Annotated in this window: 62 protein-coding genes and 1 tRNA gene (1 of these 63 only partly in view); 25 read left to right on the plus strand and 38 right to left on the minus strand. The window is 62.9% G+C overall.

All coding sequences use genetic code 11. The annotated features are described in order from the left end of the window. Positions 1–27: 27 nt before the first annotated feature. Positions 28–654 carry a TetR/AcrR family transcriptional regulator gene (locus tag ASU23_RS11225; protein WP_030536574.1) on the minus strand — a complete coding sequence of 209 codons (627 nt, stop codon included), beginning with the start codon at positions 652–654 and terminating at the stop codon, positions 28–30. An 89-nt stretch (positions 655–743) separates the two neighbouring features. Between ASU23_RS11225 and ASU23_RS11230 the strand changes: the two genes are divergently transcribed. Beyond that, on the plus strand, positions 744–1,205 hold the full coding sequence (locus tag ASU23_RS11230) for an SRPBCC family protein (RefSeq protein ID WP_003940411.1): 462 nt from the start codon (positions 744–746) through the stop codon (positions 1,203–1,205). Between the two features lie 2 nt (positions 1,206–1,207). Here the strand turns inward: ASU23_RS11230 and ASU23_RS11235 are convergent, their stop codons facing one another. The 3 genes from ASU23_RS11235 to ASU23_RS11245 all read right to left on the minus strand — a co-directional run bounded on the left by ASU23_RS11235 (position 1,208) and on the right by ASU23_RS11245 (position 3,933). After that, complete coding sequence (locus ASU23_RS11235; protein ID WP_007730038.1) at positions 1,208–1,855, minus strand: TetR/AcrR family transcriptional regulator; 648 nt, start codon at positions 1,853–1,855, stop codon at positions 1,208–1,210. A 97-nt stretch (positions 1,856–1,952) separates the two neighbouring features. Next, entirely contained in the window at positions 1,953–2,714 is a 762-nt protein-coding gene (locus ASU23_RS11240) for an SDR family NAD(P)-dependent oxidoreductase (protein WP_003939707.1), read from the minus strand. Between the two features lie 73 nt (positions 2,715–2,787). After that, positions 2,788–3,933, minus strand: a complete 1,146-nt coding sequence (locus ASU23_RS11245) for an acyl-CoA dehydrogenase family protein (protein WP_007730036.1) — start codon at positions 3,931–3,933, stop codon at positions 2,788–2,790. A 140-nt stretch (positions 3,934–4,073) separates the two neighbouring features. Here ASU23_RS11245 and ASU23_RS11250 point away from each other — a divergent pair, with 140 nt between their 5' ends. Together ASU23_RS11250 and ASU23_RS11255 are read left to right on the plus strand one after the other, a co-directional pair. Continuing rightward, positions 4,074–4,682: a TetR/AcrR family transcriptional regulator gene (locus tag ASU23_RS11250; RefSeq protein ID WP_021331878.1), complete on the plus strand. Its 609-nt coding sequence runs from the start codon at positions 4,074–4,076 to the stop codon at positions 4,680–4,682. Positions 4,683–4,708: 26 nt separating this feature from the next. Continuing rightward, complete coding sequence (locus ASU23_RS11255) at positions 4,709–5,287, plus strand: hypothetical protein (RefSeq protein WP_058037931.1); 579 nt, start codon at positions 4,709–4,711, stop codon at positions 5,285–5,287. A gap of 7 nt (positions 5,288–5,294) precedes the next feature. Here the strand turns inward: ASU23_RS11255 and ASU23_RS11260 are convergent, their stop codons facing one another. Continuing rightward, entirely contained in the window at positions 5,295–6,536 is a 1,242-nt protein-coding gene (locus ASU23_RS11260; protein WP_058037932.1) for an RNA polymerase sigma factor, read from the minus strand. A gap of 6 nt (positions 6,537–6,542) precedes the next feature. Further along, a complete protein-coding gene (locus ASU23_RS11265) occupies positions 6,543–6,887 on the minus strand; it encodes a YciI family protein (RefSeq protein WP_058037933.1) in 345 nt (114 codons plus the stop codon). A 140-nt stretch (positions 6,888–7,027) separates the two neighbouring features. On the opposite strand from ASU23_RS11265, the gene ASU23_RS11270 reads away from it, so the two are divergent. Both ASU23_RS11270 and ASU23_RS11275 read left to right on the plus strand, forming a co-directional pair. Next, a complete protein-coding gene (locus tag ASU23_RS11270; protein ID WP_003940372.1) occupies positions 7,028–7,504 on the plus strand; it encodes a DUF309 domain-containing protein in 477 nt (158 codons plus the stop codon). Then, positions 7,504–8,142, plus strand: coding sequence for an LON peptidase substrate-binding domain-containing protein (locus ASU23_RS11275; protein ID WP_003940076.1), 639 nt, complete (start codon positions 7,504–7,506; stop codon positions 8,140–8,142). Before ASU23_RS11270 ends, ASU23_RS11275 begins: the two co-directional genes overlap by 1 nt. A gap of 6 nt (positions 8,143–8,148) precedes the next feature. Here the strand turns inward: ASU23_RS11275 and ASU23_RS11280 are convergent, their stop codons facing one another. The 4 genes from ASU23_RS11280 to ASU23_RS11295 are packed head-to-tail and all read right to left on the minus strand — an operon-like array spanning position 8,149 to position 11,912. Continuing rightward, positions 8,149–8,964, minus strand: a complete 816-nt coding sequence (locus tag ASU23_RS11280) for a mycofactocin-coupled SDR family oxidoreductase (protein ID WP_007730029.1) — start codon at positions 8,962–8,964, stop codon at positions 8,149–8,151. Between the two features lie 58 nt (positions 8,965–9,022). Further along, positions 9,023–9,649, minus strand: a complete 627-nt coding sequence (locus ASU23_RS11285; protein ID WP_058037934.1) for an LUD domain-containing protein — start codon at positions 9,647–9,649, stop codon at positions 9,023–9,025. After that, positions 9,646–11,166, minus strand: coding sequence for a LutB/LldF family L-lactate oxidation iron-sulfur protein (locus tag ASU23_RS11290; RefSeq protein WP_058037935.1), 1,521 nt, complete (start codon positions 11,164–11,166; stop codon positions 9,646–9,648). The genes ASU23_RS11285 and ASU23_RS11290 overlap by 4 nt, the downstream gene beginning before the upstream one ends. Beyond that, complete coding sequence (locus ASU23_RS11295; RefSeq protein WP_058037936.1) at positions 11,163–11,912, minus strand: (Fe-S)-binding protein; 750 nt, start codon at positions 11,910–11,912, stop codon at positions 11,163–11,165. Before ASU23_RS11295 ends, ASU23_RS11290 begins: the two co-directional genes overlap by 4 nt. A 98-nt stretch (positions 11,913–12,010) precedes the next feature. Between ASU23_RS11295 and ASU23_RS11300 the strand changes: the two genes are divergently transcribed. Continuing rightward, positions 12,011–12,721, plus strand: a complete 711-nt coding sequence (locus ASU23_RS11300; RefSeq protein WP_042446958.1) for a FadR/GntR family transcriptional regulator — start codon at positions 12,011–12,013, stop codon at positions 12,719–12,721. Between the two features lie 53 nt (positions 12,722–12,774). Further along, positions 12,775–12,848: transfer RNA gene (locus tag ASU23_RS11305), tRNA-Met, on the plus strand. Positions 12,849–12,945: 97 nt separating this feature from the next. Here ASU23_RS11305 and ASU23_RS11310 read toward each other — a convergent pair. Genes ASU23_RS11310 through ASU23_RS11345 form a run of 8 tightly spaced genes read right to left on the minus strand, consistent with a single transcriptional unit; the run spans position 12,946 to position 19,921 of the window. Then, positions 12,946–13,572: a TenA family protein gene (locus ASU23_RS11310; protein WP_058037937.1), complete on the minus strand. Its 627-nt coding sequence runs from the start codon at positions 13,570–13,572 to the stop codon at positions 12,946–12,948. Beyond that, complete coding sequence (locus ASU23_RS11315; protein WP_003939869.1) at positions 13,569–14,321, minus strand: glutamine amidotransferase; 753 nt, start codon at positions 14,319–14,321, stop codon at positions 13,569–13,571. Before ASU23_RS11315 ends, ASU23_RS11310 begins: the two co-directional genes overlap by 4 nt. After that, positions 14,314–15,405 carry a phosphotriesterase gene (locus tag ASU23_RS11320; protein ID WP_007730025.1) on the minus strand — a complete coding sequence of 364 codons (1,092 nt, stop codon included), beginning with the start codon at positions 15,403–15,405 and terminating at the stop codon, positions 14,314–14,316. Before ASU23_RS11320 ends, ASU23_RS11315 begins: the two co-directional genes overlap by 8 nt. After that, complete coding sequence (locus ASU23_RS11325) at positions 15,360–16,403, minus strand: ABC transporter permease (protein ID WP_007730024.1); 1,044 nt, start codon at positions 16,401–16,403, stop codon at positions 15,360–15,362. Before ASU23_RS11325 ends, ASU23_RS11320 begins: the two co-directional genes overlap by 46 nt. Further along, complete coding sequence (locus ASU23_RS11330) at positions 16,400–17,170, minus strand: ATP-binding cassette domain-containing protein (RefSeq protein WP_003939830.1); 771 nt, start codon at positions 17,168–17,170, stop codon at positions 16,400–16,402. The genes ASU23_RS11325 and ASU23_RS11330 overlap by 4 nt, the downstream gene beginning before the upstream one ends. A 2-nt stretch (positions 17,171–17,172) precedes the next feature. Next, the gene (locus ASU23_RS11335) at positions 17,173–18,180 is read right to left on the minus strand and encodes a substrate-binding domain-containing protein (RefSeq protein WP_019745494.1); all 1,008 of its coding nucleotides are present in this window, start codon (positions 18,178–18,180) and stop codon (positions 17,173–17,175) included. After that, positions 18,177–19,076 carry a PfkB family carbohydrate kinase gene (locus ASU23_RS11340; RefSeq protein WP_058037938.1) on the minus strand — a complete coding sequence of 300 codons (900 nt, stop codon included), beginning with the start codon at positions 19,074–19,076 and terminating at the stop codon, positions 18,177–18,179. Before ASU23_RS11340 ends, ASU23_RS11335 begins: the two co-directional genes overlap by 4 nt. 2 nt (positions 19,077–19,078) lie before the next feature. Then, positions 19,079–19,921 (minus strand): BtpA/SgcQ family protein, encoded by an 843-nt coding sequence (locus tag ASU23_RS11345; protein WP_003940276.1) that lies wholly within the window; start codon positions 19,919–19,921, stop codon positions 19,079–19,081. A gap of 234 nt (positions 19,922–20,155) precedes the next feature. Between ASU23_RS11345 and ASU23_RS11350 the strand changes: the two genes are divergently transcribed. After that, positions 20,156–21,181 (plus strand): LacI family DNA-binding transcriptional regulator, encoded by a 1,026-nt coding sequence (locus ASU23_RS11350; RefSeq protein ID WP_003939717.1) that lies wholly within the window; start codon positions 20,156–20,158, stop codon positions 21,179–21,181. Here the strand turns inward: ASU23_RS11350 and ASU23_RS11355 are convergent. From ASU23_RS11355 to ASU23_RS11370, 4 genes are all read right to left on the minus strand, one after another. Continuing rightward, a complete protein-coding gene (locus tag ASU23_RS11355; RefSeq protein WP_058037939.1) occupies positions 21,142–22,224 on the minus strand; it encodes a M20/M25/M40 family metallo-hydrolase in 1,083 nt (360 codons plus the stop codon). The genes ASU23_RS11350 and ASU23_RS11355 overlap by 40 nt on opposite strands. Before the next feature lie 26 nt (positions 22,225–22,250). Then, positions 22,251–22,868: a sortase gene (locus ASU23_RS11360; protein WP_042446974.1), complete on the minus strand. Its 618-nt coding sequence runs from the start codon at positions 22,866–22,868 to the stop codon at positions 22,251–22,253. After that, positions 22,840–24,537, minus strand: a complete 1,698-nt coding sequence (locus ASU23_RS11365) for a hypothetical protein (RefSeq protein WP_042446977.1) — start codon at positions 24,535–24,537, stop codon at positions 22,840–22,842. Before ASU23_RS11365 ends, ASU23_RS11360 begins: the two co-directional genes overlap by 29 nt. Before the next feature lie 133 nt (positions 24,538–24,670). Then, positions 24,671–25,243, minus strand: a complete 573-nt coding sequence (locus ASU23_RS11370; protein WP_058037940.1) for a peroxidase-related enzyme — start codon at positions 25,241–25,243, stop codon at positions 24,671–24,673. A 154-nt stretch (positions 25,244–25,397) separates the two neighbouring features. Here ASU23_RS11370 and ASU23_RS11375 point away from each other — a divergent pair, with 154 nt between their 5' ends. Next, positions 25,398–26,276 carry an AraC family transcriptional regulator gene (locus ASU23_RS11375; protein WP_058037941.1) on the plus strand — a complete coding sequence of 293 codons (879 nt, stop codon included), beginning with the start codon at positions 25,398–25,400 and terminating at the stop codon, positions 26,274–26,276. A 63-nt stretch (positions 26,277–26,339) separates the two neighbouring features. Here the strand turns inward: ASU23_RS11375 and ASU23_RS11380 are convergent, their stop codons facing one another. Then, on the minus strand, positions 26,340–26,987 hold the full coding sequence (locus ASU23_RS11380; protein ID WP_007730017.1) for a CoA transferase subunit B: 648 nt from the start codon (positions 26,985–26,987) through the stop codon (positions 26,340–26,342). Continuing rightward, positions 26,984–27,730, minus strand: a complete 747-nt coding sequence (locus tag ASU23_RS11385) for a CoA transferase subunit A (protein ID WP_007730016.1) — start codon at positions 27,728–27,730, stop codon at positions 26,984–26,986. Before ASU23_RS11385 ends, ASU23_RS11380 begins: the two co-directional genes overlap by 4 nt. 171 nt (positions 27,731–27,901) lie before the next feature. Between ASU23_RS11385 and pcaH the strand changes: the two genes are divergently transcribed. From pcaH to ASU23_RS11415, 6 genes are read left to right on the plus strand one after another with little or no spacing between them, the layout of a single operon-like run. Next, positions 27,902–28,621 (plus strand): protocatechuate 3,4-dioxygenase subunit beta, encoded by a 720-nt coding sequence (gene pcaH / locus ASU23_RS11390; RefSeq protein WP_007730015.1) that lies wholly within the window; start codon positions 27,902–27,904, stop codon positions 28,619–28,621. Continuing rightward, a complete protein-coding gene (gene pcaG / locus ASU23_RS11395; RefSeq protein WP_007730014.1) occupies positions 28,614–29,255 on the plus strand; it encodes a protocatechuate 3,4-dioxygenase subunit alpha in 642 nt (213 codons plus the stop codon). The genes pcaH and pcaG overlap by 8 nt, the downstream gene beginning before the upstream one ends. 11 nt (positions 29,256–29,266) lie before the next feature. After that, positions 29,267–30,595, plus strand: a complete 1,329-nt coding sequence (gene pcaB / locus ASU23_RS11400; RefSeq protein WP_030536552.1) for a 3-carboxy-cis,cis-muconate cycloisomerase — start codon at positions 29,267–29,269, stop codon at positions 30,593–30,595. Then, the gene (pcaD, locus tag ASU23_RS11405) at positions 30,592–31,773 is read left to right on the plus strand and encodes a 3-oxoadipate enol-lactonase (RefSeq protein ID WP_007730010.1); all 1,182 of its coding nucleotides are present in this window, start codon (positions 30,592–30,594) and stop codon (positions 31,771–31,773) included. The genes pcaB and pcaD overlap by 4 nt, the downstream gene beginning before the upstream one ends. Continuing rightward, positions 31,770–32,594 carry an IclR family transcriptional regulator C-terminal domain-containing protein gene (locus ASU23_RS11410; protein WP_058037942.1) on the plus strand — a complete coding sequence of 275 codons (825 nt, stop codon included), beginning with the start codon at positions 31,770–31,772 and terminating at the stop codon, positions 32,592–32,594. Before pcaD ends, ASU23_RS11410 begins: the two co-directional genes overlap by 4 nt. Positions 32,595–32,618: 24 nt before the next feature. Further along, positions 32,619–33,830, plus strand: a complete 1,212-nt coding sequence (locus ASU23_RS11415; RefSeq protein ID WP_030536550.1) for an acetyl-CoA C-acetyltransferase — start codon at positions 32,619–32,621, stop codon at positions 33,828–33,830. On the opposite strand, the gene ASU23_RS11420 is transcribed toward ASU23_RS11415, so the two are convergent. Continuing rightward, positions 33,831–34,370 carry a MarR family winged helix-turn-helix transcriptional regulator gene (locus tag ASU23_RS11420; RefSeq protein WP_225320148.1) on the minus strand — a complete coding sequence of 180 codons (540 nt, stop codon included), beginning with the start codon at positions 34,368–34,370 and terminating at the stop codon, positions 33,831–33,833. Positions 34,371–34,442: 72 nt separating this feature from the next. Between ASU23_RS11420 and ASU23_RS11425 the strand changes: the two genes are divergently transcribed. After that, entirely contained in the window at positions 34,443–35,168 is a 726-nt protein-coding gene (locus ASU23_RS11425) for an SDR family NAD(P)-dependent oxidoreductase (protein WP_058037943.1), read from the plus strand. Here the strand turns inward: ASU23_RS11425 and ASU23_RS11430 are convergent, their stop codons facing one another. Beyond that, positions 35,169–35,888, minus strand: a complete 720-nt coding sequence (locus tag ASU23_RS11430; RefSeq protein ID WP_030536547.1) for a dienelactone hydrolase family protein — start codon at positions 35,886–35,888, stop codon at positions 35,169–35,171. Positions 35,889–35,934: 46 nt separating this feature from the next. Then, complete coding sequence (locus ASU23_RS11435) at positions 35,935–36,987, minus strand: ABC transporter substrate-binding protein (RefSeq protein WP_253741291.1); 1,053 nt, start codon at positions 36,985–36,987, stop codon at positions 35,935–35,937. A gap of 134 nt (positions 36,988–37,121) precedes the next feature. Between ASU23_RS11435 and ASU23_RS11440 the strand changes: the two genes are divergently transcribed. Beyond that, positions 37,122–37,895: a class II aldolase/adducin family protein gene (locus ASU23_RS11440; protein ID WP_047272043.1), complete on the plus strand. Its 774-nt coding sequence runs from the start codon at positions 37,122–37,124 to the stop codon at positions 37,893–37,895. A gap of 12 nt (positions 37,896–37,907) precedes the next feature. Here ASU23_RS11440 and ASU23_RS11445 read toward each other — a convergent pair whose 3' ends face one another. The 3 genes from ASU23_RS11445 to ASU23_RS11455 are packed head-to-tail and all read right to left on the minus strand — an operon-like array spanning position 37,908 to position 40,987. Further along, entirely contained in the window at positions 37,908–38,852 is a 945-nt protein-coding gene (locus ASU23_RS11445) for a C-terminal binding protein (RefSeq protein WP_047272041.1), read from the minus strand. Continuing rightward, positions 38,849–39,469 carry a TetR/AcrR family transcriptional regulator gene (locus tag ASU23_RS11450; protein ID WP_047272039.1) on the minus strand — a complete coding sequence of 207 codons (621 nt, stop codon included), beginning with the start codon at positions 39,467–39,469 and terminating at the stop codon, positions 38,849–38,851. Before ASU23_RS11450 ends, ASU23_RS11445 begins: the two co-directional genes overlap by 4 nt. 42 nt (positions 39,470–39,511) lie before the next feature. After that, entirely contained in the window at positions 39,512–40,987 is a 1,476-nt protein-coding gene (locus tag ASU23_RS11455; RefSeq protein WP_003940304.1) for a sodium:solute symporter, read from the minus strand. Positions 40,988–41,155: 168 nt separating this feature from the next. On the opposite strand from ASU23_RS11455, the gene ASU23_RS11460 reads away from it, so the two are divergent. After that, positions 41,156–42,049: a LysR family transcriptional regulator gene (locus ASU23_RS11460; protein WP_003939834.1), complete on the plus strand. Its 894-nt coding sequence runs from the start codon at positions 41,156–41,158 to the stop codon at positions 42,047–42,049. Between the two features lie 139 nt (positions 42,050–42,188). Next, a complete protein-coding gene (locus ASU23_RS11465) occupies positions 42,189–42,392 on the plus strand; it encodes a cold-shock protein (protein WP_003939930.1) in 204 nt (67 codons plus the stop codon). A 69-nt stretch (positions 42,393–42,461) separates the two neighbouring features. Here the strand turns inward: ASU23_RS11465 and ASU23_RS11470 are convergent, their stop codons facing one another. From ASU23_RS11470 to ASU23_RS11485, 4 genes are all read right to left on the minus strand, one after another. After that, on the minus strand, positions 42,462–43,190 hold the full coding sequence (locus tag ASU23_RS11470) for a Clp protease N-terminal domain-containing protein (RefSeq protein WP_080552754.1): 729 nt from the start codon (positions 43,188–43,190) through the stop codon (positions 42,462–42,464). A 70-nt stretch (positions 43,191–43,260) separates the two neighbouring features. After that, positions 43,261–44,046, minus strand: a complete 786-nt coding sequence (locus ASU23_RS11475; RefSeq protein WP_042447011.1) for an alpha/beta fold hydrolase — start codon at positions 44,044–44,046, stop codon at positions 43,261–43,263. 83 nt (positions 44,047–44,129) lie between these two features. Next, on the minus strand, positions 44,130–45,122 hold the full coding sequence (locus ASU23_RS11480; RefSeq protein ID WP_007729992.1) for an ABC transporter substrate-binding protein: 993 nt from the start codon (positions 45,120–45,122) through the stop codon (positions 44,130–44,132). A 428-nt stretch (positions 45,123–45,550) separates the two neighbouring features. Then, the gene (locus tag ASU23_RS11485) at positions 45,551–46,189 is read right to left on the minus strand and encodes a DUF2461 domain-containing protein (RefSeq protein WP_003939783.1); all 639 of its coding nucleotides are present in this window, start codon (positions 46,187–46,189) and stop codon (positions 45,551–45,553) included. 86 nt (positions 46,190–46,275) lie between these two features. On the opposite strand from ASU23_RS11485, the gene ASU23_RS11490 reads away from it, so the two are divergent. Continuing rightward, the gene (locus ASU23_RS11490; protein WP_003939801.1) at positions 46,276–47,121 is read left to right on the plus strand and encodes a mechanosensitive ion channel family protein; all 846 of its coding nucleotides are present in this window, start codon (positions 46,276–46,278) and stop codon (positions 47,119–47,121) included. Between the two features lie 94 nt (positions 47,122–47,215). Here ASU23_RS11490 and codB read toward each other — a convergent pair whose 3' ends face one another. Together codB and ASU23_RS11500 are read right to left on the minus strand one after the other, a co-directional pair. Then, a complete protein-coding gene (gene codB / locus ASU23_RS11495; protein ID WP_058037944.1) occupies positions 47,216–48,547 on the minus strand; it encodes a cytosine permease in 1,332 nt (443 codons plus the stop codon). Next, complete coding sequence (locus ASU23_RS11500) at positions 48,544–49,008, minus strand: nucleoside deaminase (RefSeq protein WP_003940577.1); 465 nt, start codon at positions 49,006–49,008, stop codon at positions 48,544–48,546. Before ASU23_RS11500 ends, codB begins: the two co-directional genes overlap by 4 nt. A 175-nt stretch (positions 49,009–49,183) precedes the next feature. On the opposite strand from ASU23_RS11500, the gene ASU23_RS11505 reads away from it, so the two are divergent. Together ASU23_RS11505 and ASU23_RS11510 are read left to right on the plus strand one after the other, a co-directional pair. Next, positions 49,184–50,704: a PucR family transcriptional regulator gene (locus ASU23_RS11505; protein ID WP_228401375.1), complete on the plus strand. Its 1,521-nt coding sequence runs from the start codon at positions 49,184–49,186 to the stop codon at positions 50,702–50,704. 26 nt (positions 50,705–50,730) lie between these two features. Continuing rightward, positions 50,731–51,375, plus strand: a complete 645-nt coding sequence (locus tag ASU23_RS11510) for an SUMF1/EgtB/PvdO family nonheme iron enzyme (protein ID WP_172827041.1) — start codon at positions 50,731–50,733, stop codon at positions 51,373–51,375. On the opposite strand, the gene ASU23_RS11515 is transcribed toward ASU23_RS11510, so the two are convergent. Both ASU23_RS11515 and ASU23_RS11520 read right to left on the minus strand, forming a co-directional pair. After that, the gene (locus ASU23_RS11515; RefSeq protein ID WP_050654565.1) at positions 51,358–51,933 is read right to left on the minus strand and encodes an AAA family ATPase; all 576 of its coding nucleotides are present in this window, start codon (positions 51,931–51,933) and stop codon (positions 51,358–51,360) included. The two genes, ASU23_RS11510 and ASU23_RS11515, sit on opposite strands and share 18 nt — an antisense overlap. Before the next feature lie 18 nt (positions 51,934–51,951). Further along, a complete protein-coding gene (locus tag ASU23_RS11520) occupies positions 51,952–53,061 on the minus strand; it encodes a DUF6670 family protein (RefSeq protein ID WP_042447024.1) in 1,110 nt (369 codons plus the stop codon). 146 nt (positions 53,062–53,207) lie between these two features. Here ASU23_RS11520 and ASU23_RS11525 point away from each other — a divergent pair, with 146 nt between their 5' ends. The 3 genes in view from ASU23_RS11525 to ASU23_RS11535 are tightly spaced (at most 58 nt apart) and all read left to right on the plus strand, a layout consistent with a single transcriptional unit that may run on beyond the window. Then, positions 53,208–54,050 carry an alpha/beta hydrolase gene (locus tag ASU23_RS11525; protein ID WP_019745522.1) on the plus strand — a complete coding sequence of 281 codons (843 nt, stop codon included), beginning with the start codon at positions 53,208–53,210 and terminating at the stop codon, positions 54,048–54,050. Between the two features lie 2 nt (positions 54,051–54,052). Next, the gene (locus tag ASU23_RS11530) at positions 54,053–54,619 is read left to right on the plus strand and encodes an NTP transferase domain-containing protein (RefSeq protein ID WP_058037946.1); all 567 of its coding nucleotides are present in this window, start codon (positions 54,053–54,055) and stop codon (positions 54,617–54,619) included. Positions 54,620–54,677: 58 nt separating this feature from the next. Beyond that, positions 54,678–55,077: the 5' portion of a transglutaminase family protein gene (locus ASU23_RS11535; RefSeq protein WP_030536536.1), read on the plus strand. Its footprint extends 404 nt past the window's final position; the window shows 400 of its 804 coding nt (coding positions 1–400); the start codon lies at positions 54,678–54,680; its stop codon lies beyond the right edge, outside the window.

Raw genomic sequence — 55,077 nt, forward strand, 5'->3', positions numbered from 1 at the left:
ACTCCCCCACCCGCTTCGCCCCCACAGTCACTCCCCCACCCGCTTCGCCCCCACCATGCGCCTCGCTATCTCCAAATACCTCTCCACCAACTCGTCCGGAGACAACTCACCGTCCGGTCGGTACCAGACCGCGACGGCGACGCACATCGTCACCACGGCTCTGCTGGCGTCCTCGGGATGGTCGGCTTCGAACACGCCCGAGGCGACGCCGTCGAGGACGATCCGGTCCACCTGCTTCTGCTGTTCGTCGCGCTGGGCGATGTAACCAGCCCGGCTGTCGGGCTCCATGCTGCGGATCTCGGAGGAGGCGACGAACGACTGCTCGCGTCGAAACATGTGGAACCGCAACAGAGATTCGATCACCGCGTCGAAGCGATCGGAGGGATCGTCCCCGGCATCGAGTTCGGCGGCGCGGCTTCGCTCCAACAACTCCGTCATCACAACGGTCGCCAGACCGATCAGCAGAGCTTGCTTGGACGGGTAGTGGTGGTAGAGCCCCGGCACCGACAGCCCGGACCGCGACGCGACGTCACGGATCGAAGTCCCGTGATAGCCCTGCTCGACGAACGCCTCCAACGCCGCAGCGAGCGGTTTCGGTAGTCCCAGGTCTTCGTAATCGCGCCAGGACCCGCGTACCGGAAGCTCGTTCGTCATACCGATACCGTAGATCGCTCTTGCGCCGCCGCCGAACACGTCGGAGCCATTGGTTAGAGTCGGTGTTCACCGAAAGACAGGGACCAGTCATGATCCATGTTCGCCACACCGCGGTTGCTGCCGTGCCGGTTGATGTCGCCTTCGACTACATCGACAACTACCGCAATGTCCCGACGTGGATGTTCGGTGTTTCCGAGTTCACCCCGTTCGGAGAGTTCGATCAGGGACTCGGCGCCACGTTCGACGCGGCCATGCAGATCGGGCCGAGCACGTTGCGCTCCAAACTCGAGGTCACCGAGTGGGAGAAGAATCGGATCATCAAGCTGTCTTCGCTCGGCGGTGTATCCAACTCGTCCACGTGGGAGTTCGCTGCGATCGACGATTCCAAGACCGAGCTTTCCGTCGACTTCGCCTACAAACTGCCCGGCGGCATTGCCGGCAAGGCACTCGGCCGATTGATCGGGCCGTTCGTCGAAAACGCTGTCAAGAACAGCGAGGAAACACTGCGCCACAGCCTCGAGGAGCAGTTCGCGGCCCGCGGCGAAGGCTGAAACTACCCGCGGTCGCCTTCGAGTCCCAGCGCGTTGGCCCACACCTGAGTAGCCGTCTTGACGACGTCCTCGAACGGGACGGGGTTGCCGTCGGCGCCAGGTTCCTCGGAGACGAATGAACTGTAGGCAAGACGGCTCACCATCGCCGACAGTGCTCGGGAAGCCAACAGCGGGTCCAACGAGGCGTCTGCCTTGCCAGCTGCTTGCAAGCGTTCGATGGCTCGGGCATTGCGAGAAATGAAGGTCTCGGCTCGGTCCCGACGCAGTTTCGCGAAGGCCGGGTCGATGTGCGATACCTGCTCGAGTAGGCCCATGAGTTTGGCGTTGCGGCGAAAAGCCGTCAGGTAGGCACGGTTGCTCGATTCGAGGACCGCATACGGATTGTCGACGTCGCGGACCCGTCCCATGCCTGGGTGCAGCATGTCTTCCTGCGCGACGTCGAGAACTGCGGCGAAGATCTGCTCTTTGTTGTCGAAGTAGGTGTAGAACGTGCCGGTGGAGCAGTTCGCTTCCTTGGTGATGTCCGTGAGACGGGCGTCGAGATACCCTGCGCGCTCGAACACCGTTCGAGCCGCTGCGACCAGAGAAGCCCTGGTCCGGACGCCGCGGGCAGTCACCGGCAGGTCACGCAGAAGCTCCGTCGCAGCCATGGATGGTGGCGGACGGTCTTCCCAGTTCTCCTGAGGTTCGGCGCGAGAGGTCACCAGCTACTTATACGGCAAAGCCGGCGACATCTCGGCATCGGCGTCAGGTGATGGTGATTCCTCCGTCGACGGCGATGGTCTGACCGGTGACGTATCCGCCGGCCTCGGACGCGAGCCACACCATGGTGGCCGCGAGCTCTTCAGGATCGCCCATGCGGCCGAGGATCAGGCGCGGAGCCATCGCGTCCAAGTAACCGTCGTTGTATTGGTCCGTCATTTCCGACTTGAAGAAGCCGGGCGCGATCGCGTTGACGCGAATGCCCTTGCGCGTTCCCCACTGCTGTGCGAGGTCGCGGGTCAATCCGACGACGCCTGCCTTGCTCGCCGCATAGGCGGCCTGCGGGAGTCCGGCGGTCGTCAATCCGAGAATGCTCGAGATGTTGACGATGGAGCTGCCCGGGAGCATGACGCGGCCGCAGGCCTGCGCTGCCCAGTAGGACCCATTGAGGTTGATGTCGATGACGGCGCGGAACTGGTCCGGGGTCTCGCGGGTCGCCGGAACGGCAGTTCCGACGCCGGCATTGTTGACCAGCACGTCCACGCGGCCGAACTTCTCCATCGCGGCGTCGACCATGTTCTGAGCCTGAGCCGGATCGACGATGTCGGTGGCCACGCACAATGCTTCGCGGCCTGCGTCACGCACGAGCTTGGCCGTGTCTTCGAGCTTGTCGACGCGGCGAGCAGCGAGGACGACGTCCGCGCCGGCCTCTGCTGCGGCTTTCGCAAACGCCACCCCGAGGCCCGACGACGCACCGGTCACGATGACCACTCGATCGGTCAGAGAGAACTTGTCGAGAACAGACATGCGCGGTGATGCTCCTGTGTCGTCGGGTTCGGGAAGTGGCGGTTGCAGTGACGTATCGACTGCAGTTGCGAAATTACAGGCCGAGATCGCGGCCGATGAGTTCCTTCATGATCTCGTTGGATCCGGCCCAGATCTTGGTGACGCGGGCGTCCATCCACGCGCGAGCGGCGCGGTACTCGGTCATGAAGCCGTAGCCACCGTGCAACTGAACGCAGTGATCGAGGACCTCGTTCTGCACCTGCGCGGTCCACCACTTAGCCTTGGCGGCGTCGATGGCGGTCAGCTCGCCGGCAGCGTGTGCCGCGACGCAGTTGTCGACGTAGGCCTGGGTGACCTCGATGCGGGTGACGAGATCCGCGAGAAGGAATTTGTTCCACTGCAACGAGCCGATCGGCTGACCGAAAGCCTTGCGGTCCTTGGCATATTGCAGCGTCTCTTCGAGGATCGGAGCGGCGTGCGCGATGTTGGACACCGCAGCGCCGACGCGCTCCTGCGGCAGCATTTCCATCATGTGGATGAAGCCGCGGTCGATCTCACCGATGATGTTGGTGGACGGCACGCGAACGTTCTCGAAGAACAGTTCGGCGGTATCGGACTCGTGCTGGCCGACCTTGTCGAGCTTGCGTCCGCGCTCGAAGCCTTCCATGCCGGTCTCGACGGCAAAGAGGGTGATGCCCTTGGACTTCTTCTCGGGACTGGTCCGAGCCGCCACGATCACGAGGTCGGCGTTGTAGCCGTTGGTGATGAAGGTCTTGGAGCCGTTGATGATCCAGTCGTCGCCGTCCTTGACCGCAGTGGTCTTGAGCGAGGCGAGGTCGGATCCACCGGAAGGCTCGGTCATGCCGATGGCCGTCAGCATCTCGCCGGTGCAGAACTTGGGCAGCCAACGCTGCTTCTGCTCTTCGGTGGTGAGCTGAACGAGGTAGGGAGCAACGACGTCGGCGTGAATGCCGAAGCTCGAAGCAACAGCTGCACTGGCGCGCGAGAGCTCTTCGGCCAGAACCGCGTTGAAGCGGTAGTCGCCGGCTTCGCTTCCGCCGTACGCCTCCGGAACCTCGAGTCCGAGGAAGCCGTTGCGTCCCGCTTCGAGCCAGATTTCACGATCGATGAAGCGCTGGTCGATCAGCTTCTCTGCGACCGGAAGGATGTTCCGGTTGACGAATTCGCGAGCAGATTCGCGAAATGCCTCGTGATCGGGTCCGTACAGAGTGCGACGCATGACGAGTTGCTTCCTTTCGGCGTGGCAAAGCCACACGTAACGATGTTCCTAAGCATTCGCTTAGAATCTAAGCACCTGCTTATAGTGAATCGAGAGCGGGATATTGTCAACATCGAAATCCGTCACACCTGGAGGAAACCGTGAGCGATTCACCTGACGTGGTGATCAGCCCCTCCAAAGCTGCGGCCCGTATCCGCGCGGCAGCCGTGGACGCTTTTGCCTCCGCGGGCTACGGCGGCACCACCACCCGTGACATCGCCGCGCGACTCGACATGAGTCCCGCCGCCATGTACCCGCACTACCGCTCGAAAGAAGAGCTGCTTTTCGCGATCAGCTTCGAAGGCCACACCGAAGCGTTGAAGGTGGTCGAGGGCGCCGACCGACCTGGTGAAGAACCGTCCGTTCGTTTGCAGGAACTGATCAGCACCTTCGCCAGTTGGCAGGCCGGGCACCACTCACTCGCTCGCGTCGTCCAGTACGAACTCACTGCCCTCACACCAGAGCACTACCGAACCGTCGTCGCTCTTCGCCGCAGCACGACGCGGGTGGTTCGGGAGGTTGTCGACGCCGGCGTCCGGTCGGGCGACTTCACGATCCCTGATGCCGAAGGCGTCACCCTCGCCCTGATGTCCCTGTGCGTCGACGTGTGCCGCTGGTTCCCGGCCGGCAACTACACGAATCCGGAAGACATCGGAAAACTGTACGGAGACCTGGCATTGAGGATGGTGGGCGCCGCCCGAATCAGGTGACGCCGACCGCAGAAAGGACTCGGCCAGTGGCCAACCGCACCTATCTCTACTCGACCCCTGTTGCCCCGCATGAGAATCCGGCTGCCGCTCGCACCCGTGGACTCAAAGGAATCTCGGAGTGGTCGTACGCGATACCGCTGGTCCCCCGGATCCTTGTGTCCGTGAATCCGCTCCCCCGCCAGTCGATCATCTGGGACGACACCCCCGACCTGATCGCGGTCACCGCGCCCTGTGGTCCTGGTATCGCCCGGCTCGAAGACTTCCTCGGCCGCATCGATCACCCCGCACTCGGCACGATGGCCGGCGATGCGCTGCGTTTCCTGCACAGCCACACCGAACCCGACCACTACCTCGTCCTCGAGTGCGGCGAGATCTTCGACATGGACGACGAACCGTTCGCCGAACAGGGCACGGCCCTGATGACCGGTCTGGCGGACATCGACGCCGAGATGGAAGCGGCGCTGGCCACGCTCGCACCCGTCAAGCCAAGCTTCTGGGAGCGACTGTTCACGCCGACTCAGGAGAGCGTCGAGGAACCGCTACGCGAGCTCGGCCTCGGTTACTGGTCCGAGACCCTGTACTTCGATCTCGACGTCCCTCGATAGGAGCCGATCAGTCCGAGATCTCACCCAACCGACGCTCCAGGTAGGCCCGCTCCGGTTCCGTACCAACGAGTTTCAGAGCTTGTCGGTACGCGGATGCCGCTGCGTCGGTGCGCCCCAACCGAGCAAGTAGTTCGGCTCGTGCAAGGTGATACGGATGGTAGTCGGCAAGTTTGGGCTCCGCTGCCAGTTCCTCCAGCGCAGTCAGCCCGACTTCCTCGCCGTCGCGCATCGCCAACGCTACTGCCCGATTGACGGCCACGACCGGCGACGGAGTCAGCGTGAGGAGCACTCCGTAGAGAGCGCAGATCTGTGGCCAGTCGGTGCTCTCCACATCTGCGGCCTCGTCGTGCAATGCGGCGATGGCGGCCTGCACCCCGTACGGCCCCGGCGCTCCCCCGGTCAACGCGACTACGACGAGGTCGCTGCCTTCCTCGATCATCGGCTGGTCCCAGCACCCGCGATCCTGATCTTCGAGGAGGACGATCCCGCCACCGGCGTCGGTACGGGCATCCCGACGCGCGTGGACGAGAAGCATCAATGCAAGCAATCCGGCGATCTCGCGCTCATCGGGAAGCAATGCGCGCAAGATCCTCGCCAGCCTGATCGCCTCCACCGCCAGGTCGACGCGTTGCAGATCCGGACCCGAACTCGCTGCGTACCCCTCGGTGAACACCGAGTAGATCACCTGCAGAACACCGGGCAAACGTTCCGGGAGTTCTTCGGCGCTGGGAGTGCGGAAGGGAATCCGAGCCTGACGGATTTTCTTCTTCGCGCGCACGATCCGCTGCGCCATCGTCGCCGAAGGAACGAGGAAGGCCCGAGCGACTTCGGGCGTCGTCAACCCGCCGAGGCAACGCAAGGTGAGTGCGATTCGGTCGTCCTCGGCCAGCGCTGGGTGCGAGCAGGTGAAGAACAGCTGCAACCGCTCGTCGGGAAGTTCTCCGTCGACCGTGGGCGGCGCCGGGTCGGCACGATCGGCGTCCACCTGCATCACCGCCAATCGCGCCGCATAGGCCTGATCACGACGAAGCCTGTCGACGGCTTTACGACGCGCCGTGGTCAGCAGCCAGGCGCCGGGTTTAGCCGGCACTCCGTCCACGGGCCAGTGCACCAACGCGGCCTCGACGGCTTCGGAGGTGACTTCCTCGGCCAGATCCAGATCACCGAAGCGGCGGACGAGCGAGGCCAAGAGTCGTCCGCGTTCCTCCCGGAACACTGACTCGATGGAGTTCTCGGCCTGCTCGTCCACGGCGAATCAGTCCCCGAACCCGGCCAGTGGACGCACCTCGACGCTGCCGCCGTCGCGCGCGCCGGGGCACCGCGCGGCCCAGGCCAGCGCCGCATCCAGATCAGGGACGTCGATGACGTCGTAGCCGCCGAGGATCTCACGGGCTTCAGCGAAGGGTCCGTCAGTGACGGTCTTTTCTCCGGACTGCGAGACCCGAACCGTCGTCGTAGTCGTCAGATCGGCGAGGGCATCGCCGGACACCCAGATCCCGGCATCCTTCATTTCCTTGTCGTATTGCTGCCAGTCCTCGAACGTGCACTGGGGTTCGGTGTCTCCGCCGGGTGCGGTGTAGATGAGCAACATGTACTTCATGACTGACTCCTTGGTCTGTTGTTTTTCTTGCGGCTTTCCTGCCTTACAACATGACGACGAACGGTTCTCCCCGGAATCGACAGGCGACTCGAAAAAACTTTTGGCGGGTTCGTCCGAGGCGCTGCCGTTAGGCTGAGTGTATGACCGAACGCGACCGGGACGCCGCTGGGAAACCCCTCAATTCGCGGCCCCGTGACGGACTCGGACGTCCACTGCCACGCGACGCAGCGGGCGGTGTCCCGCGCATTCCGGACGATGTACGCCTGCCACCAGACGAGTCGATCACCGAGGCGCAGCGCCTCCTCGACCACGGCATGCCTTTCCACGCACACGAGATTCTCGAAGGAACGTGGAAAAGCGCGCCGCCCGAGGAACGTGACCTGTGGCAGGGACTGGCTCAGTTGGCCGTCGGGCTCACCCATCTGCTTCGGGGCAACAACACCGGCGCCGTCTCACTCCTCGGCCAGGGTCACGACCGCATCAGGCACTACGAGGTCGAGAGTCCGCACGGCCTCGATATCCCCGGTCTACTGACGTGGTCCGAGCACCTGCTCGCCGAAATCGATCGCCCCGGCGATTTCCCCGCCCCTCCGATTCCGAGGTTGAGAATCCCCTGATGCCCATCTTCCCCATGTTTCCGCTCGGCTCCGCTTTGCTACCGGGTGAGGTGTTGCCCCTGAACATCTTCGAACCTCGGTATCGCGCACTGGTCGAGAACGTTCTCGAAGCTGCCGACGGCCCACTGTTCGGAGTAGTGCTCATCGCTCGTGGCCACGAGGTCGGTGGCGGCGAATCACGTCACGACGTCGGCACTCTGGCTCGGATCGAGTCTCATGTCGCCATGGGTGCCGGGCGGTATCAGTTGTATTGCCGGACCGAAGACCGCATCCGGGTCAATCGATGGCTGCCGGACGATCCCTACCCACTTGCCGAGGTCGAATTGTGGCCTGACGAGAACAACGGAACACCAGTCACTGCTTACGAATACGACTCGCTCCTCGAGCGCATCGAGTTCATGTACGGAATGTTGGGAAAGCTCGCACTTCGGGCCGGCGAACAGACTCCGCGAATGCCCGTCCCACCGGATCCCTTGGATCCGCTGGGTTCTCGGCTGTATGCCCTCGCCAGGAGCATTCCGATGGGTGACGCCGATCGCCTGGCGATTTTGACCGCGCCAGGCGCCGACGAACGTATTCGCACACTATCGGAGGCAGTCGAGAACACCATCGAGGTCGCGCAGTTCAATCTCCTCTGAGCGCAACTACGCCATCGTCTGACCCATGTCGATGACGATCTTCGTCCCGGTGACCGCGCGGGAGAGGTCCGTCGCGAGGTAGACGACGGCGTTGGAGATGTCCTCGACGGTGGTGCGCGGGACGGACGTGAGCGGCCACTTGTACGAGTTCATGTACTCCGGATGAGTAGTGAGTACCTTACCGACGTTGGGATCGTTGCCCATCTCGGTCTCCACCGCGCCAGGGTGGATGGTGTTGACTCGAATGTCGAAGCTTCCCAATTCTGTTGCAGCAGTGCGAGCCAAACCCACGAGGCCGTGCTTGGCCGCCGAGTAGTGCGCGCAGCCGGGCGCTTCGGCGACGCCGGCAGCACTGCTCACAATCACGATGGAACCACCGTTGCCGGCTTCGATCATTGCAGGAACCGCAGCTGTCATCGTGCGCCAGACACCATTGAGATTGATGTCCACCAGCGTCGACCACTGTTCTTCAGGCATCTCCCAGAAACGGTTCCACGTAGCGATGCCCGCATTGGCAATCACGACGTCGAGGCGACCGAACTTGTCGACGCCCGACGCCACCGCCGCCCGCAGCGCCTCGAGGTCACGGACGTCCGCTACAGCGGTGACGATCTCGCGCCCCTCCGCTCGCACGAGACGAGCCGTTTCTTCGAGGTCGGCTTCAGTCGCGGCCGCGTAACCCACGTCTTCGGACACCGACGCGCACACGTCGACAGCGATGACGTCTGCACCTTCCTGCGCGAGTCGAATCGCGTGATTGCGTCCCTGACCCCGCGCTGCACCGGTGATGAAAACGACCTTGCCTGCCAACAGTTGTGTCATGGCCGGGACGTTAGACGCTGATGAGGCCGCCTGCCTGTGAGTTCCCGCTCGACGGGAATCAACCGTCGACGATGACGACGTGAAGATTCCTCGGACCATGGACACCTTCGACGCGCTCGAGTTCGATGTCGGAGGTCGCCGACGGGCCGCTGATCATGGTGGTGGGGCGCTCCGGTGTCAGCTTCGCAATCGCCTCCGGCACTCCCACTTCCACACTGCTGCGATACACGACGCAGATGTGTGTGTCCGGTACCAGTGTCAACGCACGGCGTCCCTGCGATGGACCGGCGTCGAGGAAGATGGTGCCGGTTTCGGCGCACGATACCTTCGAGCCGGTGACAACGGCGTCGAGGTTCTCGAGTTCAGGAGCCGGTACGTCCGGGCTGTCCACCACCAGCGTTCCGTCGAATCCGGCTACCCATGATCGGTCGAGGCCGGCGGGGATCCCCAGAGTGTGTAGTCCGTGCTCTCTCAGTATTCCGGCGACGGCCTCGGCGATTTCTGTTGCAGCGCAATGGTGAACGTGCGCCTTGTAGTCCACCAGACGGTCGACGAACAAATCGATGAGTTCCTCGTCGGACATGGTTCTGCCAGTCCGGTAGTTTCGCGGTATCTCGCCTTCGCGGGCGGGCGCCAAGGTGATGGCATCACGAATGCGTCCGAGCACCACGTCACGTGAATTCATCTGTCTGCCTTCCCGTCACGACGAGCCTCGTCCAATGCCGCGCGGCCTTCGTCGGAGTCCCACCAGGATCGGAAGGTCTGCTTGGGCGGTGCGGGAATGTCTCTGGCAGCTGTCCAACCGTTCAATGGAGGTGGCAACGTAGAGATCTTCCCTTTCCTGCCGGCCACGACGCGTCCGAGCCCGGCAGCTTTCTGAGCCAACGTCCACCGTCCCTCGGTCGACATCGCCAGAGAGGCGGCTTTCATCGCCAAAGACTCTGCTGTGACACCGGATTGCTCGACCTTCTGGTGCCGCAATTCGACGAGCAGCGAGGGTATGTCGATCTTGACCGGGCAGGCGTCGAAGCACGCACCGCACAGACTCGAGGCAAAGGGAAGCGTCGAGTTGGGATCGTCTTTGCCATGCATGCCCGCGAGCTGCGGAGTCAGCACCGCGCCGATCGGTCCCGGATAGGTCGATCCGTAGGCGTGACCGCCGGTGCGCTCGTAGACCGGGCACACGTTCAGACACGCCGAGCACCGTATGCAGCTCAGGGCTTCCCTCCCGATCTTGTCGGCAAGCGCGGCAGTCCGACCGTTGTCGAGGAGGACCAGGTGGAACTCCTGTGGACCGTCGTCGGGCGTGACGCCGGTCCACATGGAGGTGTACGGGTTCATCCGCTCCCCCGTCGAGGACCGCGGCAGCAGTTGCAGGAAGACCTCCAGATCCTGATACGTCGGCAGAATCTTCTCGATGCCCATCACGGTGATCAGTGTTTTCGGCAGCGTCAGGCACATTCGCCCGTTGCCCTCCGACTCCACGACGGTCAGAGTGCCCGTGTCCGCGATGCCGAAATTGGCGCCGGAGACGGCGACCGGCGTCGTCATGAACTTGTGGCGTAGAAACTTTCGTGCAGCGGCGGCAAGTTCGGCCGGGTTCTCCCCGAGGTTCGGATCGACATCTGGCATCTCACGCAGGAATATCTCCCGAATCTCGGACCTGTTGCGATGGATCGCGGGAACCAGGATGTGCGACGGTTTGTCGTGGCCGAGTTGGACGATCAATTCCGCGAGATCGGTCTCGTAGGCGGCGATTCCGTGGGCTTCGAGATGCTCGTTGAGACCGATCTCCTGCGTGGCCATCGACTTGACCTTGATGACCTCGTCGGAGCCGGTGGCTTTGACAAGTTCGGTCACAATGGCGTTGGCCTCGTTGGCATCTGCCGCCCAATGCACCTGCCCACCGCGCGCGATGACTGCAGCTTCGAACTGTTCGAGCAGTTCCGGCAACCGCGCCATGACGTCGGCCTTGATCGCCGAACCCGCATCACGCAGGTCTTCCCAATCGGGAAGCTCTCCAGTCACGTTGATGCGCTTGGCACGGATGGTGTGCGTCGCCTTGCCGATATTGCGTCGCAGTTGCGCGTTGGCCAGCTCGTGATGTGCTGCGACGGGGAATTTCTCAGTACCTCGCAGGAACCCTGCACCCTCGGGCGACCTCGGCGGGAAGCTGGGCAGACCCAGCGTCACAGCGCTCATGCGGGCACCCGGCTTTCCACCGACGCCAGAATCTCCGCGAGGTGAATGGTCTTGGCGCCCATCTGCAGTCGTGACATACCGCCGCCGATGTGCATGAGGCAGGACGAGTCTCCGGCGCTGCAGAATTCGGCGCCGGTGTCCGCAACGTGGCGAATCTTGTCCGCCAGCATGGCCGTCGAAGTCTCCGCATTCTTGATGGCGAAGGTGCCGCCGAATCCACAGCAGGAATCTGCTTCGGGGAGTTCGACCAGATCGATGTCGCGGACGTTGCGCAGCAACTGAAGTGGCTTGTCCCCCACCCTCAACATGCGCAGTGAGTGACAGGTCGGGTGATAGGTGACTCGGTGCGGGAAGTACGCGCCCACATCGGTGACCCCGAGAACGTCCACGAGGAATTCGGAAAGCTCGTACGTCTTTGCCTTCACGGTCTGCACCTGTCCACACAGCGACGCGGTGCCGTAGCGCTCGGCGACGATCTCGTGTTGATGACGGACCGAGCCGACGCACGACCCCGATGGTGCGACAACGGCGTCGATCGACGCATCACCGAAAGTATCGGCGTAGTTCGCGACCAGCGGTAGTGCGCCCGGCTGATAGCCGGTATTGACGTGCATCTGCCCGCAGCAGGTCTGCCCGGACGGAAACACGACGTCGTGCCCGAGACGGGTGAGCAGGAGGGCGGTGGCCTTGACGGCGTCGGGAAACATCGTGTCCCCGATGCAGGTGGCGAACAGCGCTACTCGCATGTGGTTCCCCGCAATCTGTCGGTGTGGTCTGACCACAGTAATACATCCCCGGACAGGCCACCCCATAAACGGCGTCCTCCCGGTTATGCTCTTGCCTCATGCCGACCGAGCCGAGCCCGCGAGCGTGGGAACAAGTACTGAGCCACCTCGAACGTCGGCTCGTTTCAGGCGAGGTGTCTCCTGGCCAGCGCCTGCCGGGAGAGAGAATTCTGGCAGCAGAGTTGGGCGTCGGACGGTCATCGGTCCGAGAAGCGTTGCGGGTCATGGAAGCACTCGGCCTCCTCAAGGCGCAGACTGGATCCGGCCCGACGTCCGGCGCGATGATCGTCGCCAAACCGACCGGCGGCATGACCATGCTGATGCGGATGCAGGTTGCAGCACAGGGCTTTCCGGTCTCGGATGTGGTGAAGACACGACTCGTTCTCGAATCCGAGGTGATGCAATCCCTGGCATCGCGGACTCCGACGCCCGACCTCCGCGCGGCCGTCGAACTGCTCGACTCGATGGAGGACGCAGCTCTCTCGGCCGAGGAATTCTTGCTACTCGACGCACAGTTCCACGTGGCGCTCGCCGACGCGGCGGGCAATCAGGTGATCGCAGCCATGATGACCGGCCTGCGCGAGTCCATCGAGGCCTACGTTCTCGCGGGCGTCCAGATCGACAGCTGGCCGAGCACCTGCATGCGACTGCGTGACGAACACCGAGGATTGGTGGATGCGGTCAACGCGGGTGACGGCGAACTCGCACGTCAGCGCATAGTCGGACACATCCGCGGTTACTACTCGGAAAGCGCCCACTCCGGCCGGTGACAGGGGGTGGTAATTGCGCCTCCAGAAGTCGTGTACTGTTGGTTTCACACCGACGCGGGGTGGAGCAGCTCGGTAGCTCGCTGGGCTCATAACCCAGAGGTCGCAGGTTCAAATCCTGTCCCCGCTACAAAGAAGAGGCCCGTAGGTTGCGAAAGCGACCTACGGGCCTTTTGCTGTGCGCCTTTATTAACCGCCGGGGGTTAATAAAGGCGCACAGCAGTGGTTCACACCACCACGTTGTGAAAATCGATCTCTGCGACCAGCATGCCCGAGAACCACCGATCCAGGTCCTCGTCGGTGACGGACTCGGGCATGGCGTCCACTTCGCACGCCAGCACTGCCACCTGAGACACGAACGGCGGAGCGACATGCATGTCCACCCAGTCCTGCAACGCTGGTTCGCGATCTACCTTCACTGCCGCCGCCTCCCGGCACCACGACAGATACAGGGTTTCCGCGGCGTACATGCCCACCAGCGCCGCCGCCCTGCCCTCTTCGCGAGCGAGAGTCAAGGCGTGCGTCGACAGCACGGCCGACTCCTCGACCAGCGCCGCTGCGTCACCCTCGTACGGGAAGCGGGAACGCAACTGCGCGAAATACTCGCGCTGCTCGCCCACCAGGTTCGACATCGACGTCACGTGGTCGAGCGCGTCGTCGAGCGTCGGGGATTCGGCGACCACCAACCCCAACACCTTGACGGCCGTCAGTACAAATGCCTCTTCGATCACGAGGTACCGGCGGAATCCCTCATCACTCAACGTCCCGCCGATGGTGTCCTCGATGAATGGAACCGCCCGCGCGGCAGCGAGATTACTCTGCTGCCGCGCGAGCAGGTCTGAGGAGCGACTCATTCGCCGGCGACCCAACTGATCAAGCCGTCGAACAGGTCGGTGTATCCGGGCCACTGCTCACAGAACTCCGGCGGAGCCCAGTGCGGCGAGCAGTCCGAGGTGAAGACGATCGACCGTCCGGCGCCGTATTCACCGGCAGCGACAAGCGGATCGCCGTTGATGGTGGCGGGAACCACGGCACCGTCCTTCGCGACGACGCGGTTGTATCCCAGGAGCGCCGGCCAGGAATCGCCGGCACCACCGAGAGCCGGGTGAGCAGCATCGACGACGGTGGGAACGATCCCAGCCGGTGTCTCGACGCGATCGTCTTCGGCCAGCATCGTCACGGGCAGTACCTCGGCGATCGCGGTCTGGCGGAAAGCTGCTCGCGCCTGGAACCCGGAGAACGAGAGGTAACCACCGATCATCATCAGTGAGCCGCCGGCGTTCACCCAGTCACGAAGCGCGACAAGGCGATCCTCGCCGGCGCGGAACTGGTCGAACACGCCGGGAGCCAGCTGCAGCGAGTTCGCTCCGATGTCGGAGAGAACGACGACGTCGAACTGCGACAGTGCTTCTGCGGTACCGGGGAACTGCGTCGGCACCAGGTGTGCGGGCATGTGTGTCACGTCGTGGCCACGTGAGGTGAGCGCATCCCGAAGCGGGCCGACTCCCTCGACGTAGGAATGGACACTGAACTCGTCGACGCCCTTGACGTGCGTCGACGTCGTCATCCAGCTCTCGCCGGCGATCAGTACTCGTTTACCCATGACTGCTTCTGTTTCCTTTCGCGGCCTGCTCGAAGAGCGACCTCGGGTTGTCTCGCATCAATGCGGACACTTGCTGGGGATCTACGCCTGCGCGCACCAATCGGGCGGCGAAGGCGAGTGGTACGTAGGAGAATCCGTTTCCGCCGTGCTTTCTGAGCATTGATTTGAGGAAGAGGTCGTGACTGAGCAGGAGCTGTGATGCGTGACCGGAGGTGACCAATCCGGCTACCGCAGTGGCTGTTTCCGCCGGATGCGGAGAAAGACCCTCGCCGGGGAAATCGAAAGGCATCCCGATCATGTCGAACTCGAGAAAGACACCGCGGTCGGCGAGCGATCGTTGGTAGTCGGCGTCGTGTCCGGACGGGTCCATGTGGCACAGGACCACTGCTTGCGGATCGACGCCCATCTCGTCGACCACGATGTCGACGACGTGATGTCCCACGCGCTGCCAGCCCGGAAGGTGGACGAACAGGGGCACGTCCACCTCGCGCTGGGCGATGCATGCCGCCCGCAACGCTTTCGCCTCGTTCTGAGTGAAGAGCGGGGAGACTCCGATCTCCCCGATCACGCCAGGAGCCAATTCCTTTGCCGGATCGAACTCCTCGACGAGCGAACCTGCCAGATCGTCGACACCGAGTTCGTGGACCTCGACCGGATGGGTCGTCTCGAGGTACCACCCTGAACCCATGATCACTCGCACGTCTGACTTTCGCGAGAACTCCGCCAGCTTCTCCGGTGCCCGGCCCAGTCCCGGCGGTGTCAGATCGACGATCGTCCGACCACCGAGGCGGGCGAAGTCCGCAAGGTCTTCCACCACGGCCGATCCGTCGTCGACTCGACAATTGTCGAGACTGTAATACGGATTGTCGTGAAGAAGCCAGGCATCCTCGGCGCGTACCGGACCGGCCAACCGCTGTGCCACAACCGGATCCGGGGCCTCGGTGTACGCACCGGTGACGTCGTTGTGCAGATGTTCGTGTGGGAGAACCAGTCCGAGTTCCGAGCTGTCCACAGTTCCCGTGACAGTACGAACCTTGCTCATGAGCGTGCGGGCCCCGACGGTGCGGACTGCAGGTGTCGCCACAGCGCGCTCAGCGTGTGTCCGCGCATGTTGATCCAGATGGCCAGTAGCAGAACGACACCGGTGATGATCGGCGTCAGGAACGGGCTCACGCCGAGCAGGGTCAATCCGTTGGCGATGATTCCGGTCAGGACGGCGCCGATGACGGTACCGATCACGGTGCCGCGACCGCCGAAGAGATTGGTGCCACCGAGAACCACCGCGGTGATCACGGTGAGCTCGAATCCCGTTGCGGAGTTGGCCGAACCCGAGCCCAGTCGAGCCGCGATCAGCAGTCCCGCGATGCCGGCAGCCAGGCCGGTGAAGACGAGCGTCATCATGAGCACACGACGCGTGTTGACACCGGACCGTCGTACGGATTCGACGTTGGAACCGATACCGGTGACGTAGCGCCCGAAGCGCATGCGGTTGAGCGCAATTGCTCCGATGACCACGACGACGAGAGCAATCCAGGCGCTGGCGGAGAACCCGAGGAATTCCGAAGTTCCGAGCTTCGCGAAGTAGGTGTCGGCCGGAACCGGAACGGAGAATCCTTCGGTCCGATACAGCGCGATACCGCGAATGACGGACATCGTCGCCAGGGTCACGATGAACGGCGGAATACCCTGATAGGCAGCGAGCCATCCGTTGACCAGGCCCCAGGCCGCACCCATCACCGGGGCGGCGACGAAGACCAGGGACGAATCGACGCCGGCCTGGATAAGCTCGGCACTCATCGCCGCGACGAACGCGACGATCGCACCGACGGACAGGTCGATCTGACCTGCCGTGATCACGAAAGTCATCGCCACCGCGATGATCAGAACCGGAGCGATCTGGGTTGCCAGGTTCGACAGGTTCGTAAATGTCAGGAACGACGACGTGGTCGCCGAGAAGACGGCTGCGACAGCAACTGTCACCGCCAGCATCGCGAGGGTGGGCTTGTTGACGCTGTCCCACAAGGAGGGTTTCGCGGCGAGCTTGCGCTCGATCGGCGCCTGGGTCTTCTCGAGAGTGGTCATGCCGTGGCTCCCTGTGTTGCTGCCGATGTCCGTTGCGGCACCGGAGTTCGAGTGATGAGTCCGACGAGGGACTCGATGTTGAGGTCGCCGATCGGAACGTCGTCGACACTCTGCCCCTCGTACATGACCGTGATTCGGTCACACACGCGGAACAGGTCCTGCAGGCGGTGTGTCACGAGAATGACGCCCACGCCGGCCGCTGCGACGTCCGTGATCAGCTTGAGCACCGACTCGACCTCGGCGACGGCAAGCGCTGCGGTGGGCTCGTCGAGGATCAGTACGTCTGGGCGGAAGGAGACTGCGCGGGCGATCGCGACGGTTTGCCGCTGTCCGCCGGACAGTTGCCCGATCTCCTGGTAGGTCGACTTCACCTTGACATGCAGGTCGGCAAGAATGTGAGCCGCCTTCTCGTGCATGGCATGCCGGTCGAGGAAGGGGCCTTTTCGCGGTTCTCTGCCGAGGAACAGGTTGCTGGCGACGTCCAGCGTGTCGCACAGAGCCAGATCCTGGTAGACGATTCCGATCTTTTTCTGCTGCGCGTCGAGAGGCGTCGAAAAGCGCACTGGTTCACCGTTGACGCGCATTTCGCCGCCGTCGTGCTGAACCGCACCGGCGAGAATCTTCATCAGAGTGGACTTACCGGCGCCGTTGTCGCCGACCACTCCGAGTACTTCACCCTTCGCCAGCCGAAGGTCCACTCCTTGAAGGGACTTCACCGGTCCGTACGACTTGGTGATGCCCGAGAGTTCGATCAGTGGAGGTGCCATGATTACTTCTCCAAGTAGTACATGTAGTCGGCCACGTTCTCCGGGGTCACGATCTGGGTGGGAACCGGGATGTTTGCCGGAGCGCCGCGTCCGCAAGCCAGGTCGATTGCCGAATTCATTGCCTCATGGCCGAATTCGAAGGTGTTCTGCTGGACCACGCCTTTAAGCCAACCGGCTTTGAGTCCGCCTACCGCCTGATCCGAAAGATCCCAACCGACTGCTTCGATGCGATCCTGCGCCTTCTGACTGTTGACCGCCGCGACGAGACCGATCAGTGCCGGCTCACCGGTTGCGTAGACGTACTTCATGTCGCCACCGCCGGTCAGCAGGTTCTCCGCCGCGGTCTGTGCGTTCTCCTGAATGTTACGTCCGTCCACGACGGTGCCGACGGTCATTCCGCGGCCGGTCACGGTCTCCGTGAAGCCCTTCTGCCGCTCCAACTGAACAGTGCTGTTGAGCGCGCCGACGATACCGACCGTTCCGGTGTTGTTCGCGACGTCGGCCAAGGTGTTTCCGATCTTGGCACCACCCTCGGCGTTGGCCGTACCGACCTGAGTCGACAGTGCCGGATCGTCGATGGTCGCGTCCACCGCGACGACGGGGATGCCCGCGTTCTTGGCCTTGACCACCGACGGCTTGATTCCGTCCGTGTCGATTGCATCGACGATGATCGCGTCGACTCCGGCGGCAATCAGATTGTCGAAGGCGTTGGCCTGCGCGACGGAATCGTCGTTGCCGCTGATGATCTGCAGGTCGACGCCTGCCTTGTCCGCGACGTTCTTCGCGGCATTGTTGATCTGGTTGAAGTACAGCGCCTGGAGGTTGATGGTCACCAGACCGACCTTGAGCTTGCCGTTCGTCCCGTCACAGCTTTCGGCGACCCGGGTCGGCTGCGGGATGGACGAGCCCCCCGATGCGTCCTTCGAGTCACTCGACGAAGCCGAGTCACAAGCGGTGAGCGTGAGCGCGACTGCAGCTCCCAGCGCCAGAGGCAATGCACGTTTCATCATCGAGTCTCCAAAAGGGTGTGAGGGGTCAATGTTGCTGTGAAGCTGTCCAATTCATCTCGGGTGGGGCATCCGCGGGGGCCTGCGGTGGCGCAAGCCAATGCAGCCGATGCCCCGGCGAGTCGTGCGGCGTCCACCGGTGAGCGCCCGGCGTCGACAAAAGCGATGTACGTACCGCCGAAGCAATCACCGGCCCCGACTGCATCGACGACGTCGACCACTACTGCCGGTTCGCTCGTCACCTCGCCGTCCGGTGTGGCCAGTGTCCAACCTCGCGAGCCGTCGGTCACCAGCAGGTGGGTGTGGTGCTCGGCGGCCAGAGTCTGCCACTGGTCGAATCCGATCCCGAACTCGCCTTCCCACAGGGCACGCCCTACGACGACGTGGTCGGCCAGAGCGAACGCGCGCAGTGCCGCGGCTTTGTTTTCACAACCGTCCAGATCGATTACCAGACTTACGCTTCCCGGTAATTCATCCGGGAGGAAGAGCGCACGGTATCCGTCGAGGAACAGTCGTCCACCGCCGGCAGCGGCCAATCGGGTGACGACAACTCCGATGCGTTCGGCATCGTTCGGGTCGTCCTGGCTGATGATGGAGCGATCGCCGTCCTGCGCGATGAGAACAACTGCCGTCGACAGGAACGCATCTCGCGGCGACCAACTGGTGTCGACGCCGTCTGCCTCGAGGGATTCGAGAAACTCGGTGGACCGCGCGTCCGGGCCCACGGCACCGGCAAAGATCACTTGCGCGCCCATTCTGGCCGCGGATACCGCAGCATTTGCATTCATTCCACCGTCGATCTGACTGATGGCCGTTGCCTGAACGCGCTCACCGAGTACCGGTACGTGTGGGACATGTACCGTCACATCGTTGTTGGCGTATCCACAAAATACAATCATGGTTACTTTCCTGCGGCCCGGGACAGTTCGCGGACCTTCTCGCCTGCGACCCGTCCCCACCAGCGTCCATTGTCCTTCACCGAGGATGCAACTATCGCGCCGTCGCATTCCTTCATCAGCGCTGCGACATTGGCAGCCGTGATGCCGGAGCCGATGATCACCGGAAGAACGGTGTTGTCTCGGATCACGGAAACCTCGTCGACCGAAGCGGCGTCACCGGTGCGCGAACCCGTCGCGATCAGAACATCTGCGTCGAAGAACTCGGCGTCTTCGGTCTGTTCCGCGACAGTGCGGTCCGCGACAATGGCATGCGCACCGTGTTTGACGTGCACGTCAGCGAAGATCCGGACCGGGTCGGCGCCGATGCGATGGCGGAAGCGCGTCGTCTTGGCGGCCTGGCCCTCGATGAAGCCCTCATTGGCAATGTAGGCATTTGCCCACTGATTGACGCGCACAAAACTCGCGCCTGCCGCCCACGCTGCGGCCACTCCGCACTCGCCGGCGTTGGACAGGATGCTGACGCCGACGGCCTTGCCGAACTCGCCGACCACCGCTGCCGTGATGACTCCCATGCTCGCGGCGGTTTCGTATCCGTGTTCGCCGGGCTTGAGGAACGGTATGTCCCAGTGATTTTCGACGATCACACCGTCGAAACCGTTGTCGACATACGCGTGTGCTTCCTCGACGGCGAAGCGAGCAATTTCCGAAACCGGCTGACCGGTGTAGTGCGGGCTGCCCGGCAGGGCCGGGAGGTGAATGGCCCCGATGAGAGATGGCGTGCCAGTGAACATCTCTGCCAGCGCCGAGGGCTTGGGCGGAAAGACTCCGAGCGGTGATGCGGTCACTTCAGCTACCCCATTCCATGCGCAAGATTTGCGCTGTATGTCCATGCACAAGATCTGCACACGATGTAATCGATTGCCTTGATGAATTAGCAGGTTATGCGATCAACACCGGGTTGTGTCAAGGATTTCACAATTCGAATTTGTAAACGATTGCCTCAATCGCGTTACATGCGGGACACTGGACCGTGCGGTTCGATAACCTCGGACCCGAATCGAGCAGAAAACGGGGGACGCATGCGCAAGGCGACCATTCGCGATGTCGCGGAACTGGCCGGGGTGTCGACGGCCACCGTGTCGCGGGCACTGTCCGGATCCCGCCCTGTCTCGGACGAGCTTGCAGCGACGATCAAACGAGCCGCGGATTCTCTCGGATACTCGGGAAACATCATCGCCAGCTCGCTGCGTCGTAATCGGACGGACACTGTCGGAATGGTGGTTCCGAGTATCGCGAACCCCTTCTTCACTTCGCTGGTGGTCAACGTCGAACACGTCCTCGCTCGGCGCGGACTACAACTGTTCCTGTGCGATTCTCGTTCCGATCCCGACGTGGAAGCGCAGCGACTCAAGTCGCTCGTCTCCCGGCAAGTGGACGGAATCATCATCAGCCCGTGCCACGGCGAACTGAGTGCCGAGGCCGTCCGAGCCAGCGCGGCAACGCTTCCGGTCGTTCAACTGGACCGGTTTGCAATGGATACCCAGACGGACTGGGTCGGCGTCGACGACGACGCCGCTCAATCCCTGGTGATGGAGCATCTGTCGGAGCGTGGCGCGCAATCAGCCGCCTTCATCAGTTCCGAGCTGACCAATTCGTCAACAGAACTTCGCCGGGCCGGCTTCTTCCGCCACGCGGATCGAATGGGCATCGAAACTCGTGACGAGTGGACACAACTCGGCGAGTACTCGATCGAGTGGGGGCGCACGGCATCCAACATCATCCTGACCGGCAAAACTCGCCCCGACGCCCTGGTCTGCGCCGACGACTTGATCGCACTTGGCGTGTTGCAGACGTGTCACACATTGGGCATCGACGTTCCCGGCGACGTTCTGGTCACCGGTTTCGACAACATCCCATTCTCCGAATTGTGCAACCCACCGTTGACCACCGTCGGGCAGCCGCAGGAAAGAATCGCGGAAGAAGCTGTGCGACTTCTGGATCAGGCGATGAACAACTCTTCCGAGTCGACAGCCCACATCGCGCTTGCTCCTGAACTGATTGTCCGTCAGTCCACCGTCGGCCAAGCGGCGGCAACCGCACCGTAAGCAGCGATCGCATCGTCCAGTTCGGAAACCTTGACGCTTTCGTTGGCCGCATGCATCAGCGAGGGAGTGCCAGGGCCCCAGATCACGACGGGAGCACCAGGGGCGGCGGCGGCCAGTACCGAAGCGTCGGTGAAGTACGAAACCGGTTCGGTTGCAACAGGGATAGGCAGGGTGGCCAACCACGGGTCCGACGCGTCGGTACGCACACCTCCCAGATGAATCGACGTCTCCACCGAGTCGACTTCTGGTTGGGCTCGCCACCACGCGAGCAGGTCGGCGCCGTCTCCCACCGTGCGGTGATCGATCACCGCACGTGCACTGTCCGGCACGATGTTCGGAGCCGAACCCCCGCCGACCAAGCCGAGGTTCCAGGTTTCGGCACCCAGAAACGCGTCGGACGACAGCGGAAGCTCACGCCGGGCTCGGTCGACGACGTCAAGCAGTTTGAGGACGGCGTTGGTTCCTCGCTGCGGTGTACTCCCGTGCGCGGCTTTTCCTTTGACGGACACTTCGAGCCACAGTGCGCCGCGGTGCCCCAGGTTGATTCGGTTGCCCGTCGCCTCGGGAACGATGACGGCCCCGACCTCGAGATTCGCCACGGCGTCGGCCGAACGAACAGCCCCGAGCGATCCGATTTCCTCGTCGCTCGTCAGCAACAGCGCGACCGGGACTCCACGTTCGAAGGCTTCGACAACCGCGGCAGTAGCGGCAACAAGGCCGGCCTTCATATCCGATGTCCCTCTGCCGAGGAACAATTCGCCGTCGACCTGTGCGGCGTACGGGTCGAACTCCCAGTCGGAGACAGTGCCCACTGGCACCGTGTCCACGTGGCAGGCGAACAGGAGTCTGGCTGCCGAGGGTGCAGCTTCGTTGGTGATCAAGGCCCAGGGATGATTGCCGGTCAGGTCTGACTCCACCTTCGCCTGTGGCGCACGTGAGAGAACCAACGAGACAATCGAATCCATCGCCCGCCGTTGAGGAGCGGCCTCCCCCGAGACCGTGTCGAGAGCTACCAGTTCCGAGAGAAGTCCGAGGGAATCCATGTCCCTATTCTTGCACTGCCACGGATTCAGTGCGCTGCCAGCTGGGCGATGACAACGTAATTGTCGTCGGTCGACTCTCCTTCGACGACATCACAATTGGCGAGGATCAACCGCCCGGGAACTGATTCACGCAACTCGTGAGTTCCCAGCAGCGAACCTTTGTGCAGCGGCCCGACGGTTTCGACGTCGTACTCGAGCACCCCGTTCGGTGTGCTCAGCAGGACGTGATCTCCTGACTCCACCACCCGGAGTGCCCGGAACGGTGCTTCGCGAGTGGTGAAGTTGTGGCCGACGACAACAACGGTCTGTGTGGTCGACGTTCCCGGCATTCCGCTTTCACCCCACCACACCGGCAGTTCGTCGACGGGATTCAGTTGCTGCCCACTCTCGCCGCCGCGCATCAGTTTCTCCGAGTGCAACGGACTGCTCAGGTACGTGACCCCGGACGCAGACCTCAACTCGATCCTCTCGGGTTCTGCCGGATCGACGGTCACCGAAGCCGGTGCAGCCGCGATATGCGACTGCACCGGCGAGCGGTCAGGTAGCGATCCCGCGTTCTCGCCCGAACATCCGGATACGAGGAGGGCGAGGATCGCTACCGCCGAGAGACCGAGGCTACGCAGACGTGTTGCCCGGGCCGTCATGACGCTTGCGACGAACAACCACCGTCGTAGCTGCTGCGGCGGCAGCGCCGACGACTCCGACGCCGATCAATACAGCCGGCAGGTTGGAGTTGCTGCTACCGCTGGTGCTGCTGCTTGCGGTGTCGCCGAGAGCAAGATCGACCGGGGGCAGGCTTCCAGCGAGTGCCGGATCGCCGTCGGCGTCGGTGACGTAGTAGTCGACGACGTCGAAGGCTCCCTTGTTGTTGTAGTAGCCGACCAGCTTGACGCCGGTCTTGTTCACTACAGCGGTGGTCTCGTCGACCTTCGTGACTCCGGAGCCGTCGTCGGTGTGCTCACCGATGATCACCTCACCGCCGACGCCTGTTCCGTTGTCGATCTCCTTCTCGCCCTTTGCCTTGAGCTCGTCGACGATCTTCTGCGCTGCATCCGCTTCGGCCTTTGCGGCGGCTGCAGCGGCCTGAGCTTCCTTGGCCTTTGCTGCTGCGGCGTCGGCCGCCGCCTTCGCGTCTTCGGCGGCCAGGTAGAGATCCTGCGCCTTCTTACTCGCTACTTCGGCAGCTTCGGCCTTCTTGGCGGCTTCGGCAGCCTTTTCGTCGGCGATTGCTCGCTTGTCGGTGGCCGCCTCCCCTGCAGCATCGGCCTCGGCCTGCGCCGTCTCCGCGGCCTTCTGTGCAGCGGCAGCGTCCTTCTGTGCGGAAGCTGCGGTAGCTGCCGCTTCATCTGCGGCCTTACGGGCGGCGGTGGCAGCTTCTACCTCGGTGGCGGCTGCGGACTCGGCTGCCTTGGCGGTGGTTTCGGCGGCGGTGGCCACCTTCTGAGTTTCCTTGACGGTGATCGCGAGCTGCTTGGCATTCCAAGCTGCGGCCAACGCCTGAGCCTTTGCGGCGAGTCCCTTCGCGATGTCCCAGTTCTTGAAGGCTTCCTCGGCTTCCTTGTTCTTGTCCGCAACCAGCTTGGCGTTTGCATCCGCGGCAGCCTTCGCCTCATCGGCCTTGGCCTGCAGAGCATTAGCCTCGGCGCGAGCGCGTGCCGCCTCCTCGGTCTTGGTCCCCGAACCGGCGGCCTTCGCTGCTTCCTCGAGTTCCGCAGCCTTGGCTGCAGCCGCATCAGCTTCTGCCTGAGCTGTTTTTGCTACCTCCTTGGCATCGGCCGCAGCGGACGCCGCAACCTTGGCCGCCTCTTCCGCTTCTTTCGCAGACTGTTCCGCTGCCCCGGCCTCCGCCTTGGCCTGCGTCGATTCGACCGCCGCCTTGGTTGCCTCGACGCTCGCCTGGGTCATTGCCTCGGTCGCCTTCACCGAAGTGTCTGTCGCTGCGGACGAGTCGACCCCTGCCGTCGCGGCTGCTTCGGCGGCCTTCGCTGCCGCGTCGGCAGCTGCCTTGGCTTTTGCTTCGGCTTCCGCCAGTGCTGCAGCGTCCGTACCAGCGGTTTCGGCACTGCCCGTGCCCGCGACCCCGGCTTCAACCTTCTCCGGCGTGGTCTCGGTGCTCGTCGCCGCGTCGGCGTCGGTGGTGGCAGCTGCCTCTTCCTCGGCGCAGGTCACCAGCGGATCAGCGCTCGGGGTACACACGGTTTCCGGCTCTGCCGATGCAATTCCCGTGCCGCCCACCGCCAATCCGAGAGCTAGTACGGCACCGGCGGCCGCAGAGCGGACCCTCCGAGAATGGGCGATGGACTTCTCCGACATAGCGCTCAACCTTTCGGCCTTCTTTACGAAGACGGCAATTCCGGCGTGGACAGCCTTTACTTCGTCGGCTGACTTCCAGACGTTACGACCGGTCGGTCCGAAAAATTGAGAGCTGCTGCGCTAACCGCAGGAATCAGGACCGCGGAACGCGCCCCATCAGGTAGAACTCCGGATTGGGCAGCATGCCGGAGAAGCTCGCCATGCGATTGCTGAGCCCGAAGAATGCAGTGATCGCGGCGATGTCCCACGCGTCCTCGTCGCCGAAGCCGTGCACACGGAGGGCGTCGAAGTCGGCGTCGGCGATTTCGTGTGAGGCGGAGTTCACCTTGGTGGCGAAGTCGAGCATCGCGCGCTGACGATCGGAGATTTCTGCGGTGCGATAGTTGACCGCAACCTGGTCGGCAACCAGCGGCTTCTTCTCGAAGATACGCAGAATTGCGCCGTGCGCGACAACGCAGTACGTACATTTGTTGGCCGCAGAGATCGTGGTGACGATCATTTCTCGATCACCCTTGGTGAGTGCGGAATCTTCCTTGAGCATGATCGCGTCGTGGTATGCGAAGAATGCCCGGAACTCGGCTGGGCGCCGAGCGAACATCAGGAAGACGTTGGGCACGAACCCCGACTTCTCCTGGATCTCGAGAATCTTGGCGGCGATGTCCTCGGGCACCTCGGTCAATTCAGCCTGCGGAAAACGGGTGCTCACTGTGCCTCCTGGTCAGCCATCGATGTTCGATTCAAGATAATGATGATTAACTGAGTTGTCCAGATGCATTTCCTGCCCTACTTTTTCGGGCACGGATAGTCGGGTACGGCCCAAGTGATCTGCGTAGCGTGAAACCCGTGAACAGGAAGACACGATGATCGACGGACTGAACCGCGCGCTCGACTACATCGAAAGCAATCTGAGCGGCGAGATCGAGACAGCCGAGATGGCAAGGCTGGCAACCACCTCGGAGTATCACTTTCGGAGGATGTTCTCGGCCCTGGCCGGCATTCCCGTATCCGAATACATCCGTCGACGTCGACTCACCCTGGCTGGTGCCGAGTTGTCCGTCAGCAGATCAGGAGTGTTGGAGACCGCCGTGAAGTACGGCTACTCGTCCGCGGAAGCCTTCACACGAGCGTTCACCGCATTTCACGGCGTGAGCCCCGGCGCGGTCACACGCGCTCCCGCCGTTCTCAAATCCCAACAGAAACTTGTCATTCACGTGACACTGGAAGGAGCCACACCGATGGACTACATGCTTGTGGACAAACCTGCCCTGACGGTAGTCGGGTTCAAGACCCGGGTTCCATTGGTTCACGAAGGTCCCAATTCTGCGATCGAAGATTTCACCCGCTCCGTGGACAAGGTTGCGTTGCGAGGGTTGCGCGAGCTCTCCGATCAGGACCCGGCGGGAATCGTCAGTGTCGTCGACAATTTGGCGCATCCCAGAACCGAAGGCACAGAACTGGATTACTACCTGGGAGTGGTCACCGGCAAACCTTCACCCACGGGTTTCGATGTGCTGACGGTCGACACACACACGTGGGCCGTCTTCACCGCCGACGGGTCGGAAATCGAATCTGTGCAGTATTTGTGGCGAGATATCTACACGGAATGGTTCCCTGCCAACCCTTTTCGCTCCGTACCTGGTCCCGAGATCATGCGTACCGAATACAACGACGATTTCACCGTCGCACGGTTCGAGCTCTGGATTCCGGTCGAGAGCGAGCTGAGCGACGTCGGGGCGTAAAACAGCCGCCAGGTCGGATGGAAGTCACGACCCGGCGGCTGAGCCATCAGATGAAACAGACTGTCAAAGAATCAGTTTCGCTCCGGTAGCAGCAACCACGTCCTCGACGCTGATGCCCGGCGCCGTCTCCACCAGGCGGAGACCGTCGTCAGTCACGTCGATCACGGCCATGTCGGTGATGATTCGCTGGACGCAGCCCTTACCGGTCAGCGGAAGCGAGCACTCCTCGACGATCTTGTGCTCACCCTTCTTCGAGACGTGCTCCATCATCACGATGACGCGCTTTGCGCCGTGGACCAGATCCATCGCGCCGCCCATGCCTTTGACCATGTGGCCGGGGATCATCCAGTTCGCGAGGTCTCCGGTGGCACTGACCTGCATGGCACCGAGCACGGCAACGTCGACCTGGCCGCCGCGGATCATGCCGAACGACGCTGAGGAGTCGAAGAACGACGCACCGGGGAGAACGGTGATGGTCTCCTTGCCCGCATTGATCAGCTCGGGATCGAGTTCGTCCTCGGTCGGGTACGGCCCCACGCCCAGAACGCCGTTCTCCGAGTGCAATACAACGGTGATGTCGGTCGGGAGGTAGTTCGGAACCAGCGTCGGCATACCGATGCCGAGGTTCACGTACTGCCCGTCCTCGAGTTCGCGCGCGACGCGGGCCGCCATCTCTTCGCGGGTGAGTTTGGTGGGTAGTACAGAAGTCATGCTCGTACCGTCCGATTCTCGATGCCGACCGTCACGGGGCCGACGTGGACAACACGCTGAACGTGAATGCCCGGCGTGTGGATCTCGGCGGGGTCGAGCTCACCCGGCTCTACGAGGTGCTCGACCTGCGCAATGGTGATGCGCCCCGACGTTGCTGCAGCCGGATTGAAGTTCTGGGTACTCGCGCGGTAGACGAGGTTGCCGTGCCGGTCACCTTTCCAGGCATGGACCAGTGCATAGTCGGCGACGATGCCGCGCTCCATCACGTAGGTGACGCCGTCGAAGTCACGAGTTTCCTTGGGCGGACTGGCAACTGCGATGCCGCCGTTACCGTCGTAACGCAGTGGCAGGCCGCCGTCGGCGACCTGGGTGCCGACGCCGGCCGGGGTGAAGAACGCGGGGATGCCCGCTCCCCCGGCGCGCATGCGCTCGGCGAGCGTGCCCTGCGGCGTGAGTTCTACTTCCAGCTCACCGGAAAGGTACTGACGCGCGAACTCCTTGTTGGAGCCGACGTACGAGCTGACAGTACGACGGATACGCCCCTTCTCCAGAAGCACTCCGAGCCCGAACCCGTCGGTGCCGCAGTTGTTGCTCACCGTTTCGAGTGATGTCGCGCCCTGCTCGAGGAGCGCATCGATGAGGATTTCCGGCACTCCGACGAGCCCGAAACCTCCGACAGCGATCGTGACGCCGTCCGGCACGTCGGCGACGGCCTCGGCAGCAGTGGGAATGACTTTGTCCATCATGTCGATCACAGTAGCGCGACCCGTACGTATTGTGAACCCCCGTCCGCATAACGAACATTTTTCGCCCCCGGCATTGCCTGGGTCACATCTACGAACTATTCTGTTCGCAGAGCGCAACACATGTACACATTGCGAACAACTTCACGTAACCGAACGACGAGGTTCCCTATGCTGCATCTACCGCCGAGGTACCAGCGGCCGACTGGCGTCAACGCCCCGGCTGATTTCGCGGACTACAAGACCACTTCTCTTCGCCACCCGAAGCAACCGCTGAAGCTGCTCCCCCAGCGCCTCACGGAGCTCACCGGGCCGGTATTCGGCGAAGATCGCGTCGGCGCCGGCGAAAACGACCTGACCATTGCCAACGGCGGCGAAGCACAGGGACAGCGCATCGTCGTTCACGGCCGCGTACTCGACGGCGACGGAAAACCCGTCCCCCACACACTGCTCGAGGTCTGGCAGGCAAACGCAGGCGGACGCTACCGCCACACCGGCGACAACTGGCCCGCGCCGCTGGATCCGTTCTTCAACGGCCTGGGTCGCTGCGTCACCGACGCGAACGGCCACTACAGCTTCACCACGATCAAGCCGGGCGCCTACCCGTGGATGAACCACGACAACGCCTGGCGACCGGCACACATCCATTTCTCGCTGTTCGGCACGGCATTCACGCAGCGCCTCGTGACGCAGATGTACTTCCCCGACGATCCGATGTTCTTCCAGGACCCGATCTACAACGCAGTACCCGAAGCAGCACGTCACCGCATGGTCAGCGTCTTCGACTACGACGCCACAGTCCCCAACTGGGCTCTCGGGTTCCGCTTCGACATCGTCCTGCGCGGCCGTAACGCCTCCGTATTCGAGAACGAGGAAGACCACGATGACTGATCACACCGCGAAGCCCGCACCCACTTATCCGGTCGTCCCCGGCGACTTCACCACCGCCCCCTTCGGTGTCACGCCCTCTCAGACCGTCGGGCCGTACTGGCACATCGGCCTCCCCTGGACGGACGGCCCCGACGCCGCTCCCGCCGATACCCCCGGACGAATCACGCTGGCCATCACGGTGATCGACGGCGCCCGTACACCCGTCGCCGACGCGATGATCGAAACATGGCAGGCCGATACACTCGGACGCTTCAACCATCCGGACGATCCCCGTGGCGCAGTGGAGCTCACTCCGGCTGGTTTTCGCGGATTCGCCCGCAGCGCAGCGGATCCCACGGGCACTGCATTGGTCAACACTGTCAAGCCCGGTGCGCAGCCCACTGAAACGGATGCGGACGAGGCCCCACACGTGAACGTGTCGGTCTTCGCTCGCGGCATGCTCGACCGCCTGGTCACCCGCTTGTACTTCCCCGAAGACGCCGACGCACACGCAACAGATCCGGTGCTGTCCTCACTGAGCGAAACCGAACGCGCGAAGCTGGTTGCAACCAAGGTCGACGGTGGGTACTCCTGGACGGTCTATGTTCAGGACGAGGACGCGAACGGCGTCGAGACGCCCTTCTTCGAACTGTAAGAGGAGTACACATGCCCACTCGCGGCGCACTGTTCGACCCGGTGTTCGGGGCCACCCGCGTATCGGAGCACCTGTCCGACCAGGCGTGGGTCACCGCGTTGCTCGACGTGGAGGCCGCACTGAGTTGTGCGATGGCCACCGTCGGATTGGCGGACGGGGAACATTGCGCCGCGGTGGCTGCTGCCGCGGCCGAACTCTCACAACCGGGCGGTCTGGACATCGTGGCGCTCGGCCGCGCGTCGGCCGCCGGCGGAAATCCCGTCATTCCGCTGGTGAAGATGCTGCGCGAAAGGGTCGGACAGGAGGGTGTGCCTGCCTCCGTGGTGCACCCGGGCGCCACCAGTCAGGACATCATGGACTGTGCGCTGATGCTGTTGACGCGACGCGCGGGCGCGGTGGTTCTGGCCGACCTGACCCGCGCCGCCGATTCCGCCGCCCACCTCGCCCGCCTCCATCGCTCCACTCCGATGGTCGCGAGAACTCTGGGCCAGCAGGCACTTCCGACCACCTTCGGGCTACTGGCATCGAGTTGGTTCACTGCACTCGACGCCGCAGCGATTCGCCTCGAGATCGTGCTGTCCACGTTGCCGGTTCAATTCGGCGGCGCCGCAGGCACACTCGCTGCGTTGTATCCCGACGGGCTCAGGATCGCCGATGCACTGGCAGACGAACTCGGCCTGGCCAGGCAGGTTGCTCCCTGGCACACCGACCGCGTGACCATCGCAGAACTCGCGACCACGCTCGGTATCGTCGCCGGCGCCGTTTCCAAGCCCGCCACCGACATCACCGTCATGGCGTCCACCGAACTCTCCGAGGTCGCCGAAAGCGCTCCGGGCGGCTCATCGGCCATGCCGCACAAGCAGAATCCCGTCGCGGCCATCACCGCCCGCGCAGCAGCGCGACGTGCTCCCGCACTGGTCGCCACAGCCCTGTCTAACATGGATCACGAATTCGCCCGCGCTGCAGGCCCCTGGCACGCCGAGTGGGAAACCGTCACCGATCTCCTGCGTCTGGCAGGCGGAGCGGCGCACCAGCTTTCCGTGAGCCTCACCGGCCTGCAAGTACACACCGAGTCGATGGCTCGCAATCTCGACATCACCGGTGGCCTGATTCTCGCCGAGCGTGTCACCAAGGCCCTGTCCGCACACACTGATCGAGCGCGCGACATCGTCACCGCGGCAGCCACTTCCGGAACCAGATTGGATCGTGATCCCGCCATCGCAGAGCACCTGAGCGAAACCGAGATCGCCGAACTACTCGACCCCGCACACTATCTGGGCCACGCCACCGATCTGGTCGACCGCGCCCTCGCCGAACGCCCCACAGGAGGATCTCGATGAGCGTCGCGCTCAACTTTCAACAGACCGGCAATCTCGATGCCCCGGCAGTGGTTCTCCTGGGTTCACTCGGATCCGATCTGTCCATGTGGCAGCCGCAGATTCACGCGCTGTCGAATCGGTACCGCGTCATCGCCGTCGACCATCGCGGCCATGGCAAGTCGCCGGTTCCCGCCGGCCCCTACTCCATTGCCGATCTTGCCGGCGATGTCATCGTTCTCCTCGATTCGCTCGAACTCGAGTCCGTACATCTCGTCGGGCTCTCCCTCGGCGGCGCTGTCAGCCAGTGGATCGCCGCACACCACCCCACTCGCGTCGAGACGTTGACCTTGATGTGCACGTCCTCGCAGTTCGCCCCGGCTCAGCCGTGGATCGATCGTGCTCGGGCTGTCCGTGCGGACGGTATCGCGTCAATCGCGGCCGCCGTCGTCGGACGCTGGTTCACGCCGGGACTGGCCGAGAATGATCCGGAGCTTGTCGCCCGCCACGTCGCGATGGTCGAAGCCACACCCGACGAGGGCTATGCCGCCTGCTGCGAGGCGCTTTCGACGTGGGACGGCCGCAACGACCTGGCCCGCATCGTCGCTCCGACGCTCCTCGTCGCAGGCGAGCAGGATCCGGCGACGCCTCCGTCGACGTTGAGCGCGATCGCCGACGGCATCGCCGATGCGGTACTGCACGTGGTCGATCCGGGCGCACACCTGGCCAACGTCGAACAAGCCGGGCGCGTCACCAAACTACTTGCAACGCATATTGCCTCGCACACATCTGCGCTCGCCCAACGTAGCGCCGCCGTGTCGGCCGGCATGACCGTACGACGCCAGGTGCTCGGCGACGCCCACGTCGACCGTTCCATTGCCGGTGCCACCGAGTTCACCGCGCCTTTCCAGGACTTCATCACTCGCACGGCGTGGGGTGACATCTGGTCGCGCCCCGGCCTCGATCACCACACCCGCAGGCTCCTCACTCTCGCGATCCTCACTGCCGTCGGCAACGAACATGAACTCGACATGCACATTCGCGCTGCGCTGCGCGCCGGGATCGATCCCGACGAACTCGTGGAAGTATTTCTCCATACCGCGGTCTATGCGGGTGTGCCGAACAGCAACTTGGCTTTTGCGCTGGGAAAGCAAGCACTCGCGGACCTCTCGGCCGAACCTGAGGAGAACGAGACAACATGAGTGAGAACAGCAGCGAGCAGGCGCCGGGACCGTCCCCGGACTACGTGCAGTCGCTGGCCCGTGGGCTTTCCGTCATCAAGGCTTTCGACGGTGAGCACCCGCGTCGCACCCTCAGCGAGGTTGCCCGGCACACCGATCTCACGCGTGCGACTGCTCGCCGCTTCCTACTCACGCTCGTCGAACTCGAATACGTACGTACTGACGGTTCGGTGTTCTGGTTGACGCCCCGTGTCCTCGAACTCGGCTACAGCTACCTCTCCAGTCTGTCCCTTCCCGAGATCGCCGGGCCGCATCTGGAAGCCTTGTCCGCCAAGGTCCGTGAATCCACGTCCGTGTCGATCCTCGACGGTGACGACGTCGTGTACGTGGCTCGTGTTCCGGTCAGCCGCATCATGACGGTGTCCATCACCATCGGCACGCGCTTTCCCGCGTACGCCACATCCATGGGTCGAGTTCTGCTCGCCGGCTTGCCGGACGACGCACTGGACGCCTACCTCGCCCGAGTGTCCTTCGCCCGCCTGACCGGCAAGACCATCTTCACCGCCGACGGACTGCGTGCCGAACTCGAGAAGATTCGCGCCGACGGGTTCGCGATTGTCGATCAGGAACTCGAAGAGGGTCTGCGCTCGCTCGCCGCACCCATCCGGGACGCGACCGGTGACGTGGTCGCGGCCGTCAACATCTCCACCCAAGCCGCCCGCTACAGCGCCGAAGCTGTTCGCGGTGAACTGGTTCCGGCCGCAGTCGCCACTGCGGACGCCATCTCCGTCGATCTCGGACGTACTCAGTCGTCCAACAATCACTCGGCTGCCACCCGCTGACCGAGCAGACCCAAGGAAGAACCAATGCCTGACGTTGTCATCTGTGAACCGCTCCGTACCCCTGTCGGCCGCTTCGGCGGTGTCTTCCGTGACGTAGCCCCGGAAGATCTCGCCTCGACGCTGATCACCGAACTCGTCACGCGTACCGGCATTTCCGGCGCGGAGATCGACGACGTCATTCTCGGCCAGGCTTCGCCGAACGGTGAGGCTCCGGCGATCGGACGCATCGCGGCGCTCAACGCGGGTCTGGGCATCGATGTTCCCGGCATGCAGGTGGATCGCCGGTGCGGGTCGGGATTACAGGCAGTCATCCAGGCCGTCATGCAGGTTCAGTCCGGTGGCAGTGACCTGGTCCTCGCGGGCGGTGCCGAGTCGATGAGCCAGGCCGAGTTCTACGCAACCGGAATGCGTTGGGGCGTCAAGGGTGAAGGAGTTGCGCTCAGCGATCGTCTCGCGCGCGCCCGCGTCACAGCCGGCGGACGTGACTTCCCGGTTCCCGGCGGAATGATCGAAACGGCAGAGAACCTGCGCGCCGAGTTCTCCATCAGCCGCGAGGATCAAGATGCACTCGCGGTTCAGTCCCATCAGCGTGCAGTCGCAGCACAGAAGAACGGCGTCTTCGCCGAAGAAATCGTTCCGGTATCCGTTCCGCAGCGCAAGGGCGAGGCCCTGCTCGTCGACACCGACGAGCATCCACGCGCCGACACCTCGATGGAATCGCTTGCGCGCCTTCGTCCCATGCGCGCAAAGATCGACCCCGACTCCACCGTGACTGCAGGTAATGCCAGCGGTCAGAACGACGGCGCAGCACTGGCGATCGTCACCACCGCCGACAAAGCTCGTACCCTCGGACTGCGACCGCTCGCACGCCTCGCGAGTTGGAGCGTTGCGGGCGTTCCGCCGCGCACCATGGGCATCGGCCCCGTACCGGCGTCGGAGAAGGCACTCGGCCGCCTCGGATTGACCCTGGCGGACATGGACGTCATCGAACTCAACGAAGCCTTTGCGGCACAAGCACTTGCAGTCCTGCAGAGCTGGAATCTCGAGGCCGACGACCCACGCATCAACCCCAACGGCTCCGGCATCTCCCTCGGACATCCGGTCGGAGCTACGGGTGGACGAATCCTGGCCACCCTGTTGCGCGAGATGGACCGTCGCGAAGCGCGTTACGGCCTCGAGACGATGTGCATCGGCGGCGGGCAGGGCCTGGCTGCGGTCTTCGAGCGCCTGTCCTGATCAAGCCCCGACGTGCGCGACGCCGGAGTCACCGAGTTCGCCGCGTAGGCCGTCGAGAAAGACACGCAGCAGGTCGGTGAGTTCGGCCTGCTGCTGCTCGGTGAGAATCGACGTCAGTTCGGCTTCACGGCCGAGGACTCGGTCCACCAATTGCTCCACCAGTTCGTGACCGGCGGCAGTGAGGGTCACGAGCACTATTCGTGACCCTTCCGCGGCGGAAGACCTCTCCACCAGACCCGCGTTCTCCGCGCGCGCGAGTCGCTGCGAGATCGCACCGGCCGTGACTCCGGTCTGCTCGGTGATCTGGCGAGTCGTCAACTGATACGGCTCGCCGGATCGCCGCAGGACACTGAGCAGGTCCAGAGTCGCGGTGTCCGCACCGGCCGAGGCGAGTACCCGTCGGCGATCCTCACCGAGCAGCTTGGCGCACATCCACAGCCTGGTGACGATGCCGATACCCTCTACGGGCGTGCCCGGCCTTTCGCGAAGCCACGCCAAGGCAACCGCGTCCACCGCGTCGTCCGGGTTGTAGTCGCCCACCACTGCACACCTCGTTTAGCTCTAAATGATACGTTCTTCGTATAGGTCTAAACGTAGCTCACGGAGGTAGGCATGACACGCACAGTTCTGGTAACCGGCGGCGGAACAGGGATCGGGCGCGCAGTTGCAGCGGCGTTCGCCCGAGACGGAGACACCGTTTTTGTCACCGGCCGACGCACGGAACCACTCGAAAAGACCGCGGAGGAGTTGGGCGATAATGTTCACGCCTTGGCTTGTGACAATTCCGACCCGAAAGACCTGAAGCGGCTGCAGGATTCACTTCCGGGAACCATCGACGTCGTGGTGCACTGCGCCGGCGGTAACACGGACTTCGATCGCGAAGCGCCGTCAGATCTGGAATCCCTGGCCGCCGGGTGGCGGGCCAATCTGGACTCCAATCTGATCTCGGCAGTGTTGACCACAGCAGCAGTTCGAGATCGAATCCCCAGTGGCGGTGCCGTCATCACCATCGGATCGATTGCCGCCGACAAGGGAGCTGGAGCGTACGGCGCTGCCAAAGCAGCAGTTGCGACGTGGAATGTCGATCTGGCCGCCGAACTGGGCCCAGAAGGCATCACGGCGAACATCGTCTCCCCCGGTTACATCGCCGACACCGAGTTCTTCCGGGACTTTCTGACGGACGAGCGTCGCGCGATGCTGATCGAATCCACCAGCACCAAGCGCGCCGGAACCCCGGACGACATCGCATCAGCCGTCCATTTCTTGGCCTCACCGGGTGCCCGGCAGATCACCGGTCAGGTATTGGCAGTCAACGGCGGTGAGAGAACCAGTCGCTGATCACGCCAGGTGGCGCTCGAAGAACGAGTCGATTCGCTTCCAGGCATCCTGCGCTGCAACAGGATCGGGACCGATTCCGAGGATGCGCTCCAAAGGACGAAGCACCTTGGGTCCGGCCTCCGCGTCGTTGAGGAACGCGTGGCCGGCGGTGGGGTACTCCTTGACGTCGTTCTCGATACCGGCATTGCTGAGCGCCGTCTCCAGCTTCGCTGCCGCGCCCCGGAGCGAAAAGTCCTTGCCTCCGAAACTCCCGACGATCGGGCACGCATCCACCACGGCCTCATCGAGTTTGCGTGGAAGCTGACCGTAATTGACCGAGGCAGCGTCGAAATCTCCGGCGCTGACCATCGCGAAGCCGCCGCCCATGCAGAATCCGATGACACCGATCTTTCCGGTGCAGTCCGGGGATTCCACCAGCCAACTGCGAGCGACTTCGATGTCGGTGAACGCCTTGCCGTGTCCTCGAAGCATCGACGTCATGGTGGGCACTAGGCACCGCTTCGCCCCGCCCGCGCTGTAGAGGTCGACAGCGAGCGTCAGGAATCCCGCAGCGGCCAGCCGCTTGGCTTGCCGCTGCATCACCTCCTCGAGCCCGAAGGCCTCGTGAATCATCACTACCCCCGGCCACGGGCCGGGGGTAGTGGGGGTTTCGAGTATCGCTCGCAGCGGTTGTGATCCGCCGACTACTGCGGCGCGGCCCGTCAGATCTATGTCCACCATGTTTCGATGCTAGGCCGACGCGGCGTCAATAGGCTCGGAAGCGAGGTCAGGGGAGCTGTTTTCCCTGGCCCGCCGCAAGCCCGGTCAAGACCCCGGCGAGCTGCGGCAAGGCGTACGGCGCGCTCAGTGGACCGAAATTATCGACAAAGGCATTCGAGAGCAGAAGTTCGACCGGCGCATAGGATCGCGCCTTCACCGCGGGGAGGTTCTGGAAAACTGCGAAGTTCTCCAACCTCGTCGTCGCTTCCTGATCAGAAGCGAGGCTGAGCAAAATGTCTGCGGGTGCGAGTACCTCCGCCTGCTCCATCGACAGCGCAGTCATCTGCTCGGCGTTGTATCCGCGATAGTCGAGTCCGAGTTCGCGCAGCAGAACCCCGGGCGCACTGGCATCCCCCTGCACATACAACTGATCGCCGTACATCGAGCCGATCATGATCGTCTTGCCACCCAAGCCGTTCAGGGAAGCTGCGGTGTCGGAGATCAGAGCGTCGGTCCGGGCGATCGCTGCAGCAGCAGCCTCGTCGACAAAAGCTGCCTGCCCGACCGTGGCGACGCCGTCACGCCACGAGGTGGTCCAGTCCAGCGCGATGACCGGAGCGATCTGACTGAGCCTCTCGGCTGCAGGTTCGAGATAAGTCTTCATTCCGATGATGAGGTCCGGCGAGTAGCGCGCGATGATTTCCGGGTTGATTTCGCCTGTGGTGCCGAAGCTTTCGAGGTCGGCTATTCCCGCGGTGCTCTGCCAAGGCAGTGAACCGCGGTCCCACGATCCTGTGTTGCCGTAGGCGACTGGGTGAACGCCGAGCGAGAGCAGGAATTCCAGATCCGTGAAGTCGCTGGCAACAACGATCCTTTCCGGCTTTCCCGAGATCGTGGTGGTTCCGAGCGCATTGATCACCTCACGTTGTTCGCCGGCATCAGAAGCATCTGATGTAGTCGAACACCCCGCAAGGATGGCGGCCGCTGCCACTGCGCCGACCCCGAAGAACCCACGGCGGCTGAGCTGGTCCACAAGTTCAGCGGTCGTCGGTGATTCGCGAATCGTTCCGTACACGTGTGCACTCTCCTTCTCGGCATCTGCTGCGCGCGCCGAGGGCACAGCGAATGCGAGATTAGCCCACCCTGAGCACGAGTGGGGCTCCTACGTTTTGGTGTACGGCAACCATTGACGTTTAAATATATCGATTGATATATTTAAACGAAAGTTGTACTGCCCATCGAAACGGAGACCGTATGAGCGCGCCGGCCACCACCCCGCCAACAATTGCCAAGTCCGAACTGGAACTTCGCCGCGAACTCGCCGCCGTCTACCGGTTGCTCGCCCACTTCAAGATGACGGACCTCATCTTCACGCACGTCTCGGTGCGCCTACCAGGACCCGAACATCACTTCCTCATCAATCCGTACGGCCTTCTCTTCGAAGAGATCACAGCATCCAACCTGGTCAAGATCGATCTCGACGGGAACCTCGTCGAGCCGTCCGAATATCAGGTCAACCCAGCAGGATTCGTAATCCATGGGGCAGTGCACTCCGCGCGGTCAGACGCACAGTGCGTCCTTCATACCCACACCAAGGCCGGCTGCGCCGTCGCAGCACAGGAAGACGGTCTGCTGCCGCTCAACCAGATCTCGATGGAGTTCTACAATCGGGTCGGCTACCACGACTACGAGGGCATCGCTCTCAACACCGTCGAGCGTGAGCGGTTGGTGAAGGATCTCGGCACCCACCCCGCGCTGATTCTCCGCAATCACGGCCTGCTGACTGTCGGCGAGACTGCGTCGGAAGCATTTCTGCGAATGTTCTACCTGGAGAAAGCATGCGACATCCAGATCGCCGCACAGGCTTCCGGCAGTCTGCGCCTACCCTCCCCTGAACTGGCGGAGTACACCGCCAGACAATTCGCGGGCGAGGTGAAAGACGAGTTCAGTGACGACCAGGCTTACGAATTAGCCTGGGCTGCACTACTTCGCCTTCTCGATCGAATCGATCCGGAATACAAGAACTGAGGCGAGCGCCCCTCAGGACCCCGGTGCGGCTACAACGCCCACCGGGGACTTTCCCGTCAGCACCGCAACGACGTTGAGTGCGGACTGTCTGGCCAGGGTCCCCGAGACCGCCGACGAATACCAGGCAGAATGAGGAGTGATCGTCAGGTTCGGAATCTGCAGTATCGGATCATCAGCAGTCGGCGGTTCTGCCGGTAGCACGTCGACCGCAGCGCCGGCCAATCTGCCGCTACGCAAAGCACTTCCGAGCGCTTCGTGATCGACGAGGCCTCCGCGCGAGACGTTGACCAGGAACGATCCCGGCTTCATCGACGCCAAAGCCTGAGCGTCCACGATACCGGCGGTCTCCGGAGTCAACGGCACATGCAGGCTCAGCACGTCCGATCGACGCAGAAGCTCGTCCCACTCCACGACCTCGACGCCGGGCGCTCCGGCCGAGAGCGAACGCCCCGCTGCCAAGACCGTCATCCCCAGCGCTGCTGCACGGCTGGCAAGCGCCTGAGCGATCAGTCCGAATCCATAGAGGCCCAGAACTGTTCCTGCGATCCGACGTGGCGGATACTCCACGACACTCCAACGACCTTGGTGCACTGCGGCATCAAGCGGACCGATGGAGCGCAGCAAGGACAGGATCGACGCCAGCGCATGATCGGCCACCTCCTCGGTGCAGTAGTCGACCGCGCGAGTGACGGTGACGCCCCGATCATGCGCCGCGCCCACCGGCAGGTGATCGAACCCGGCCGAGGTGGCCGCGAGGAGACGCAGATCCGGCAAGGAGTCGAGATGATGTGCGTCGAGCCCTACAGTCTCCGGCCCCACCAGTAGCGCGATTATGCCTGCGCCGCTCGGGATCTCGGAACTGAACTCGACGCCGACGTCGATCCCGGCGGCGCCGAGAGTTTCTCGCAGAGTGCCGAGGTCGATGAAATCGTCGAGCACCACGATTCGATCCGTCACGTCCGAGCCTCCGCGGTAATCGCTTGCAAGACTGCGTCGACGCCTCGGGCCACCGCGCCGGGAGCCCGAATGGCGTCCATCATGAAGGGATCAAGAATCGACTGCATGGCAAGGCCGTCGGTGAGTCCGACCAACCTGATCGTCACGAGGTCGGGGTCGACATCTGCCGGCACCGATCCCTCCTGTTGCGCCTCCAGAACCGTCTCGCGAACGATCCGGCGCCACCGAGCGAGAAAGCCCGCGATCTCACTGCGAGCCTTCTCTTCCTGTGCGCCTTCGGCGTAGAAGAAGAGGAACACGCGCGTCATCGCCAGGCGTCGATCGTCGAGCGGCAAGACACTGGCGGTGATTCCCCGCAACTTTTCGAGCGCCGAGTTGTCGACCTGATCCAGGATGACCTGATACTGATCACCTTGGATGTCCGCTGCCCGGCGCAGCGCGGCGAGGAGAAGTTCGTGTCGAGAATTGAAGTAGTGGTTCAACACTCCGGTCGACCATCCACTCTCCTCGGCAACCGCCCTGGTGGTCACCGCCGAGATACCCTCGCGGGCGATCAGGCTGAGGACAGCGTCGGCCAGCACCAACCGTCGCTCGTCGTGATCAACGACCTTGGGCACGATCTACCTCCTTGTGGCGTGCACTCCTGCACGCACCGACCTTCAGGCTATCGGGGCAACTTCCGGTTCGGCCGTCTCCGTGTCCTTTCCGGAAACTCGCTCGTTCCAGATCTTCATCACCGCGGGCGGAGTCGGCGCCGTGGTCAGACTCAGCGCAACGAAGACAACGAGTGCACTCACCAGACCGACGTACACCGGTTCGTTGGCCAGCACGTCGCCGACGACGAACATCGTGATCAGAGTCGCCGCCGTTCCCACCGCCATCGAAGCCATTGCCGCGGTTCCGGTGGCCCTCTTCCACACCAGACCACCGAGGATGGGGACGAGCAGGCCACCCACGAGGATGTCGTACGCAATCGTGAGCGCCGCGACGATGTCGTTGATCAGGGCAGCGAGAACGATACTGACGAGGCCGATCACGATGACGTACAGGCGGTTTCCGCGCACATCTGCTTCCGGATCGGACGTATCCAGGCCAGGCTGTGTACGCCCGAAGATCTTCGAGACGAGAGGCAAGACGTCTTGCCGAGCCACTGTGGCAGTGGCGATCAGTGCGCCGGAAGCGGTCGACATCATCGCTGCGACGGCGGCTGCCAGCACAATTCCGCTGAGACCGATCGGGAGAACGTGAACGGCGACGTCGGCGTAGACGTCGTCGGACGAACCGATGTCGGGCATCAGAGCCGAAGCCGCCAGACCGATCAGCGCACCTGCCACACCGTAAAGCAGGCAGTAAACGCCCGCAGCGACGCCGCCCCAGCGCGCAACTTCGGGCGACTTGGCCGTGAACACGCGCTGCCAGATGTCCTGCCCGATAAGGATTCCGAGCGTGTACACGACGAAGAAGGTGATGATCGTGCCGGTGCCGATAGTGCCGAGTGAGAACGCTGCGTCGCCCACACGCTCCTTGATCCCGTCGTACCCACCCGCTTTCGACCAGGTGAACGGGAGCAGGAGGAAGAAGATTCCGATCGTCTTGATGACGAACTGAACAACGTCGGTCAGCGTGATCGACCACATGCCGCCCATCGCGGAGTACGCGACGACGATCAATCCACCGAGGACTACGGAGAGCGTCCGGTCGAAACCGAAGAGCACGTTGAAGATAGTGGCGTAGGCGATGGTGGACGTGACGGTGAGCATCAACGTGTAGGCCATCATCACGATGCCGGACGCGCCGGTTGCGTCGATTCCGTAGCGCAACTTCAGCATTCCCGAAACCGTGTACACCTTCAGACGCTGAATCCGGGAGGCGAACAACAAACTCAGCAGGAGCACACCAGCGGCGATGGAGACAACCAACCACATACCGGAGATTCCGTATTTGTAGCCGAGGCCGACACCGCCGACCGTCGACGCTCCGCCGATGACGACGGCGGCCATCGTGCTCGTGTAGAGAACTCCACCGAGCCTTCGACCGGCGACGAGGTACTCACTGGAGTTGCTCGCGCGGCGTTTGCCCCACCAACCGAAAGCCAGCATTGCGGCCAGGTAGGTCAGGATTATGGCTATGTCCATGGTGACGATTCCTTCGTGAAGTACCAGCAGGTCCGAGAGCAGACGCCGGTCTCGTCAGACCGCCTGAACAAACCGTAGAAGACGATTGACGTGAAATAAATCACTTGATACAAATAATCACTTCAGAAATTTCTGATGTATCTGTTCTCGACTCTGCCGAGGTACCCGATGCGTAGCACACTTCCCGATCTGAAACTGCTTCGGATCTTCACCTCCGTGGTGCGCCATCAGGGCTTCGCGCCGGCACAGCAGGATCTAGGACTGTCCGCCTCGGCGATCAGCACCTACATGAGCCAACTCGAACGCCAACTCGGCATCGTCCTGTGCCACCGCGGTCGCAGCGGGTTCAGCCTGACCAGCAAGGGCGAGCTCTACCACCAGGAATGCGTCCGCATCCTCGGCGAGCTGGAGGGGTTCGAGCGGTATGCCACCGCACTCCAAGGCGAACTTCGGGGAACGATGACCGTCGGGGTACTGGATTCGACTGTCACGGATTCGACGCTCCCGCTCGCCGACGTCATCGGTGAATTCAGCCGAACACACCCCGGTGTCTATCTCGACCTCAAAATCCAAACTCCGCACGAGCTTCAGGTAGGCGTTCTCGACGACCGCATCGACGTGGCGATCGGAGCGTTCGCCTCGCCCATGAACGGCCTGACAGCGCAGGCTCTACACCGCGAGCAGCACTGGCTCTACTGCAGCGACAAACATCCGCTCTTCTCGAGCAAGCGGGTGCACCCGGACGTCATCACCCGTCAACGAATGGTCACCAGGGGTTATTGGAGCGAAGCCGAGTTGGCTCGCCAAGGATTCACCGAGAGATCGGCCACCGTCGAGAACATGGAGGCCCAACTCATTCTGATCCTCTCGGGCGGATACATCGGATATTTGCCCGAGCACTACGCCGGATATTGGGTCGACCAGCAACGATTGCGCCCACTCTTGCCCGCCTCCTTCGGATATCAGGCACCGTTCTCCCTGATCTATCGCCGCGGACGGGCACGCGAACCACTGGTCCTCGCTTTCCGTGAATTGGTCAGAACCAGCGTCGAAGATCAGTAGCGCAGCCACCTCCGATAGTCCTGACAACTCGCTTTCTGCACGTCGCCCACCGTTCGACTTGCGCGGCGTGGGAGGATAGACATATCGAGATCGGGACTTCGATGTGAGGGCCCGGATCGAGTTTGTAGGGAGTATCGGTATGGCACAGGGCATCGTGAAGTGGTTCAACGGCGAAAAGGGCTTTGGTTTCATCGCTCCCGACGACGGAACACCGGACGTGTTCGTTCATTACTCTGAAATCTCGGGCAACGGCTACAAGTCGCTCGACGAGAACCAGCGTGTGGAGTTCGAGGTTGGCCAGGGCCAGAAGGGTCCTCAGGCCACCAATGTGCGCGCTGTCTGATCAGTGACACAAGAAGAGGGCCGCACCCGCAAGGGTGCGGCCCTCTTCTGCATCGGATTCACCTCTGAATCACTGATCCTGAATGACGGCCAACGCTCCAACGATGTTCGACTCCGCCACCGACTTCGAGATTCCGAGATCAGCCAGAACGCCTGATCCGTCTTCGAGTTCGAGCAGCGCGAGCAGGATGTGCTCGGTTCCGATGTAGTTGTGGCCCAGGCGAAGAGCCTCACGGAACGTCAGTTCCAGGACCTTGCGCGCACGAGCGTCGTACGGAATGAGTTCTGGTAGTTCGGAAGTCGGAGTCGGTAGTACACCGGCCACTGCAGCTCGGACGGATCCGAGCTCCACCCCTTGCGCCACTATCGCCTTCGCAGCCAACCCGGCAGGCTCCTCGACGAGCCCCAGGAGCAGGTGCTCCGGCTGGATCTCTGCGTTACCGGCGGCGCGGGCTTCGTTCTGCGAGGCCATGACGACGTTCTTCGCCCGGGGAGTGAACCGGTTGAACCCTTCGTTCGGATCCATCGGCTTCTGATCACTCGGCGCCTTGGGAACAAAACGCTTCTGCGCAGCCTGCTTCGAGACACCCATGCTCGCGCCGATCTCCGTCCACGACGCTCCCGACCTGCGCGCCTGGTCGACGAAGTGACCGATCAGGTGATCTGCAACTTCACCGAGATGATCAGCGGCAATCACGGCGTCGGAGAGTTGGTCGAGAGCATCGGTGTGCACCTTCTTGATCGCGTCGATGAGGTCGTCGAGTCGAACCTTGTTGGTCATTTCCACTGGTTTGCTCATGCGTCAACCCTAGGTTGACGCAATCGAAAGCGTCAACCCTAGGTTGACGATCGTCTTCGCCGCCCAGTGCTCAGCCGGAAAAGAATTCACGCAGAGCCGGGACAATAGCGTCGTCGGCGACGCCGTGGCCCTGACCGGGGATCTCCAAAGTCTTTGTCCCCGAGACTTTTGCAGCGATTCTCGTCGCCGAGGCAGGTGCCCATTGACCACTGTCACCGCCGTACATGACCAACGTGGGGACGGTAATGGAGGCAAGCCAGTCGAGCGACTGACAGCCGTGATCACACACAGCGACGTCGTAAGGCAAGGTGTGCGCGATGGCGCACATGTCGGGCCAATCGGCACTCCGCTTGATCTCGTCGACCATCTCCGCGGATGCACCGGTCAGATCCAGAAAACGCGTCACAGCACCTTCCCTGTCGCCGCCCGCAATCAATCGCTCCAGGTCACTTTGGGCAGTCTCGTCACGCTGGTCGTCGTCCATGTACGGCGCCTCGTAGACGGCGAGCTTACGCATCGGAACGGCCTGCGCAGCGGCCTCCAAAGCCAGCGCGGCACCCGACGACAATCCGTAAACGAGCGGTGTTTCACCGGTGGCAGCGACGACCGCCCGCAAGTCCTCCACCTCGGCGTCGATCGAGAACGCGCGACTGTCACCGCTGTCCCCGCGTCCGCGCCTGTCGTACGAATACACCGTGAAGTCCGCCGCCAACTCTGCAGCCAGGGAATCGAACCATCCGCGGTCGCAGAACGCTCCGGCGACCAGGACCACTGCTGGTCCGGCACCGGAGCGTTCGTATGCGATGGTCGTACCGTCGCGGGATTGCACTACCGCAGGGGATTGCTCTGTTTGCACGTCGATCTCCTCAGGTCTGGTCAATGCCTACCTGATTAGACCGCCCGCGCTACCGAAACTCATCGGTCCGGTCGGCAGAGGCTTCAGCTGATCTTGTTGTACAGGGCATCCCAACCCTGTGCCACGTACGAAATCGTGTAGATCGAACCGTAGAACGTAGAGCCACCCAGACTGGTGACGTTGCCCGCCTGCACTGCCGGGAGTCGCTGCCACAGCTTGCTCGCCACCAATGCCTGGTACGCGGCACTGTCCTCGTTCTCGGTGATCATGAAGCCGTCGACGCCGGCCAGCACGTCGAGGCCTTCGAGGCTGACGCCGCCCTCGGGATCGAGCCCCTCCGAGGTGGCGGTTTTGCCACCGATGTCGCCGAGCGTCATGTCGCTGGGCTTGTCGCCCTTCTCGGAGGTACGGATGCTCGTGACGTACAGCGTGTTCGTGTCCGGCATGAACGAGACACTGGCGACGGTCTTGGACGCAATCTTCTCGGCATGACGACTGCGGATGTCGGAAATCAGATTGTCGTAGTCGAGCGTCAATCGATCGAGTGTGGCCGTTCGACCGAGCCAGCCCGACAACCGCGAGAGGTTTGTGCGCCAGTCGTCGGTGAACTCTGTCGTCAGAACCGGTGCGATGGTGGACATCTCGGCCACCGGCCACCACTCGCTCTCGTAGTTCAGGCACACGATCAGGTCGGGCTCGAGCGCCAAGATCTGCTCGCGGTTGGGGATCTCCGACAGGAACGGTACCGACGAATCGATAGGCACCCACGGTGTCGCCTGGGCGTACGTGTAGCCCACGAGCGGAAGTTCCAGAGCTACAGCAGGTTCCAGATCGAGCCGCGAGTCGATCGCGACAACCCTCTTCGGATTGACAGGAATGTCGTACGTTCCGAGAGGTGTCGTCACAGAACGCATTTCGGTTTCACCCGAACTGCTCCCGCTGTCACCGCAGGCCGCCAGGAACGCGCCCAGCCCGGCGATCCCGGCACCGAAGCCGAACTGCCGACGTGTGAGGTCCGAAACGAGGCGGTTGTCGGAGTAGCCCTCGGGAAGCAAGAGCGTGGATTGAGCGGGCATGCGTGTCGAACCTCCAAAAGAAATGAATCATCCACTGTTGCGAGCGGATAAGGATGCCCTAACAGCGTACGCAGGGAGGGTCGTCGCGATCGGCCCAGAAATAGTCGAATCAGGCCAATTCGCACCCCTTACTTGTCGAGTTTGCGCATCTCGACGAAGTAGACCGCACTGAACGCGAGGTAGGTGCCGACGATTCCGAGGACCGAGATGATCAGGACGAGAGCGAGAAACATAGCCATGATGGTCTCCACTGACACGGGTTGTTCACGATGTCGATCGAGAGAAAATGGCTTCGAACTGCGGCGCTGCGACTCGAAGCGGGGCCGAAACTTTCGGTTACACACACCACGCTAGCCCCAGGCGTCTCGGGTTTTGATGAACTCGAGGTGAACTCTCCTACGGCTACGTCACACTTTTCTGTCGGACGGTCAGTTCGGTCCGAGCACCTGTCCGGACCATTCGACCAAAGGCGTCAGTGCGCGCCACGCTGTGCGAACTTCCTTCAATGTCCTGGCGCTGTCCAGCCACGACGGGCTTGGGTAACTACGACCAGCAGTCAGCGACTTGTGACGCAGCAATTCGATCCGCGGGTGATCGACCGTGTATCCGCGAGGCGCCGTCTTGAGCTTGTCGCCGCCGATCGTGAATCCGGCCTTCTCGACGGAGGCCAGGATCTTCTCGAGCTCCGGCCCTCGAACGTCGTCGTCGACAGCCGCACGATAACGCGCGATGGTCTCCGAACTGCTGGCGTAGAAACCACCGGCCACCATCAACCCTGCCGCGTCGATCTGCACGTAGTAGCCACAGCTCTCGGCGAGACCGACGAACGCTCCCTGGTGCGTCTTGTACGGGATCTTGTCCTTCGAGAATCGAACGTCACGATACGGCCGAAAGAGCTTGGCCGTGCCGAATTCGTCCTCCAACGCCGCGGTCAACGACGCCATCGGACGACGAACCACTTCGTCGTACGTCTCCTTGTGCGCTGCCCACCAGGTCTTGCTGTTGTCGGCTTCCAGGTCTTCGTAGAAATCGAGTGCAGCAACGGGTATGCCAGTGAACGCAGCCATGACGTAAGCCTAGCTGCCTGTTCGGCTTTGGACCGTCTGCCCTGCACCGATGCCCGGATCGGCCCGAATCCGTAGACTGCATGGAGATGATTTCCGAAATACAAGCATGGGAACTGACCGATACCAACCGAGACTGGTTGATTCACCGACCCGTCGAGATCGCGATCTACGTGGCACTCGCAGTCGTTCTGCGCTTCGCACTGCACCGCGGGATCGATCGAATGTCGAAGCCTCGCAAGTCTCCGAACGCCAAGGTGAACGAGCGCAGATCGCAGCGAGCCCGGACCATCGGTTCGGTACTCAAATCGACGGTGTCCATCGTCATCCTGGTCTGGTGTGTGCTGCAGATTCTCGGCATCCTCGGGATCAACGTCGCGCCGTTCATCGCATCCGCAGGAGTCATCGGCCTTGCCATCGGTTTCGGTGCACAAAACCTGGTGCGTGACTTCCTCTCCGGCATCTTCATGTTGCTCGAGGATCAGTACGGTGTCGGCGACGTCGTCGATCTCGGCGACGCGGTCGGCACCGTCGAAACAGTGGGCCTGCGCGTCACCACGATTCGAGATGTCAACGGCACCTTGTGGTACTGCCGCAACGGCGAAATCCTGCGAGTGGGCAACATGAGTCAGGGTTACGCCACTGCAGTTCTCGATCTCCCGATCGCCCACAATGCGAACGTGCACAAAGCGTGTGAGGTGGCGACGCGAGCTGTCCTCGAGGCGGCGGAGTCCGAACCGATCAGGGCGGACATGATCGACAAGCCGGAGATGCTGGGAGTCAATTCGGTTACTGCCGAGGCGATTACCATTCGAGTGACGGCGCAGGTCAAGCCTGGGCGCCAATGGGCAGTCCAGCGCGCATTTGCGCGCTCGGCGCTGACTGCGTTCGAAGAGCAGGGTATCGAGGCACCGTACCTGCCTGTTCTGCGATGACGGTTGAGACGGAAGCGTCTGCCCTTTCCATCAAGTGCGCGAGCCCCCGGCGCGGTCGATACCGCCGGGGGCTCGCTGGTGCCTGAAGCACGATTCAGACGGTGGAGGTCGAGACCTCCCGATCTGCCGAGCTGTTGCCAAACACCCGGTGCAGGAACATCGTCAGAGCAATTGCTACGACGATGCCGATCAGCGGCGGGATTCCCACCTCGAACTCACCGGAAAGCCAAGCGAGGAACGCTGCGACGGCATAGACGGCCAGGTTTCGCCAGTGGACCGGCTGCGGGGTGTACCCCTCGGGTATGCCTCGCCGCCACCGGCACAGGAAGTCAGCGATGATCACGCCGCCCAATGGCGGGATGAAAGTTCCGAGCAGACTCAGGTAGTCGACCAGATGGTTGTGCACACCGGTCAGAGCGAGCGCCGTGCCGATCACACATCCACCGATGACGAACGGGGTCTTGCGAGGCTTTCTGAACAGTTCGGCACCGGCCACTCCGAAGGCGTATGCGGTGTCTGCGTTGCTCTTCCAGAGGTTTCCGAACAGCAAGACCAGGCCCCAGCCGACAAGCCCGAGGTTGTAGAGGATCAACACGAAGTCACCCTCGTGGAACGTGATGGCTCCGATGGCGCCGAACAGGATCATCAATCCGTTTCCGAGGAGGAACCCGATAACGCAGGCCCACACCGCTTGTGATCCGGAGCGAGCAAATCTGGTCCAGTTGGGCGCTTGCGTTCCCGCCGATACAAACGTGCCGACGACAGTGGTGATTGCGAGCGCGATCGTCATGGTCGTCTGCGGTTGAACCGAGACCAGGCCGGAGAATCCACCGACCTCTTCGAGGGACCGGAACACGACCCAGCAGGCCAACGCCAGGATCAAGGGCGTCGAGACGAGCGAAACCCAGTACATTCCGCGGTAGCCGTAGCAGGCGGTGACGCACATCAAGATGCTCGCCGCGATCATCACCGACGCCCTGGCGAGGTAGGAATCCCAGCCCAGCGCCTGGGCGGTGAGATCGCCGATCGTGCCGATGATGACTCCGTACCAGCCGATCTGAGTACCGCCCAGCAGGATCGAAGCGAGCTTGGACCCGCGAGTGCCGAAACTGTAGCGCGCCATCACAACTGTTGTCAGTCCGGTTCGAGCTCCGACGAACCCCATCATGGCGACGTAAACCCCCAAGATGGCGGATCCGGCGGCGATCACCACCATCAGTTTCCAGAACGAGAACGCGGTACCGAGCGCTGCTCCGGCCAACATCGTCGGTGTGAAGATGGTGAACCCCAACAACACCACCGCGAGCGAGAAGAACGGCTTTCGTGCATGAAGCGGAACCGGAGTAACGGGATAGTCAGGATCGACCGGGGGGCCTGCGCTCTCCGAATCGCCTGCGACCGTGGCAGGTTCGACGGCGCTGCTCATACAACTTCGCCGATGTCTTCGAGCCACAGGCTCGGGCGCTCGGCCAGCATGCGGTCCATCAGTGCCACACACTCCGCGTCGTCGACGACGTCGACCTGAATTCCGCTGCTGCGCAACCATTCCTCCGATGCCTCGAAGGAACGATTTTCGCCGACCACGATTCGAGGGATCTCGTACAGGCGCGCCGTTCCGGCGCACATGAAGCACGGCGACAAAGTCGTGTAGAGGACACACTCGCGATACACCGAGGCCGGCAGTCGTCCGGCGCGCTCGATGCAGTCGGTCTCTCCATGACGGATGGCGCTGTTCATCTGGACCCGACGGTTACGTCCGACTGCGAGAACCTCGCCCCGGTGAATCAGCGCCGCGCCGATCGGCACGCCGCCCTCCTCCCAACCGATCTTCGCCTGTTCGATCGCAAGTCCGAGAAAATACTCATCGGTGTGTGCCGGATGATTCATGTGCGCTCCTGGAGTCTGACCAAAATCGTCGATTGTGGCTCGTGTCACAATCCGACCACGGTGGTAACAGCCCGACAAGGGACAACCTGTCAGTTCGGCAGAACTAGCTCTATGACGAAGTGCCCCCTCGGCGGACGATATAGAAATGCTCCCGACTCTGCGACAAGTTCTTGCGATGCCCTCGTTCAAGGCCGCCGCAATCGAGGTGCTCGCGGGCGACATCGATACCGCGGTGGTCCGCTGGGTCCATTCGTCCGAGGTGTACGAGATGGGTGGGCTGCTGTCCGGAGGTGAGGTCCTTCTGACCACGGGCCTCGGTCTGCACGGGCGATCTCCCGAGCAGCTCACCGCCTACATCGACCAATTGGCGGACGCGGGATGCGTCGCACTCGCGATGGAAGTCGGGCGCTCGTTCCTCACGGCCCCTCCCGAACTCGTCGAAGCTTCGCGCCGACGGGGACTCGCGTTCTTGGCCCTGCACGCAGTAGTGCCCTTCGAGCGGATGGTCGAAGACTTTCACGACCTCATGCTCCGCCGCACTCTCGGTTCGGCGCAAGCGGGCGAGCCTGTCTGGCAAGAACTTCTGAGTCTCGTGGTTGCAGGCCAGGGCATGACCGCGCTGCTCGACAAGGTGTCACGACTCGCGGGGTGCGGCGTCGATCTGCTCGACGCGGATGGCAGAACCGTCGAGCGCAGCACAACCGGCGCAGAGCGATCCGAGACCGAACGCACTATCCACGACGTACGCGGCCCGACGAACTCACTCGGTCGACTTGTCCTGTGCGGGCCGGCAACCACACGCCGAACCGCCGTCGCAAACTGCGCCGCCGTCGCGGTAGCTCTGGAACTCGGCCGTCACGGCGATCTCGGCCCAAGACAGTCACTCGCCCAATCGGTGATCACCGACGTGGTGGGCGGTGTGCTCACATCGCACGGCGACTTGTCCGAGCGACTGACAGCGGCCGGGTGGACGCCGTTGTCGGAGGGGCACCACGTCCTCGTCGCCGCTGTCGACATCGATCGGCAAACCCCGGTTCGAGAGCTCGCTGACCAAGTACGCGACGCCGTGCGGGCCGTGCTCGGCTCCTGTGTCGTCGGGACTGCGGCCAATCACGTCATCGTGCTCGCGCACGGGTGGGCGTCCGCATCCCCCGCTCGAGTGCGGACTGCGTTCACCGAAGCCGACGAGCTGCTACGCCGCGGGCCGGGCGGTTCCGCGGTACGCACGCTCGGAGTGGCGACGCCGGTCGCGGATCTGTCGGGCGTCGGGGCTGCGGTCGCGCAAGCTCGTGAAGTCGTCCAGATCGCGCGGCGCTTCGGCTCCCGGACCGGAGTGATCCTCGCGAGGGACGTCGGCGTCCAACGACTGCTCGCCGCCGGAACGACACCCGCTTCGCTGTCCGTGTTCGTAACCGAGCAACTCGGTTCGCTGATCGCATACGACACAGCACATTCCGCCGATCTCGTCCGAACGCTCGACGCGTACCTCGCACATCGGGGCGGCAAGGCGAGAACCGCGGATTTCCTCGGCATTCGGCGTCAGTCGCTTTATGCACGGCTCACGCGTATCGAGAAGCTGATGGGTGTTTCCCTCGACGATCCGGCACAGGTGGTCTGCCTCGGGCTTGCGCTGACCGCATGGCGCATGCGCACCGGCCTTGATCCACAAGCAGCGTTCGAGCGTCTCCCCGGGTGAGCGACAACCTCTGCGATGATGAACAAATGACCGGAGCAGCGGAGTTGATGATCGAGATCCCTGCCGGCGAGGTGCACCTTCGGGACGACCGCAAAGGTACTGCGTGGACCTCGAAAGTCGAATCCTTCCGCCTCGCACGCCATCTCACCACCAGGGCGCTGCTTCACGGAGATTCCTCGGACGATTCGAGCAAACCAGCGGTCGACCTTTCATGGAAGGACGCCATCGCAACCTGCAACACACTTTCGGTCGCGGACGGTCTGACACCCGCATATCGAGACGTCGACACCGATTCTCCGCAGTGGGACCGGGGCGCAACTGGCTACCGGCTCGCCACCGAGGCTGAGTGGCAGTACGCATGCAAGGCCGGCACCTCCGGCTACCGCTACGGCGAGATCGACGAGATTGCCTGGTACAGCGACAATTCAGAGGGTAGAGCGCATCCCGTCGGAACCAAGACACCCAACAACTGGGGCCTGTACGACATGATCGGCAATGTCTGGGAATGGTGCTGGGATCTCTACGACCCCGAGGTTTACGGCACGTACCGGATCTTCCGCGGCGGCAGTTGGGCCGAAAGTGAGCGCGGTTGCGGCGCTACCGTAAGGAGGCGAAGCCACCCGACACTTGCTATCGACGACTTGGGATTTCGCCTAGCTCAGACGATCTGAGGGCAGACGGCCGAGGACTTCGAGCACAGCCTCGATCTCTTCTCGACTGCGCAGCCGAACTATCGGCAACGACGGCACATCGACAAGGACCGTGGCCATACGCCCGACGTTGCGTCCGTCGCTTCGCCAGGCCCAGCGCACCACGTGATCCGGATCGAACAGAATGGTGTGCAGTGGCGGCTCCATGTTGCGATTCCACAACACCTCTCGATGCAATCGCCGACGCACGGTTCGTGTGATCACCTGGCGCATCACCGTCCGCCGAGGCAGATCCAACCACAGCATCAGGTCCGCACGCTCGGCCAGAAGCTCACGCACCGCACCGTACTGCCACTCGGTCACCCAGGCCGGCTCGCTGGAAAAGCGTCGTACTTCGGTTTCGAAACTGTCGAGCGGAATCCAGCCGGGCCCGTGGAACAGCGAGTCCAGCTCAGTGTGTTCGATCTCGAGAAGCCGCCCGATTCGACCGGCGAGAGTCGTCTTTCCGGCACCGGAAGTCCCCGCGACAAGGATCTTCTGCGGACGAATCGTCAGCGCGGCGGGGTCTACGAAAGGCACCGATACACCCTAGGGGCCTTACACTTCGCAGTCCACCCATTCGATGTAACCGGTGCCGTTGATCGACGCACCGTCGAAGCTTCCCCGGTAGGTATACGCGCCGACGTATCCCTTGCCGTGACCGTAGCGCCACTCCGAGTCGATCTCGGCCTCGAACTCCACGACCGTCCTGCCGTGATCGCGTACCTGCCAACGCAGTACGCGCGGCACACGCATCTCGCGACCCTGTGGGTCGACGTGCAATGCGTCGGCGTACTCGAGCACGTCGAACTCGACGTCGTCGAAGACCTTCGCACTACCGTCGACAGTCCGAATGTAGGCGAGCTTGCACGCCGTAACCCCTGACGCTCGAACATCGGTGAGCAACAACTGATGCCGGTCGTCCAGTTGAACGATCTGGTAGGTGAAAAAGTCGGCCGGGAGCTTCCACGACTCGGGAAGCGCGCGGCGAGTCAACGATTGCGGTGTCATGCACCGCGCGTACTCGACGGTGCACGGAGCCGAAATACTCACCGGTCCATCCGGACTCGCAATTGTTCCGGAGCACTGTGCCAGCAGACTGACGTGGTCGTAGACGGGATTACGCACGAACCACGACGCTTGGTCCGTTGCCACGATCTCGAGATCGACGTCGAATGAGTCGTATCGCCCGGTGACACGGAAGTTCGGATAGCTGTTCTCGATGATCAGGTTGTCACCGAAGGCGATTCGCGAACCATCTTCTTCGAATGCACACTCATCGGCAGCGTCGTACGCCCGGTAGAAGTGATGGCCCGGCGCTGCGGTGGAACTCAGCACGGTTGCGGTGTTTCGCGCGTCTGGTGCAGCGAGATAGTCGTTGTCGAACACCACCGTCCCGGTTGCACCGATCAACGTCATGGTGTTGAGGTAACGGAGAGGCCCTGGCAGCCGGGGAACGAAGATCCCGTAGTGCGTCCACGCGAACTTCCGCGAAGCCAGGTGCGGACGCATCATGTCGGGCCGATCGAACGGGCGTACCGATTCCGCCATTCGCTTGTCGATCAGCGGTAGCGCGCCGTCCAGCAAGGCCCGAACCGCGGGTCGCCACAATCGGCGCGAGCGGGTGGCGGGAACAGGGTCGGAACGATCAACGGTTTGTCCGGTCACGCCCCTAAGTTAATGTAACCAGACGTAACAAACAAGTGTCGAATTTTCCTCGACGACCTCACACCCTGAACACCCGCGCCCTGCGCACGCGGCGAATAGCATGTGAGAATCCGCGTACCGGAACCGGTCGCAGAGAGGGCGCAACAATGCAGCACGAAGAGTCGTCGTTCACCGGAGTGGCCGGCACCAAGATCGTCTACGACGTGTGGACACCGGACCGCGAACCCACCGGGGTTCTCGTCCTGTGCCACGGACTCGGCGAACACGCGAGGCGCTACGACCATGTTGCTGCGCGGCTCGGGGAACTCGGGCTCATCGTGTACGCACCCGACCATCGCGGGCACGGACGCTCTGGCGGCAAGCGCGTTCACCTCAAGGAATTCTCCGACTTCACCGACGACGTCCACACGTTGTTCTCGATCGTGACGGCGGCACATCCCGGCAAGGACAAGTTCCTGCTCGGGCACAGCATGGGCGGCGCGATCGCCCTTTCCTACGCCCTCGACCATCAGGCCGATCTCAAAGCCCTCGCCCTGTCCGGACCTGCGGTGATCATCGCAACCGGCACTCCGAAGATCGTGATGCAGCTGGGCAAGATCGTCGGCAAATACCTCCCGGACGTGCCCGTCGAGAACCTGGAAGCTGCTGCCGTATCGCGTGATCAGAAGGTCGTCGACAAGTACAACGCCGACCCGCTGGTTCACCACGGCAAGGTTCCCGCCGGCATCGCGCGCGGCATGATCACCGCCGCGGAAGGCTTCCCGGCGCGCCTGCCCTCGCTCACCATTCCCGTACTGCTTCAACACGGCTCGGACGACCGTTTGACGGACCCGGCCGGCAGCAAGCTCGTCGCAGATCTGGCCGGCTCTTCGGATGTGACCTTGAAGGTGTACGACGGCCTGTACCACGAGATCTTCAACGAGCCTGAGCAGGAAGAAGTTCTGAACGATCTGATCGAGTGGCTGCGTCCGCGGGTCACCGGAGCATAGTCATGTCTACGTGCGGGATCCTGCTGGCGGCCGGGGTCGGATCCCGCATGGGCAAGCCCAAAGCGCTCGTCACAAACGCCGAGGGTCAGTCTTGGCTCCACCACGGGGTGACGACACTGCAGTCCGCAGGCCTCTCACCGGTCATCGTGGTCCTCGGCGCGCAGGCAGAGGACGCCCTCGAACTACTGCCCACCACCGATGTCATTGTGGTGATATCGGATTGGCAACACGGAATGAGCGCGTCACTGCGCTGCGGACTCGAGGCCGCCATGCGAATCGACGACGCAGATGCGGCAGCGATCTCTCTGGTCGACGTCCCGGACCTCAACGCCGACACCGTGACGCGGATCGTGGGTCACAGCTCCCCATCACGAAACATACTGCGAAGAGCTGTCTTTCACGGCCGTCCCGGCCATCCCGTCCTGATCGGACGCGACCACTGGCCGACGCTTGCAAAGTCACTCACCGGGGACGGCGGCGCCAACACCTACCTACGCGAACACGGGGTCGAGTTGGTGGAGTGCAGCGACCTCAGCAGCGGCGTCGACGTCGACTACCCCGAAGCCTGATCGCACGTCACAATCCTCCCAGGTGGTGGGTGTCCGTATTCGGTGTAAAGATGGCCCGATGAAACGTACAGTCGCCGCCCTGCTCGACATCGAGATCGACGAGGCGACCAACCTGGAGTTCAAGATCGCGGTGACGCGCGCGCCGGGTGTCGAACTGCTGGAAACGATGTCGTTCGTCCATGACGGCAATCCGCTCGAACCCCGCGAGATCACCGCCGAACACGGTACCCGGATTCACCTACTCGACTGTGCCCCAGGCAAACTGATCGTCAGCTACGACGCAACCGTCATCGGCCGCGCAGAACCGGCGTCGGTCAGCGACTACGACGTGTCGAAATATCTGCGCCCCAGCCGGTATGCCGAGGCCGACAAGTTCTTCGGTTTTGTCGCCGGGCAATTCGATCTCGCCACTCCCCCGGCCGAACTCCTCCTCGAAGTCACTCGCTGGGTGAGTACAC

Origin of the sequence: Rhodococcus sp. KB6 (assembly GCF_001445685.1) — a bacterium.
GTDB classification, from domain to species: domain Bacteria; phylum Actinomycetota; class Actinomycetes; order Mycobacteriales; family Mycobacteriaceae; genus Rhodococcus_F; species Rhodococcus_F qingshengii.

Coding starts and splice junctions, on each gene's coding strand:
- ASU23_RS11335 (WP_019745494.1), bottom strand. CDS start 18,180: ATGATGAAACGTGCATTGCCTCTGGCGCTGGGAGCTGCAGTCGCGCTC.
- ASU23_RS11385 (WP_007730016.1), bottom strand. CDS start 27,730: ATGGACAAAGTCATTCCCACTGCTGCCGAGGCCGTCGCCGACGTGCCG.
- ASU23_RS11460 (WP_003939834.1), top strand. CDS start 41,156: ATGCGTAGCACACTTCCCGATCTGAAACTGCTTCGGATCTTCACCTCC.
- ASU23_RS11410 (WP_058037942.1), top strand. CDS start 31,770: ATGAGTGAGAACAGCAGCGAGCAGGCGCCGGGACCGTCCCCGGACTAC.
- ASU23_RS11325 (WP_007730024.1), bottom strand. CDS start 16,403: ATGACCACTCTCGAGAAGACCCAGGCGCCGATCGAGCGCAAGCTCGCC.
- ASU23_RS11275 (WP_003940076.1), top strand. CDS start 7,504: ATGCCCATCTTCCCCATGTTTCCGCTCGGCTCCGCTTTGCTACCGGGT.
- pcaH (WP_007730015.1), top strand. CDS start 27,902: ATGCTGCATCTACCGCCGAGGTACCAGCGGCCGACTGGCGTCAACGCC.
- ASU23_RS11470 (WP_080552754.1), bottom strand. CDS start 43,190: ATGAGCAAACCAGTGGAAATGACCAACAAGGTTCGACTCGACGACCTC.
- ASU23_RS11425 (WP_058037943.1), top strand. CDS start 34,443: ATGACACGCACAGTTCTGGTAACCGGCGGCGGAACAGGGATCGGGCGC.
- ASU23_RS11455 (WP_003940304.1), bottom strand. CDS start 40,987: ATGGACATAGCCATAATCCTGACCTACCTGGCCGCAATGCTGGCTTTC.
- ASU23_RS11300 (WP_042446958.1), top strand. CDS start 12,011: ATGCCGACCGAGCCGAGCCCGCGAGCGTGGGAACAAGTACTGAGCCAC.
- ASU23_RS11415 (WP_030536550.1), top strand. CDS start 32,619: ATGCCTGACGTTGTCATCTGTGAACCGCTCCGTACCCCTGTCGGCCGC.
- ASU23_RS11375 (WP_058037941.1), top strand. CDS start 25,398: ATGATCGACGGACTGAACCGCGCGCTCGACTACATCGAAAGCAATCTG.
- ASU23_RS11315 (WP_003939869.1), bottom strand. CDS start 14,321: ATGGGTAAACGAGTACTGATCGCCGGCGAGAGCTGGATGACGACGTCG.
- ASU23_RS11485 (WP_003939783.1), bottom strand. CDS start 46,189: ATGGCTGCGTTCACTGGCATACCCGTTGCTGCACTCGATTTCTACGAA.
- ASU23_RS11525 (WP_019745522.1), top strand. CDS start 53,208: ATGCAGCACGAAGAGTCGTCGTTCACCGGAGTGGCCGGCACCAAGATC.
- ASU23_RS11480 (WP_007729992.1), bottom strand. CDS start 45,122: ATGCCCGCTCAATCCACGCTCTTGCTTCCCGAGGGCTACTCCGACAAC.
- ASU23_RS11340 (WP_058037938.1), bottom strand. CDS start 19,076: ATGATTGTATTTTGTGGATACGCCAACAACGATGTGACGGTACATGTC.
- ASU23_RS11510 (WP_172827041.1), top strand. CDS start 50,731: ATGACCGGAGCAGCGGAGTTGATGATCGAGATCCCTGCCGGCGAGGTG.
- ASU23_RS11310 (WP_058037937.1), bottom strand. CDS start 13,572: ATGAGTCGCTCCTCAGACCTGCTCGCGCGGCAGCAGAGTAATCTCGCT.
- ASU23_RS11240 (WP_003939707.1), bottom strand. CDS start 2,714: ATGTCTGTTCTCGACAAGTTCTCTCTGACCGATCGAGTGGTCATCGTG.
- ASU23_RS11530 (WP_058037946.1), top strand. CDS start 54,053: ATGTCTACGTGCGGGATCCTGCTGGCGGCCGGGGTCGGATCCCGCATG.
- pcaG (WP_007730014.1), top strand. CDS start 28,614: ATGACTGATCACACCGCGAAGCCCGCACCCACTTATCCGGTCGTCCCC.
- ASU23_RS11225 (WP_030536574.1), bottom strand. CDS start 654: ATGACGAACGAGCTTCCGGTACGCGGGTCCTGGCGCGATTACGAAGAC.
- ASU23_RS11245 (WP_007730036.1), bottom strand. CDS start 3,933: ATGCGTCGCACTCTGTACGGACCCGATCACGAGGCATTTCGCGAATCT.
- codB (WP_058037944.1), bottom strand. CDS start 48,547: ATGAGCAGCGCCGTCGAACCTGCCACGGTCGCAGGCGATTCGGAGAGC.
- ASU23_RS11295 (WP_058037936.1), bottom strand. CDS start 11,912: ATGCGAGTAGCGCTGTTCGCCACCTGCATCGGGGACACGATGTTTCCC.
- ASU23_RS11280 (WP_007730029.1), bottom strand. CDS start 8,964: ATGACACAACTGTTGGCAGGCAAGGTCGTTTTCATCACCGGTGCAGCG.
- ASU23_RS11285 (WP_058037934.1), bottom strand. CDS start 9,649: ATGAATTCACGTGACGTGGTGCTCGGACGCATTCGTGATGCCATCACC.
- ASU23_RS11465 (WP_003939930.1), top strand. CDS start 42,189: ATGGCACAGGGCATCGTGAAGTGGTTCAACGGCGAAAAGGGCTTTGGT.
- ASU23_RS11350 (WP_003939717.1), top strand. CDS start 20,156: ATGCGCAAGGCGACCATTCGCGATGTCGCGGAACTGGCCGGGGTGTCG.
- ASU23_RS11290 (WP_058037935.1), bottom strand. CDS start 11,166: ATGAGCGCTGTGACGCTGGGTCTGCCCAGCTTCCCGCCGAGGTCGCCC.
- ASU23_RS11230 (WP_003940411.1), top strand. CDS start 744: ATGATCCATGTTCGCCACACCGCGGTTGCTGCCGTGCCGGTTGATGTC.
- pcaB (WP_030536552.1), top strand. CDS start 29,267: ATGCCCACTCGCGGCGCACTGTTCGACCCGGTGTTCGGGGCCACCCGC.
- ASU23_RS11490 (WP_003939801.1), top strand. CDS start 46,276: ATGATTTCCGAAATACAAGCATGGGAACTGACCGATACCAACCGAGAC.
- ASU23_RS11365 (WP_042446977.1), bottom strand. CDS start 24,537: ATGTCGGAGAAGTCCATCGCCCATTCTCGGAGGGTCCGCTCTGCGGCC.
- ASU23_RS11235 (WP_007730038.1), bottom strand. CDS start 1,855: ATGGCTGCGACGGAGCTTCTGCGTGACCTGCCGGTGACTGCCCGCGGC.
- ASU23_RS11430 (WP_030536547.1), bottom strand. CDS start 35,888: ATGGTGGACATAGATCTGACGGGCCGCGCCGCAGTAGTCGGCGGATCA.
- ASU23_RS11330 (WP_003939830.1), bottom strand. CDS start 17,170: ATGGCACCTCCACTGATCGAACTCTCGGGCATCACCAAGTCGTACGGA.
- ASU23_RS11360 (WP_042446974.1), bottom strand. CDS start 22,868: ATGACGGCCCGGGCAACACGTCTGCGTAGCCTCGGTCTCTCGGCGGTA.
- pcaD (WP_007730010.1), top strand. CDS start 30,592: ATGAGCGTCGCGCTCAACTTTCAACAGACCGGCAATCTCGATGCCCCG.
- ASU23_RS11270 (WP_003940372.1), top strand. CDS start 7,028: ATGACCGAACGCGACCGGGACGCCGCTGGGAAACCCCTCAATTCGCGG.
- ASU23_RS11355 (WP_058037939.1), bottom strand. CDS start 22,224: ATGGATTCCCTCGGACTTCTCTCGGAACTGGTAGCTCTCGACACGGTC.
- ASU23_RS11265 (WP_058037933.1), bottom strand. CDS start 6,887: ATGAAGTACATGTTGCTCATCTACACCGCACCCGGCGGAGACACCGAA.
- ASU23_RS11380 (WP_007730017.1), bottom strand. CDS start 26,987: ATGACTTCTGTACTACCCACCAAACTCACCCGCGAAGAGATGGCGGCC.
- ASU23_RS11505 (WP_228401375.1), top strand. CDS start 49,184: ATGCCCTCGTTCAAGGCCGCCGCAATCGAGGTGCTCGCGGGCGACATC.
- ASU23_RS11500 (WP_003940577.1), bottom strand. CDS start 49,008: ATGAATCATCCGGCACACACCGATGAGTATTTTCTCGGACTTGCGATC.
- ASU23_RS11440 (WP_047272043.1), top strand. CDS start 37,122: ATGAGCGCGCCGGCCACCACCCCGCCAACAATTGCCAAGTCCGAACTG.